Source organism: Streptomyces sp. NPDC002181 (assembly GCF_042890485.1).
Classification (GTDB): Bacteria; Actinomycetota; Actinomycetes; order Streptomycetales; family Streptomycetaceae; genus Streptomyces.
Map to the genome: position 1 here is coordinate 1 of NZ_JBIASC010000016.1, position 55,562 is coordinate 55,562.

Sequence of the window (55,562 nt, forward strand, 5' to 3'; positions counted from 1 at the left end):
ATCCACCGAAGTGGACGGGGTATCAACTTCTGGCGTTGATTTTTGGCACGCTGTTGAGTTCTCAAGGAACGGACGCTTCCTTTGTACTCACCCTCAGTAACACTTACTGGGGCTTTCCTCCGGGCTTTCGTTCTTCGTTCTTGCGTTTCCGACTCTATCAGAGTCAGTTCCGCTTGCTTTCCGGGGTCTTCGCCTTCGCGTTTTCCCTTTCCGGCGATTCCGACTCTATCAGGGCTTTTCCGTCTCCCTGACCACTCACTCGATTACCGAGAAGGCAATACGAAGAGCAGCACGGATCGAGATCGGTACTGAAAGAGGAGGAGTGTCCCGTCCATCGGCTGTTCGCGAGAAGTTCACGCGGCACGTCCTGGCGGGAGTCACGACAGTACAGGCCCCGTGGTGCCCAAGCAAATCGAATCAGGCGTATGGTCTAGTCCACTACGTCGTTCGGTCGCGTGGCGTGCCCTCCCGCAGGGGGTGCACATCGAGCGAACCGGGACGTGTCATGACATACCCTTCTGAAAGTACGTCGTCGCAGCACAGGTTGTGACGACGACACGTTGAAGCCCCACCCCTGGGAGGCCCCCCATGACCAGCGTGACGTCCCCACTCGCCGGGCGCGCCATCGGACTCGCGGCAGTGCCCGATCCGGTGTTCTCCGGCGCAATGGTGGGTCCGGGCACTGCTATTGACCCCGTGCGCGAGCCGTCGGAGGCGGTGGCCCCCGTCGACGGTGTGGTCGTCTCCCTCCACCCGCACGCGTACGTCGTCGTCGACGGCGAAGGGCACGGCGTGCTCACCCACCTCGGGATCGACACCGTGCAGCTCAACGGCGAGGGCTTCGAGCTCCTCGTCAACAAGGGCGACACGGTGACCCGTGGCCAGGCCGTCATCCGTTGGAACCCGCAGGCCGTCGAGGACGCCGGCAAGTCGCCGGTCTGCCCCGTCGTGGCGCTCGAGGCGACCCCGGACTCCCTGTCCGATGTCGTCGAGTCCGGTGACGTGAAGACCGACGACGCCCTGTTCAGCTGGCAGTGACCTCGTCCGCCTGAACAGGCGCGTCGGACATCCACCGCGGCGGCTGGGCCCGCCGCTCAATCGGAGACGGGTGAAATGGAGACAACGCTGCGAGGCGTCGGCGTGAGCCACGGTGTGGCGATCGGCGAGGTGCGGCACATGGGCACGGCGGTTCTGGAGCCGCCGGCCAAGCAGATCACCGCGGACGAGGCGGAGCGCGAACAGGGGCGCGCCCGCAAGGCCGTGGAGGCTGTGTCCGCCGACCTGATCGCGCGCGGCCAGCTGGCAGGCGGCGAGGCTCAGCACGTGCTTGAGGCCCAGGCGATGATCGCCACGGACCCCGAGCTGATGGCGGACGTCGACCGGCGCATCGCCGTCGGCAGCACGGCCGAGCGCGGTGTGTACGACGCGTTCGCCTCGTACCGCGACCTGCTCGCGGGGGCCGGGGAGTACATGGCCGGCCGGGTGGCCGACCTGGACGACGTACGGAACCGGATCGTGGCTCGGCTGCTGGGCGTGCCGATGCCCGGTGTGCCGGACAGCGACGAGCCGTACGTGCTGATCGCCCGGGACCTCGCTCCCGCCGACACCGCGCTGCTCGACCCGGCGCTCGTCCTCGGTTTCGTCACCGAGGAAGGCGGCCCGACCAGCCACAGCGCGATCCTCGCGCGGGCGCTGGGCGTGCCGGCCATCGTGGCGCTGCCGGGTGCGGGTGAGATCGCCGAAGGTACGGTCATCGCCGTCGACGGCAGCACCGGCGACCTGTTCGTCGAGCCGACCGCCGGGAAGCGGGCCGAGCTGGAGGCCGCGGCAGCCGAGCGCAAGGCCTCTCTCGCGGCCTCGTCCGGTCCCGGTGCGACCTCCGACGGTCACAAGGTGCCGCTGCTGGCGAACGTGGGCGGTCCGGCCGACGTGCCGGCGGCCGTGGAGGCCGGGGCCGAGGGTGTGGGTCTGTTCCGCACCGAGTTCCTGTTCCTGGACGACAGCAAGAAGGCCCCGTCCGAGGAGAAGCAGATCGAGTCGTACCGCAAGGTGCTCGAAGCCTTCCCCGAGGGCCGCGTGGTCGTCCGTGTCCTGGACGCGGGCGCCGACAAGCCGCTGGACTTCCTGACCCCGGCCGACGAGCCGAACCCGGCGCTGGGCGTGCGCGGTCTGCGTACCCTGCTGGACCACCCGGACGTGCTGCGCACGCAGCTGACGGCGCTGGCCAAGGCTGCCGAGGGCCTGCCGGTCTACCTGGAGGTCATGGCCCCCATGGTGGCCGACCGGACCGACGCGAAGGCGTTCGCCGACGCGTGCCGCGAGGCCGGGCTGCGGGCGAAGTTCGGCGCGATGGTGGAGATCCCCTCTGCCGCGCTCCGGGCACGCTCGATCCTCCAGGAGGTCGAGTTCCTGTCGCTGGGCACCAACGACCTGGCGCAGTACGCGTTCGCCGCGGACCGTCAGGTCGGTGCGGTGTCGCGGCTCCAGGACCCGTGGCAGCCTGCGCTGCTCGACCTGATCGCCATGTCGGCCGAGGCCGCCAAGGCGGAGGGCAAGAGCTGCGGCGTCTGCGGCGAGGCGGCTTCGGATCCGCTGCTGGCCTGTGTGCTGACGGGTCTGGGTGTCACCTCTCTCTCGATGGGTGCCGCTTCGATTCCCTACGTGCGCGCGACGCTCGCCAAGTACACGCTGGCCCAGTGCGAGCGTGCTGCGGCCGCGGCACGTGCGGCCGACAGCGCCGAGGAGGCCCGTGTGGCCGCCCAGGCGGTGCTGTCCGGCGAGTAGCCGAGCGGCGTGGTGTTCGATCGAGGGGCCTTCGCCGGTGGCGGGGGCCCCTCGGTCGTATCCGCTCGTATTCGGTCAGCCCGGTCGGTCCGGTCAGCCCGGTCGGTCCGGTCGGTCCGGTCGGTCCGGTCGGTCCGGTCGGTCCGGTCGGTCCGGTCGTGTCCCCCTTTACAGGTCAGCGGTGCTCACGGGTCAGTGGTGCGGGGCGGGGTCGTCCACCTCGTAGCCGGGGCAGTAGTCGACGCCGGACTCGGGGGCCACGGGGTCCCCTGTGTCGGCGTCCGTGCAGTAGGCGTTGAACACGGCGGCCGCGGAGAGGGCCACCAGGCGGCCGCGGTCCAGGCGCCAGCCGTGGACCCGGTCGCCGAGTCCCTCGGTGGTGCTGCGCAGCACCAGTCCCCCGGGGCCGCCGAGGGCGAGGCCGGCGGCGAGGACGGTCACGAAGTCGAGCCCGTCGCGGCCGTCCATGCGCGGTGGGCCGTCCCGGTCCGAGGTGACCTCGGCGTGCAGGACGGCGACGAGCTGTTCGTCCTGGGTGGGGACGCTGCACACGAGGTGGTGGTGGCCGGGCCCGGCGCCGTCGACGAGGCGGGTGAGCGTTTCGGTGGCCCGGGTGAAGGAGGCGTGGCCGATGTCCTCCCCGCAGTCGGCGCAGCTGCCGACGCCGGCGAGCAGGGTGGTGGCGTACTCCCAGGTGGCCTGGCGGACCGCCTCGTCGACGAGGAGCGGGACGAGCTCGTCGATGGGCTGGCCGGTGTACGGGAGTACGGCTCCCGCCCCGGCCAGTTCGGCCGTGAAGCGGGTGCGCGCTTCGGCGGTGTCGGGATCGACGCCGTGTTCCCCGCAGAAATCGGCGTACTCGTCGGGGTCGAAGAGGGCGACGGTGGTGTGGAGGCCCTGGGCCGCGAGGGACCGGAGCAGGCCGTCGACGTGCCGGAGGTAGTCGCCGTAGTCGTCGTGGTGGTCGAACGTGAAGCTGCGGTAGCCGCGCATGACCGCGAAGTCCCCGGCGTCGGCCAGGAGGCCGACGGTGTGGGGGACTTCGCGGCGCAGCAGGCGGCGCCGGGTGGTGCGGCCACCGGCCGGCGAGGCCTTTTCGGTGGTCTGACTCGGGTCGTGGCGTGTCCGTGGCATGGCTCCCCCTGAGTGACGCATTCGATTGCTCACTCACGGTAACCAAGACCACTGACAGTGACCTCAGCCGCGGGTGCGGGTGCGGGTGCGGGCCAGCTCCTCGTAGAAGTGCAGCAGGCCGAGGTTGTCGACCGAGCCCGGGTTGACGGCCTTCGCCAAGGGCGTGCCCTGGAGCAGGCGCTTGACGGGTACCTCGATGCGCTTGCCCGTCAGGGTGTGCGGGATGGCCGGGACCTCGATGACCTCGTCCGGGACGTGGCGCGGGGAGAGCTCCTCGCGGATCGTCGCCTTGATGCGGCCCCGGAGGTCGTCGTCGAGGGTGGCTCCGGGTGCGAGGTGGACGAACAGGGGCATCCAGTAGCCCCCGTTCGGCTCCTCCAGGCCGATGACCAGGGACTCCTTGATCTCGGGGAGGCGTTCGACGGCCTCGTAGATGTCGGCGGAGCCCATCCGGACGCCCTGCCGGTTCAGCGTGGAGTCGGAGCGGCCGTGGATGACGACGGAACCGTGGTCGGTGATCGTGATCCAGTCCCCGTGGCGCCAGACGCCGGGGAACATCTCGAAGTAGCTGTCGCGGTAGCGGCTGCCGTCCGGGTCGTTCCAGAAGTGGATCGGCATGGAGGGCATCGGGTTGGTGACGACGAGTTCGCCGACCTCCCCGGTCAGCGGCTTGCCGGACGGGTCCCAGGCCTGGAGGTCGGTCCCGAGGCAGGCCGCCTGGAGCTCGCCGATGTGGACGGGGAGGGTGGGTACGGCGCCTGCGAAGCAGCTGCAGACGTCGGTGCCGCCGCTGACGGAGGCGATCCAGAGGTCTTCGGCCACCTCGTCGTGCAGCCAGCGGAACCCGTCGGGCGGGAGCGGCGAGCCCGTGGTGGCCACGCACTTCACGGCGGAGAGGTCGAAGTCCCGGCCGGGGTGCACCTCCGCCTTGCGGCAGGCCATCACGTACGCGGCGGAGGTGCCGTACAGGGTGGCCCCGGTCCGCTCGGCGATCCGCCACTGGGCCCCGGTGTCGGGGTAGCCGGGGCTGCCGTCGTACAGGACGACCGTCGTCCCGGTGAGCAGGCCGGAGACGAGGAAGTTCCACATCATCCAGCCGGTGGAGGTGTACCAGAAGAACCGGTCCTCGGGGCCGAGGTCGCAGTGCAGGCCGAGCTGCTTCAGGTGCTCCAGCAGGATGCCGCCCTGGGACTGCACGATCGCCTTGGGCAGGCCCGTCGTACCGGAGGAGTAGAGCACCCAGAGCGGGTGGTCGAACGGGACCGGCTCGAAGACGGGCTCGGCGGTACCGGAGATCAGGTCCGCCCAGGCGACGGCGCCTTCGGGGGCCGGCGTGCCGAGCAGCGGGATGTGCACGACGGCGCGCAGCGAGGGGAGCTCGGCGCGCAGTTCGGCGACGGTGTCGCGGCGGTCGTGCTCCTTGCCGCCGTAGCGGTATCCGTCGACGGTGAACAGGACCACGGGCTCGACCTGCTGGAAGCGGTCGAGGACGCTGCGGGCGCCGAAGTCGGGGGCGCAGGAGGTCCACACGGCGCCGACGGCGGCCGTGGCGAGGAGCGCGGTGACGGCCTCGGGGATGTTGGGGAGGTAGCCGCTCACCCGGTCGCCGGGGCGTACGCCGAGGGCGCGCAGCTCGGCGGCGAGCGCGCCGACCTGGCGGCGGAGCTCGGCCCAGGTGACGGGGGTGGCCTCGTGGGTCTCGTCCACGTGGAGGAGCGCCGCGTCGTCCGCGCGCGCCGGGTCCTCGGCGGCGCGCAGGGCGTGCTCGGCGTAGTTGAGGGTGGCGCCCGCAAACCACTGCGCGCCCGGCATGGAGCGGTCCGCGAGGACGGACTCGTACGGGGTGGTGAAGCGGACGTCGAACCACTCGGCGACGGCCTGCCAGAAGGTGTCGAGCTCGTCGACGGACCAGCGGTGCAGGGCGGGGTAGCCGCCGTCCGCGGGGGCTCCGAACCGGTCGGCGGCCCACGCCTGGAAGGCGGTGATGCGCGCCGCGGCGATCCGGTCGGGGCCCGGGGACCAGAGGGGTTCCGGCGGGGTGGCTGAGGTCATGGGTCGGCTCCCGGTCAAGTCTGCGGCTCGCGCGTCGTGTGCGTGATGTGTGCGGGCGTGCGTACGGCTCCGTCGTGCGGTGGGTGTGCGCGGCGGCCCACAGGGACGATGCCACGTGATCCACCTCCGCACCAGGGGCCTCTTGGACGAGTGAACGGAAGTTGAACGGCGCCCGCTCGCCGGGCGGCCGGTGGCAGGGTGAGCAGCATGAACGGTCGTGATCTGGTGCGTGCGGTGAAGGAAATCGGTACGGAGCGCGGGCGGCGCGCGTGGCGCTCGGCCTGGCGCCACCGGCGCGCGGACGCGCTGGGGCTCCCGCGCCGGGGCGCGGAGCGCGCCCGCGTGCCGGGTCTGCTGACCGGTACGGAGCCGCGGCCCGGCGGCGGTGTGCTGAAGTTCGCCCGCTCGGAGCTGCTCGTTCGGGTCACGGTCGGCGGCGCGGTGTTCTGGAGCTGGGACGGGGCCGGGCCGACACCCTCGTACGCGCTGGTCGGCGGCGGGCCCGAGCCCGATCCGCGGGCCGCGCTGGAGCCGGACACCGGGGGCGGGTGGCGGGTGGTCTCCGAGCGGGTGACGGTGGCGGTGTCCCGGCACGGGGCGATCGAGGTCCGTACGCCCGGCGGGACGGTGCTGCGCCGGGAGCTGCCGCCGCGCTGGTGGGAGCCGGTGGAGCCGGTCGCCGGGGAGCCGGTGGAGTCCCGCTGGCTCCAGCGGTCGGAGGTGCCGGCGGACGCGCGCTTCTTCGGGCTCGGCGGGCGGGCCGGCGGGCCGCGGCTGCGCGACGGGGTGTACCGGCTGTGGAACACGGACCCCAAGGGCGGCTTCGGTCCGGGCGACGATCCGCTGTACATCACGATGCCGGTGCAGATGGTGGTCGCGGACGCGGGGACCCACCTGGTGTTCCACGACAACTCCTGGGACGGGCGGGTGGCGCTGCGCGAGGGTGAGGAGGGCGCCGGTTCGGGCGCGGACCGGCCGGGCGCGAGCGAGCTGCGCATGGAGGGCGGGCCGCTGCGGTGCTGGGTGCTGGTGGGGACGCCGGCGCGGGTGCTGCAGGGGTGGTCGGGGCTGACCGGCGGGGCCGCCGTACCGCCGGAGTGGGCGCTCGGGTACCAGCACGCGCGCTGGGGGTTCGGGAGCGCGCAGGAGGTGCGGCGGGTGGTGTCGGGCTACACCGCGCGCGGGCTCCCGCTGTCGGCCGTGCACCTGGACATCGACCACTACGACGAGCACCGCGTGTTCACGGTGGACGAGGAGCGGTTCCCCGATCTGCCGGGGCTGGCGCGGGAGCTGGCGGAGCAGGGCGTGCGGCTGGTGTCGATCGTCGACCCGGCGGTGAAGGCGGGCGACGCGGTCCACGCGTCGGGCCTGGCGGTGGGGGCCGGCGGGGCCTTCGTACGGGACGCCCTGGGGCGGGAGGTGCGGGGCGAGGTCTGGCCCGGCGAGTGCGCGTACCCGGACTTCACGGATCCGGCGGTGCGCACCTGGTGGGGCGGGCTGTACCGGGAGCGGCTGGAGCAGGGCTTCGCCGGGGTGTGGCACGACATGAACGAGCCGGTGTCCTTCGCTCCGTTCGGGGACATGACGCTGCCGCGTTCGGCGCGGCACGCGATGGACGGGGCGGGCGGGGACCACCGGTCCGCGCACAACGTGTACGCGCTCGGGATGGCGCGGGCGGGCTGGGAGGGTCTGGTCCGGCTGCGGCCGGCCGAGCGGCCGTTCCTGTTCTCCCGGTCGGGGTGGGCGGGGATGCAGAGGTACGGGGGCACCTGGTCGGGGGATGTGGAGACGGGCTGGGAGGGGCTGCGGGCCTCGCTGGCGCTGGTGCTGGGGCTCGGCCTGTGCGGGGTGCCGTACTCGGGACCGGACGTCGGCGGTTTCGGGGGTTCGCCCTCGCCGGAGCTGTATCTGCGGTGGCTGCAACTCGGTTCGTACCTGCCGCTGTTCCGGACGCATTCGGCGATCTGGGCCGGGCGGCGGGAGCCGTGGGAGTTCGGGCCTGAGGTGGAGGAGCGGGCGCGGGAGGTGCTGGCGGAGCGGGAGCGGCTGCGGCCGTACTTCCTGACGCTGGCCCAGCTGGCGCGGCGTACGGGGGCCCCGTACGTGCGGCCGCTGTGGTGGGGGGCGCCGGAGGACCGGGCGCTGCGGGACTGTGAGGACGCGTTCCTGCTCGGCGACGCGCTGCTGGTGGCCCCGGTGCTGGAGTGCGGGGCGGACCGGCGGGCGGTCCGGCTGCCGCGGGGGCGCTGGTACGACACGGCGACGGGGGCGGCGTACGAGGGCCCCGGGCAGGTCCTGCTGGACGCGCCCCGGGGCCGGATCCCGGTGCTGGCGCGGGCCGGGGCGGTGCTGCCGGTGCGCTCCGCCGGCGGCGGGGTCGGCTTGGAGGTGTGGGCTCCGGCGCGGGGGCGCGCGGGCGGCGGGGTGGTGATCCGGGATCCGGGACCGGGGTTCGAGGCGGGGGAGGTCGAGCGGTACGCGGTGCGGTGGGCGGGCGACGCGGTGGTGGTGGAGAACGAGGCCGGCGAGCCGGTGGAGGGGGTGGAGGTACGGGGTCTCGGGCTGGCGGCCGGGCAGGGGCCGGCGCAAGGGGTCCGGGAGCGGCTCTAGGACGGCTCCAGGCGGCCGCGGGATCCTGCCCGGGCGCGCGGAGGTGCCGTGGCGCTGTCGATGCGGGGGGTCAGTGGTGGTCTGGGCCAATCCGGCAGGTGATCGGCCGCGCCGTTGGGACATCGCGCCGGGGTCCGAGGTGGTGGGTGCCTGCCAGCTGCTCCTGGTGTGGGGGCTGCTCGTCGCGGCGCGCCAGGCTTCGCCGGCCGCGTCCCTGGTGGTGTTCGGGGTGGGGTCGGTCGCCGCGGTGGCGGTGGGGTTCCTGCACGGGCTGCTGCTCGTCAAGCCCGTGGCGGTGCTCGGGCGGCTGACGGCCCGTCTGACGGCGTGGCCGGAGCCGGTCGCGGCGCTGGTGCTGACGGCGTCGGTCTCGGCGCTGCCGGCGCTGTTGGCCCACGGGTGGCTGAGCGCCCACGTGGCGCCGGCTCCCGGTTTCGGGGTGGTCTGGGCGGTCGCGGCGGCGAGCGCGGTGCTCCCGATGGCGGCGGGGGCGTGCCTGCGGGCGCGGCCGGTACCGTTGCGCGCGCTGTGGGCGCGCGGTCTGCCGGTGACGGCACTGCTGGCCGTGGCGGTGGTGGCCACGGCGGACTTCGTCCTGGCACCGGGGGCGTGAACCGCGGGCGCGGGCGCGCCGGTCTCGCCTCGTGGCCGGGCCGCCGTCAGTGGGTGTAGCGGCCCGCGAACCAGGCTGCCGCGGCTCGGGTGTGGAGGGGGAAGGCCAGTTCCGCCGGGGTGCGCAGGACGTGCCAGCCCGTGGTCTCGTCCGTCGGGGCCGACGGCGGGAGGGAGGCCGTCGGGCGGGGCGGCAACAGGCCGAAGAGCAGCAGGTGGCCCGCCGGGGAGCTCATGGCGTCGGCCAGGACGACGTCGGAGGCCGGGGCGCCGATGCCCGTCTCCTCGCGCAGTTCGCGTACGACCGCGTCGCGCCAGTCCTCGCCGAAGTCCATGAAACCGCCGGGCAGGGCGATGCCCCCGAGGGCCGGCTCGATGGTGCGGGTGATCACGACCAGCCCCGTCCCCGCCTCGTCCTCGACCGGGAGCAGCGTGACGGCCACCGGGAGTGGGTTGCGGTACGTGACGGCGCCGCAGGAGGCGCACGTACGGGGCCAGGCGGTCGTGTCGAACAGCGATCCGCAGGTGGAGCAGTGTGAGTCCCTCTGCTGTTCCGGCATGCGGCGATCGTATGCCAACCTCCGGCATTGCGGTCCCTGTTGTCCTCCCGCGGCCGTGAGTACCGTGCCCGCATGACCTTCACCTCGTACGACGAGTTCTGGCCGTACTACGTCGCCCAGCACTCCCGGGCCGCCACGCGCTGGATCCATCTCTCCGGCACCCTGACCGGGCTCGCCCTCACCGCCTACGGACTGGCGAGGGGCCGCAAGAGGTTCCTCGCCGCGCTCCCCCTGATCGGGTACGGCACCGCCTGGCCCGCGCATTTCCTGATCGAGGGGAACAACCCGGCCACCTTCGGCCACCCCGCCTGGTCGCTGCGCGGAGACGCGCGGATGATCCGGATGATGCTGGCCGGGCGGGACGCCGAGCTGGCCGAGATCGCGCAGAAGTGGCTTGCCGAGAACCCGTGCCAGGGCTGCCCGCCCGTGACAGACTCCCAAGGGACCTGACGATCCGTCAGGTGATTGCCCAGGGAGGGTCCCTTGGAACGCACACGCACCCCCGTCGTCAGCGGGTGGTTCACCGAGGACGGGCCGGACGGCGGCGGCTTCCGGCTGCTCGGCACCCGGTGTTCCGCCTGCGCCGCGGTGTTCTTCCCGCGCGAGGACGCGTACTGCCGCAATCCGCACTGCCCCGGTGACGGGCTCCTCGCCGAGGTGCCGCTGTCCCCGCGCGGCCGGGTGTGGTCCTTCACCGACGGGCGCTACCGGCCGCCCGCGCCCTACGTGTCCGACCCGGGCGCGCCCTGGGAGCCGTACACCCTGGTCGCGGTGGAGCTGGAGGCCGAGGGGATGGTCGTGCTCGGGCAGACGGTCCCCGGGGTCACGGTCGCCGATCTGGCGGTCGGGATGGAGGTCGAGGTGGTCGGCGGCGTGCTGAACGAGGACCCGGACACCGGGACCGCGTGGACCACCTGGCGGTTCCGGCCGGCGGGAGGCTCCGCGTGAGCGCCGACATCGCCGTCCTCGGGGCCGGAATGCACCCCTGGGGCAAGTGGGGCCGCAGCTTCGTCGAGTACGGGCGGGCCGCGGCCCGCGCCGCGCTCGCCGACGCCGGGCTGGAGTGGGCCGACGTCCAGTCGATCGTCGGGGCCGACACCGTGCGCTCCGGGTACCCGGGCTACGTGGCAGGGGCGACCTTCGCCCAGGCGCTCGGCTGGCAGGGCGCGCGGGTGACCAGCGTGTACGCGGCCTGCGCCTCCGGCGCCCAGGCCATCGGGGCGGCGCGGGCGCAGATCCTGGCCGGGCTGGCCGACGTCGTCCTGGTCGTCGGCGCGGACGCGGCGCCCAAGGGGTTCTTCGCCCCGGCGGGCGGGGACCGGCCGGACGATCCGGACTGGCTGCGGTTCCGCGTGCTGGGCGCCACGAACCCGGCGTACTTCGGGCTCTACGCGCGCCGCCGGATGGCGGTCCACGGGGACACGCTGGAGGATTTCGCGCAGGTCAAGGTCAAGAACGCGGCGGCCGGCGCCCTCAACCCGCTCGCCCGCTACCGCAAGCCGGTCACGGCCGAGGAGGTCGCGGACTCGGCGGTCGTCGCCGATCCGCTGCGGCTGCTCGACATCTGCGCCACCTCGGACGGGGGCGCGGCGCTGGTCCTGAGCAGCATGGACTTCGCGCGCTCGCGCGGGGTCGCCGATCCGGTGCGGATCCGGGCGGTGTCGACGGTGACGCCGACGTATCCCCGTACGGTCCTCGACCTCCCGGACATCGCCACGGACTCGGTGACCGCCGTACGGCCGGCTCCGGGCTCGTTCCGGGCGTCGATCGCGCGGGCCGCGTACGAGGAGGCGGGGCTCGGGCCCGGGGACCTGTCGCTCGCCGAGGTGTACGACCTGTCCACCGCCCTGGAGCTGGAGTGGTACGAGGACCTCGGCCTGTGCGCCGAGGGCGAGGGGGCCAAGCTCGTACGGGAGGGCGTGACGGCGCTCGGCGGGCGGGTGCCCGTGAACACCAGCGGCGGGCTCGCCTCCTTCGGGGAGGCGGTGCCGGCGCAGGCCATCGCCCAGGTGTGCGAGCTGACCTGGCAGTTGCGGGGCACGGCCGGGGACCGGCAGGTGCCGGGGGCGCGGGCCGGGATCACCGCGAACCAGGGGCTGTTCGGGCACGGATCGGCCGTCGTCGCCGTGCGGTGAAACGGGTCCTCCCGTCCCGCCCGCGGCTGCGGGGGCGGGACGGGGCGGCCGGGCGCGGAGCCTGAACAGCGGCTGTTGCCGGAAGGCTTGACGGCCCCCGGAGGCGGGTTCACACTCGCTCCACAGCCTCCCGCCGCGCACGACGCCCCGGAGGCCCTCCATCCCCCCATGAGAGCCGCGGCCCGTACCCCAGTCGGCGGGGGTACGGGCCGCCTCCCGTGCGCGGGGGACTCAGCTCCCCGCGGTCAGGCTCCGGCGCCGGGCCCGGGCCAGCGACATCGCGTGCTCCACGACCCCCACCAGAACGTCCTTCACGGACTCCCGATCCCTGGCGTCGCACAGCAGCACCGGCACCTCGGGATCGAGGTCGAGCGCCTCCCGCACGGTCACCACCGGGTGCCGTTCGGCCCCGTCGAAGCAGTTGACGGCGACCGTGAACGGGATCCCCCGCCGCTCGAAGTAGTCGACGGCGGCGAAGCAGTCGGCGAGGCGGCGGGTGTCGGCGAGGACCACGGCGCCGAGCGCGCCCTGGGCCAGCTCGTCCCACAGGAACCAGAAGCGGTCCTGTCCTGGCGTGCCGAAGAGGTACAGCACCAGGTCCTCGCGCAGCGTGATGCGGCCGAAGTCCATCGCCACCGTGGTCGTGCTCTTGCCCTCGACCCCCCCGGTGTCGTCGATGCCGATGCCCGGCTCCGACAGCAGTTCCTCGGTCCGCAGCGGTCTGATCTCGCTCACCGCACTGACCAGGGTGGTCTTGCCCACCCCGAAGCCGCCCGCGACCAGGATCTTCAGGGTCAGCGGCTCGACCGGTGACACGGCATGCATGGCACCGGTGCGGCTAGAGCGCCCGAAGGCCATCGATCACCTCACGCAGAATGGATTCGTCGGGCAGTTCGGCCGGGGGTACCGGCCGGTTCACATGGACCAGTTGCTCATCGGCCAGGTCGCCGATCAGTACGCGTACGACCCCGACCGCGAGGTCGAGTTCGGCCGCGAGCTCGGCGACCGACTGCGGCCGCTCCCGGCACAGTCCGAGGATGTGGGAGTGCTCCGGGGACAGGGTCAGGTCCCAGACCGGGTCGTCGGCCGCCGGTTCGGCGACGACGAGCGCGATCAGGTCGAGCCGGTGCTGGCCGGCATGGCTGGTCCGGCCGCGGGTCATCGCGTACGGGCGCACGACGGGGCCGGCCTCGTCGTCGAACCAGTGCGGGTGGGCGGGGTCGGCCGGCCGGCCCGGATCGTTCTCGGCCGGATCCCCGTGGCCTGGATCGCTCATGCCGTCCGCCTCACCCTCCGGCTGGCAGCCCGGAGCGGGGAGCGGTCGCCAGGTGGTCTCCCACCCGCTTGACCATGAGTGTCATCTCGTACGCGACCTGCCCGACGTCGGAGTCGGCGTCGGAGAGCACGGCGAGACAGCTGCCGTCGCCGGCGGCCATGACGAAGAGGAAGGCCTCGTCCAGCTCGACTACGGTCTGTCGGACGCTGCCGGACTCGAAGTGGCGGCCGACGCCCTTGGCCAGGCTGTGGAAGCCGGAGGCCACCGCGGCCAGGTGCTCGCTGTCCTCGCGGGTCAGGTCCTTCGAGCTGCCGGTGGGCAGGCCGTCGCCGGAGAGGACCACGGCCTTGCGGATGCTGGCGACCCGGTCGACGAGCTCGTCGAGGAGCCAGTTGAGCGGACCGGAGCCGCGGCCCCGGGTGTCGTTGCCGGTCTGCGGTGCGGTCATCGACCGTCCCCCTCGTTCTCGTATCCGGGACCTGTGGCGGCGGAAGTGCCTGCCCCGGTTCCGGACTGCTGCTGTGCCTGTACCTGTGCCTGCTGTGCCTGCTGTGCCTGTGCCTGCTGTGCCTGCTGTGCCTGTGCCTGCTGCGTGCGGCCCGCCGTCCAGCCGCGCTGGAGTGCGGACATGCGCGTGCGTACTTCTTCCGCGTCGCGGTGGACCACCTGGTCGGCGGCGGCTTCGGCGGGTGCGGACGCCTGGGCGTTCTTCAGCTGGGGCGCCAGGTTGGCCTGGCGGACGCGCTTGGGCAGACCGCCGGGGCCCTGCGCGGCCCGCTCCGGCTCCGCCTCGGGCTTCGGGACCGCGGCGACCGGGCGGGGCTCCACGCGGCGGCCGTGCTCGGCGACCAGCGTCGGGGTGGTCCTGCGGCGCGGCAGCGGCACGGCGCCCGCGGGGCGGGGCGCGTCGGAGCGGGCGGCGCGGACCGGGTCGGCGCGGTGGCTGTCGAGGCGGACCGGGCCGGTGGGGGCCGCCGGCTCGCGGTCCTGGCCGCCCTTGCGGTCGGTGTGCGCCGCGCGGTCCGCCGGGCGCAGCCCCAGCAAGGCGCTGCGCGGGGTGCCGTTCGGCGGGGTCTCGTCGTCGAGGGTGGCCATGGCGGGGCGGCCGCCGACTCCGGTGAGGCCGGCGATCCCGGTGGTGAGCTCGTCGAGGGGGGCCGGGTCGTCGAGGCCGTCCAGCCCTAGGACGCCGAGCGGGGCTTCCAGTTCGACCGGGCCGCGCAGTTCGGGGGCGGCGAGCGTGCGGCCGGCGGGGGCGCGTTCCACGGCGGCCGGGGCGGGCCGGGCGGGCCCCCGGCCGTTCTTGGTGCCCAGGCCGGGCCGGCCGCCCTTGCCGTCGCCGAGGCGCAGGCCGGTGCCGTTGGTCTCGGGGGCCTCGGTGAGCAGGGCCGCCGGGAGGAACACCACGGCGGTGGTGCCGCCGTAGGGGCTGGGCTGGAGGACCACCTTGACGGCGTGGCGCTGCGCGAGGCGGCTGACGACGAAGAGACCGAGGCGGTCGGTGTCGGAGAGCTCGAACTCGGGGGTCTCGGCGAGCCGGAGGTTCGCGTCGAGGAGGGCCTCCGGGTTCATGCCGAGGCCGCGGTCGTGGATTTCGAGGGTGAAGCCGTTGGCGACGCGTTCGCCGTGCACCTGGACGGCGGTGTGCGGCGGGGAGAACACGGTGGCGTTCTCCAGGAGTTCGGCGACGAGGTGGGTGACGTCGGCGACCGCGGGACCGGCTATGCCGAGCCGGGGCAGCCTGCGCACCTCGATGCGCTCGTAGTCCTCGACCTCGGCGACGGCGGCCCGTACGACGTCCATGAGCTGGACGGGCTTGCGCCACTGGCGGGAGGGGGCCGCGCCGGAGAGGATCACGAGGCCCTCGGCGTGGCGGCGCATGCGGGTGGTCATGTGGTCGAGGCGGAAGAGGTCGGCGAGTTCCTCGGCGTCCTCGGTGCGCCGCTCCATGGTGTCGAGCAGGGTCAGCTGGCGGTGCAGCAGGACCTGGTTGCGGCGGGCCAGGTTGACGAACACCTCGGAGACGCCGCGACGGAGCTCCGCCTGTTTGACGGCGGCCTCGACGGCGGCGCGCTGGAGGGTGTTGAGGGCCTGGCCGACCTGGCCGACCTCGTCCTTCTCGTACTCCAGGCGCGGGGCCTCGGTCTCGACGTCGACGTGTTCTCCGGCGGCGAGGCGGCGCATGACGGCGGGCAGCCGGACGCCGGAGACCTCGTGGGCCTCCTTGCGGAGCCGGGACAGGTCGCGGACCAGGTCGCGGCCGATGCGCACGGAGAGGACGACGGAGAAGACGAGGGCGATGAAGCCGAGGACGCCGGCGATGGCCGCCTGGACGAGGACGTCCATGGCGACGGGTTCGACGCGCTTCTGGTAGCGGTCGCCCGCCGCGGTGCCCATGGTGGCGAGGTCGTCGAGGACCTTGCCCGCGGCCTCGTCCCACTGGGCGGCCGTGATGCGCGGGTTCTTGCCGGGGCCCGCGGCGACGAACCGTTCCTCCAGGTCGCGCAGCGCCTTGGAGTCGGGGCCGCCCCAGTACTGCTCGAACAGCTCGCGGTCGTCGGCCGGGAGGATCGCGAGGTTGAACTCGTAGAGCAGGGAGCGGTTCGCGGCGAAGTCGGAGACGTGCCGGACGTCCGCGGAAGTGACGTTGCGCGCCGCGAGGGCGGCTGCGATGACGGCGTCCTCGCGGGAGAGCGTCTCGCGGGCGCGGGTGACGCCGACGAGGGCGCGGCCCTGCTTGTCCATCTCCACGTTCTCGAGGGCGTGGAGGTTCAGGAGGAAGTCGTAACAGGGGTCGACGAGACGGCTGTAGAGCTCCAGCGCCTGGCTCGGGTCGAGGGTGTTCTGGTCGACGGAGCGGCGCAGGGCGCCGATGCCGTGGAAGGCGTCCAGGATGGAGTCGAGGCGCTGGGCGGCCTCCGGGGCCAGCTCATCCGAGACCTCGGGGTCCTTGGCGTTCTTGCTGATGCGGTCCACGAGCTCGTCGGTGTCGGCGCGGCGCTTGGCGAGTTCGGCGGTCGCGGTGGAGGCGCGGGGGTCTCCGAGGACGACGAGGCTCTGGCGGCGCTCCTTCTGGATGACGCGGACGACGTCCTCGACGGGGTAGCCGACCTTGTCGATGACGTAGGCGACGTCGAGGAGTTCGACGGCCTGGCGGCCGGTGAGCACGGTCGCGAAGCCCCACAGGGCGGTGAGGGAGACGAGCGGCACAAGGAGCAACGCCACGATCTTCCGGCGGATGGACTTCCCGCGAAAGCGCATGGCCTCCCCAGCCTCCCCCAGCTCAACCCCGTTGTCGGGGGTCGGTGTTCCGTCATTTAAACGGCGTGAGCCTACTACTGCCGGGGAGCGGCTTCGAAGGCGTGTCCGGACGTTTTCGGCCGGGTGCCGGGGCGTAGATCACCAGTTGTCCGACACATCCGGTCAACAGCGGTCCGTTATGTGGCAGATGACACTTGGTGGGGTGTCGGTTCCCGCAACCGAATGGATGGCTGGAATTCTTCGTTCCGCGATGGGCAGGTGCGGGGCAGAAGTTCCAGTGGATACGGGAATCTCTGAGCGGTTTCGAACGTCTAGCTGGTTGAGGGGACGGGGCAGGGGGAGCGTGGCATGGGGATGTACGAGGACGACGGTGTGATGGCGGGCGCGCGGGGCCGGTCGCTGTGGCAGGAGGAGCCGGCGCTGCGCCGCCGGATGCCGGATCCCGTGCGGGACTCGGCGGTGCGGGCGGTGCTGATCGTTGCCGTGACGCTGACCCAGGCCACGGTCACGTTCTTCCTGACGCTGACCGGCTCCTGGCTGGCCCTGCCGATGGCGCTCGGCGCGATAGCCGGGACGGTGGTGGCCACCTGGGGCGTGCTGGACGTGATGATCACCCGGCAGATGTGGAACCAGCGGTACGGGGTGGTGTCGGAGCCGAGCAGTACGGCGCGCGGCCGTCGGCGCGAGCGGCGCCGGGCCCGTACGGAGGCCCGTACGGAGGCCCGCCGGCAGCCGGGCGGCGGCGCAGCGGGCCGAATACCGAGGGGCGGCGGCGAAGCGGCCCCGGGCTCCCGTCCGGCCGTGTGGCCGCCGCCGGGTGCGGACCGGCGCTACCAGGCGAGCTAGGGGGTGTCGCCCGTACGGGCCGCCCACGGCGCGGCGCTGTGCGGTGTGGTGCGGTGCGGTCAGGAAACGGGCGCGGAGCGGCGGAACATGCGGGTCGCCGTGATCTCGCCGTGGATGGTCTCCTCCTCCGGGGACTGCTGGGGCAGGCCCGGCCGCAGGTGCTCCTCGACGCTGATGTACTTCAGGCCCGCCCGCAGGTCCGCGTCGTTGCGCAGCCGGATGACCAGCGGGAACTCGGCGAGGGCCGTGGTGTCGAACAGGCCGGTGGTGTAGAGCAGCTGGACGCCGAGCGCGTCCGAGACGGCCCGCTGGAGTTCCAGCAGGTACGTGGCGTTCGCGCGCCCGATCGGGTTGTCGAGGAACAGCGTGCCCGCGTGGCGGTGCTTGTCTCGGCCGCGGTCGTTGCTGCGCAGCGCCGCCATCGTGCAGTACAGCGCGATCGCGGCCGTCAGCAGCTGGCCGCCGGAGAACACGTCGCCCATCTGACCGACCGGTACGCGCTCGGCGCGCAGTACCGCGTCGGGCTTGAGGATCTCGACCGAGATGCCCTTGGGCTCCAGGGCCGCCTGGACCCCGCGCAGCAGCAGGGACATGCCGTCGCGGCGGCCCTCGCCGAAGGAGGCGTTGCTGTTCTTCTTCACTGCCGCGCGGGTCGCCTCGTCGATGACCTCGCCCAGGCGTTCCGTGAGGGTGGCCTGGTCCGGCTCCTCGAAGCGGATGCGCAGGAACTCCTGGCCCGACCACTCCCCCAGGCCCTCGGGGAGCTGGGAGAGCCGTTGGGCGGAGCGCAGGGTGGCCAGGGCGGACTCCACGAGTCCGCGCAGCCGGTCGACGATGCTGTCGCGGTTGCGCTCCAGCTGGGCCAGCTCGTCGGTGAGGACGCGCAGCCGCGGCGCGAAGGCGGCGGCCCAGGCCGCGGCGTGCTCGGGCAGGGCGGAGGCGGGCAGTTCGCGGATCTGCTGGCGCGCGGGGGTGCGTACCTGCTCGTAGCGGTTGGCGTTGGCGTGGCGGACCAGGACGTCGCTCGCCTCGCGCACCGCCGCCTCGGCGGCCGAGAGGTCGGCGGCGCAGCCGCGCAGGGAGCGGCGGGCCTCGGCGGCGGAGTGCCGGGCCTCCTCCAGCGTGCCCGCGTGGGCGGCCGGCTCCTGCTCGTCTTCCTGGTGGGTGTGGTCGCGCAGCAGGTCCCGCAGCATGGCCGCGGTCTCGTCGAAGCCACCGGCGCCGTCCTCGGCGGTGCGGTGGGCGCGCAGCAGGTCGGCGTGGGCGGCCCGCGCGGTCTCCACGGCCGCAGTGTGCGCGGCGAGCTGGGCGGTGGCGGTGCGCAGCAGGGCCTGGGCCTGCTCCACGTCGCCCGGGATCAGCTCCTCGGGCAGGTCGGTGTGGGCCCCGCCCTCGGCGGGGGCGTGCCGTTCGGCCTCTCCGCGGAGCCGGCCGAGCTGCTCGCTGGCGACCTGCGCACGGGTCTCCAGCATCTGTACGAGGGACTCGGCGCGGGCGGCGGCCGCCTGCCGGGAAGGCCCGTCGGCGCCGTCGGTGCCTTCGAGGAGCTGGGCGGCGCGGGTGCGGACCTTGTTGGTGAGCCGGTCGAGTTCGGCGAGAGCGGCGCTCTCGTCGCTCTCGGCGCGAGCCTGTTCGGCGCGCAGGTCGGCTCCGACGCCGACCTTCTCGTACAGCCGGGAGGCGGCCCGGTAGGCCTCGCGGAGGTCGGGCAGGGGCGCCTTGGCGGCGCCGTCGTCCTCGGGCAGGGCCTCGGGGGCGCCGGCGATCTCGGCCCGCTCGGCGCGGAGCGCGCGGGCGGTGCGGCGGGCGTCGTCGGCGGCGCGCTGGGCGGCGCGGCGGTCCTCGTCGGCGGCGCGGGCCCGGTCCAGGCAGACCTCGGCGCGCGCCTCTGACTCGGCCGCGTCGTCGGTGAGTTCGCGGACCCTGGCCTGCCAGCCGGCACGCTCGCGCAGCCGGAAGGCGAGCCCGGCGAGGGCGTCGGCGGCTCGGCGGGCCCGCTGGGCCGCGTCCTGGCGCTCGTCGCGGACGCGGGCGGCGTCGGCGGCCGCCTCGTCGGCCTCGGCGCGTACGGTACGGGCCTCCGCGAGCTCGGCGTCGGCCTCCTCGGCGAAGCACCGGGCGGCCTCGGCCTGCCGCGCCAGCTCGGCGAGGCGGCCGGACGGGCAGCCGGTGCGCCAGGAGGCGAGGCGGGCGGCGAGTTCACGGTCCCCGGCGAGGCGGGCGGCCAGGTCCCGGATCTCGGTGTCGCGGGCGGTGGCGCGGGCGCGCAGCGCCTGGCGCTCCTCGTCGGCGGCGTGTTCGTCGTGCATGGCCGGGTTCGGCGGGACGAGGAACACCCCGGTGTCGGAGTGATCGGCGGGCGGCACGGGGGCCAGCAGGGCGGCGGCCGTGCCGACGGCGACGGCGGAGCGGGGCAGCAGGGCGGCCGCGGAGAGGACCTCGCGGGCCCGTGCGTGGGTGTCGGGGTCGGTGATGACGACACCGTCGACGAGTTCGGGGCGGGCGGCGAGGACGGCGGCGTGGTCGGCCGGGTCGACGGACTGGGCGAGGTAGCGCCAGCCGGGCAGGGCCGGGATGCCGTGTTCGCCGAGGTACTCGACGGTGGCGAGGACGTCGGGTCCGGGCGGCAGCAGTCCGCCGTCGCCGAGGGCGCCGAGGATGCGGGCGTCGTCGGCGGCGGCGGTGCGCAGCTCGAACAGCTGCCGCTCGGCGGTCCCGACGCCGCGGCTGAGCATCTCGCGCAGTTCGTCGGCGTTGCGGTCGAGGTCTTCCACGGTCAGCCCGCCGTCCGCGGCGCCGCCGGGGGCGCCGGGAGCGCCGCCCGGGTGCGCGGCGGTGGCGCGGCCGTTGTCGGCCCCGGACCGGGCGCCGGGCGTACCGGCCTGCTCCGGGGTGCCCGTACGCGGGTGCGGGAGGAAGGTTTCGGGCGTCGGGGGGAGGCCCAGGAGCTCGGCCAGGCGGGGGGAGGCGGCCAGGGAGGCGGCCGCCCGGTGCTCGGCGCCGTGGGCGGCCTCGGCCGCGTCGGCGGCGTCCGCCGCGCGGGCGGCGGTGAGTTCGGCGCGTGACTCCGCGGCGGCGGCTTCGCGGGCGGCGTCGGCGGTGGTCCGGGCGGCCTCGCGGGACTCGTCCCAGGCGGCCACGGCGCTCTTCTCCGCATCGCTCGCGGCCAGGGCGGCACGCGCCGGGTCCGCGTCGGGCGCCGAGTCGTCGAGCCAGCCGGCCCGAACGGCCTCGGCGGTCTCCTGCTGGACCTCGGCGAGCCTGGCGCGCAGGTGTTCGGCCTCGCTCCGGGCCCGCTGGGCCCCCGTCGCGGCGGCGGTGGCGTCGCGGTGCGCGGCCTCGCCCGCCTCCTGGAGGGCGGCGGACCGCTCCTCCTCCTCGTTGGCGACGCGCTCCCCGTTCTCGGCGGCCGTGTGCAGGGCCCGTACGAGCGCGGCGGCGGCCGTCGCGCGGGCGGCGAGCGCCGGGGCCGCGTCCCGCTCGGCCTCCAGGATCGCGGCGGCGACCCGGGCGGAGCGGTCGGACGCGGCGCGGTGGCGGAGCACGATCTCGGCGGCCTGCCACGCGGAGTGCAGGGTGCGGGCTTCGAGGAGTTCGCGGCGCTGGGCGGCGGCGGCCTTGTCGGCGACGGTCAGCGCCAGCGAGGCGTGCCGGTAGGCGAGTTCGGCGGAGACTGCGGCGCTGCGGGTCCGCGCGGACTCGGCGGAGGTGACCCCGTGGGCGGCGCCGGTGACCCGCTGCGCGAGGTCCGCGGCGCGGCCGCGCTCCTCGGCGGCGCGGGCGGACAGCCGCCGGGCGAGGGTGCGGGTGCGGCGCTCGGCGCCCGCGTGGACGTCGCGGAGCCGGGAGCGGGCCTCGGCGGCCTCGACGATCTTGGTGAGGAGGTCCACCGAGCCGGCGGTGAAGTCCCGTTCGGCCATCAGCTCGGCGCGGCGGCCCAGCTTGTTGCCGAAGCCGTGGACCAGGTCGGCGAGGCCGTCGGTGTCCCGGGTGTCGGTGACGGCGCGCAGGAGCAGGTCGGTGAAGTCGGAGTCCTTCTTGACCGCGAAGAGGCCGGCGGCCTCGCCCTCGTCGGCGTTCATCTCGCGCTGGTAGCGGAAGAGTTCGGGGTCGAGGCCGAGTTCGGTGAGGTGCTCGTTCCAGCGGTCGTGGATCTCCTCGAAGTACACGTCCAGGTGCGGGTACGCCTTGCCGGCCTCGGTGAGGGCGTCGCGGAAGCCCTTCATCGTGCGGCGCCGGCCCCGTGCGCCGGAGGCGCCTTCGACGGGCGGGCGCACGGCGGTGGCCTCGGCGACGGGGAGGTTGTCCAGGCTCAGGCCCGGGCCGGGGCGGAAGGAGTACCAGGCCTCGGCGAACTTGCGCGGGTCGTTGGAGACCTGGCGGCCGCGCCATTCGCTGACCTTGCCGACGACCACGCACTCGCCGGTCTGGGTGTGCTGCCACTCCAGGGCCACGTGGCCGCAGTCGTCGGCGAGCAGGAACTTGCGCAGCACGCCGGAGCTGGCGCCGCCGAGGGTGTTGCGGTGGCCGGGGAGCATCACCGAGAAGATCAGCTTGAGCAGGACCGACTTGCCGCCGCCGTTCTCCAGGAAGAGCACGCCGGCGGGGGCCGGGCGGCGCGGCGGGCCGGTGGGCTCGTCCTCGAAGAACTCCGCCTGGGCGGGCGCCGGGTGGGGCACCGGCTCACCGACTCCGCGCAGGTCGAGCACGGTGTCGGCGTAGCGCGCGCCGGCGGGCCCGATGGAGTAGAGGCGGATCCGGGACAGCTCGTACATGGCGGCGGACTCTCGTGAATTCTCGGTACGGAGGGGTACGGAGGGCAGGTCGGGGCGGCGGGGCTCAGGCGTGGAAGGGCAGGCCGGCGTCGGCGGCGAGCTCCAGGTCGTCGCCCTCGGGCGGCGGCAGGAGGCTGGCGGAGCCGTCGCTGACGGGGACCACGCCGAGTTCCAGGAGCTCGGCCATGGCCGCGCTGCCCGCCATGTCGCGGACCTGGAGCTGGTAGCGGGGGGTGGTGCGGTACGTGCCGCCGGCGTCGTCGCCGGTGCGCTGGAGGAAACCGGAGTCGGTGAGGAAGGCGGCGGCCTTGCCGACGATGCCGGTGGTGGAGCCGGCCAGGCGGCGGGCGTCCTTGGTGGCGCCGGTGGCGCTGCGGCGGGCGTAGACGCGCCAGGCGGCTTCGAGGCCGGGGGCGTCGGTGGCCGGGTCGGTGTTCTCGCCGAGCTCCTCGGCGCGCTCCTCAAGGCGGCGGCAGGTCTGCCGGACGAAGGCGTCGACCCCGTTGACGGTGATCCGGCCGATGTAGCCGTCGTCGGCGAGGTCCTCGGGGCGGGGGAAGGCGAGGGCGGCGACGGCGAGGTGGGCGAGGCCGTGCAGGAACCGGTCTGCCGAGTCGGCGGTGGTACGGCGGGCGTAGTCGCCCATCCGGACGGCGAAGACGGAGTCCTCGCCGGCGGCGACGGCCATGCCGGCGCGCGGGGACACCTCCAGGACGACGAGGCCGAGCCCGGTGGCGACGGCGTCGGCGAGGCGGCCGAACGCCGGCTCCTCGCGGTAGCGGCGCAGCAGTTCGGCGTACTCGGCGTCGCGGGCCGGGAGCAGCTTGGGCTGGAGCCCGAACGCGACGAGCCGGGCCGCGTCGGCGGCGTCGGCGGGGGTGACCGCCCCGCCGGCGGCGGGTGCGACGGGGGCCGGCGGCGCGTCGGCCTCGCTCCACGCGGGGTGTTCGGCGTGGTGGTCGCTCACGGGTACTGCCTCTCGTGGTGTGCGGTGGTCGCGGCGGCGGGCGGGGTCTCCCCCGCGCGCCGCCCCGTGCCGCTGTGCTGGATCATGCTGTTCGGCCGGTCGGGCCGGCGGGGGTCATGCCGCCTCCGTGCGGTCCGCGGTCATCGCGGCCGCGTCCAGGAGCGCCGTGCCGACGATCAGGTCCGCGCCGCCGAACTCGGGGTCTTCGAGCTGCGTGCCGTCGTCAACGGCGAAGAGCAGCCGCTCCTCGCCCTGGCGGTAGGCCGTGCCGACGGCCGGGCTCGCCGCGTGGACGGCGAGCAGGGCCACCAGGTACGGCAGGTCCGGGTCGCTGCGCCGGGCCTCGGCGAGCAGGCCCGACAGCCGGCGCGGGGCGTCGTGCGGCAGGTCGAGGAGCTCCGTGGCCGCGGCGAGCTGCTCCTCGCTGAACCGGCTGTCGTCCGGGGTCGCGATGAGGTCCGGCTCCGGCATCTCCGCACCGAGGTGCTCGCGCTCCACCGGCGGCGTCAGCAGTATCTCGACCAGGTCCGTGACGCGCACCGAGACCGGGGTCCGCAGTCCGACGGCCGATGCGAAGAAGGCGTCGGTGACCCGGGTGGCCTGTGCGAGCGGCAGGGGCAGCACGGGGGCGACGAGCTGTCCGTACAGGTCGATCCCGGAGCGCGGGGTGGGGGCCGCGAAGGCCTGCCGGTCCTGCTCGGCGCGGAAGAGCGGGCCGGCGTCCAGCAGCCTGGACTGGAGCTGGGTGTGGCGACGGATGCAGTCCTTGACGATGTCGACGAGCTCGGCGGCGCGCCGCTTGTTGTCGGCCGCCTTCGAATCGAACGCGGCCTCCGCCTCGTCGCGCGCCCGGCGGATGTTGGTCAGGATCGCGTTCTCGTGCCGGTAGCGGTCGGCGACGTGGTCGAGGGCCTCCTCGATCATGTCGGGCACCGATTCGAGCCAGTCCACCGCCCGGACGTTGCGCCGGGTGGCGTCCAGCGTGCGGCGCAGGGTCTCCGCGTACTGCACGGTGCGGTAGCGGGCCTGCTCGGCGGCGAGCTGGGCGTCGGCCAGCCGGCCCCGGCTGATCAGGACCTCCAGCTTCACCTCGGCCGCGATCTGCGCGCTGGTGACGTCCGTGTCGAGGGCGCCGACCAGCACGTTGACGGCCTCGTCCGTCGTGCGGAGGTAGACGGCCCCGCCGTGGCCGGGGACCTCTTCGATCAGCTTGAAGTCGTAGTCCCGGCGGACGTACACCCCGTCCGGGCCGAACGTGCCGTAGATCGCGCGGAATCCGCGGTCCACGCTGCCGACGTTGATCAGGTTCTCCAGCACCCAGCGGGCGACCCGCTCGTGCTCGGCCGCCGGGCGGTGCGGTGCCTGCGCGGCGACGCGCGGCAGCAGCCTGGCCACCATCTGCTCGTGGTCGGCGCCGGTGTCGAAGTCCATGTTGAGCGTGACCAGGTCGATCGCGGCGAGCGCCACCTCCGCCATCGCGTAGATCCCGTACTCGCCGGCGAGATTGGCCTTGCGTACGTCGAGGTCGTGCAGCGGGGCGGTGCAGGCGAGCGCGCGCAGCCGCCGGGCCAGGCCCTCGTCGGCGGCCGGGCCCGGCGCCGGGGACGGAACTGGTTTCGCCGGGGCAGGGAGAGTCACGGACAAAGACTAGGCGCTGATACTGACAACATCCCAAACGGCATGGTTCGGCATGATCGGTCCCGGGTGCCGCCGGCCGCTCCCGCCGGACGCGCGGTGTTCGGCGTTCCCACGTTCTACGCTCACCGCATGGCTTCCATGATCACATCTCTGATCGACCTCAACGCCGATCTGGGCGAGGGCTTCGGGCGCTGGACGCTGACCGACGACGAGGCGCTGCTGTCCGTCGTCACGAGCGCGAACGTGGCGTGCGGCTTCCACGCCGGGGATCCGTCCATCATGCGCCGGGTCTGCGCGATGGCCGCGGAGCGGGGCGTGCGGATCGGGGCGCAGGTCTCGTACCGCGATCTGGCGGGCTTCGGCCGGCGCTCGATGGACGTGCCGGCGGGCGAGCTGGCCGACGAGGTGGCGTACCAGATCGGGGCGCTGGAGGTCTTCGCCCGGGCGGCCGGCTCCCGGGTGTCGTACGTGAAACCGCACGGCGCGCTGTACAACCGCACGGTCCACGACCCCGGCCAGGCCGGCGCGGTCGTCGCCGGGGTGCGCATGGCGGCCGGGGCCGCCGGCCTCCCCGTCCTCGGCCTGCCGGGCTCGCTGCTGCTCTCCGCCGCCGAGGCGGCGGGGCTGCCGGCCGTGCCGGAGGCCTTCGCCGACCGGGCGTACACGCCGGCCGGGACGCTGGTGCCGCGCGGCGAGCCGGGGGCGGTGCTGCACGATCCGGACGCCGTGGTGGCCCGCGCGGTCCGGATGGCGGCCGAGGGCGTGGTGACGGCCTCCGACGGCTCCCCCGTGGCGCTGCGGGCGCGCTCGCTGTGCCTGCACGGGGACACCCCGGGGGCGGCCGGGCTCGCGCTGCGCGTTCGCGAGGCGCTGGGCGCCGCCGGGGTCCGGGTGGAGGCCTTCGCGTGAGGCCGCTGGTGGTGGGCGGCGAGGCGCTGCTGATCGAACTGGACTCGGCGCAGGAGGTGGAGGCGCTCCACGCCGAGCTGCTCCGGCGGCGGGACGCGGGCGAGCTGGGCGCCGTACGGGACGTGGTGCCGGCGGCGCGGACGGTGCTCCTGGACGGTGTGCGCGAGCCGCGCGCGCTGGCCGAGCGCATCACGCGCTGGGAGGTGCCCCCGCTCGCGGCGACCGAGGGGCCGCTGGTCACGGTCCCGGTCCGGTACGACGGGCCGGACCTGGCGGAGGTGGCCCGGCTGTGGGGGGTCGGCCGGCGGGAGGTCGCCGGGATCGTCGGGGACACCGTCTTCCGGGTGGCCTTCTGCGGGTTCGCGCCCGGCTTCGGGTACCTGACGGGGCTGCCGGAGCGCTTCCACCTCCCCCGGCGGGCCACGCCCCGTACGGTCGTCCCGGCGGGCTCGCTGGCCCTCGCCGGCGAGTACGCCGGGGTGTACCCGCGCTCCTCGCCCGGAGGATGGCAGCTGGTCGGGACGACGGAGGCGGTGCTGTGGGACCCGCGCCGCGAACCGGCGGCGCTGTTCGCGCCGGGGGTACGGGTGCGGTTCGAGGAGGCGTCGCGGTGACGGGGGCCGCGCTGGAGGTGGTGCGGGCGGGGGCGCTGACCACGGTGCAGGACCTGGGCCGGCCCGGGTACGCCCACCTGGGCGTGCCGAGGTCGGGCGGGCTGGACGCGGGGGCGCTCGGCCTGGCCAACCGGCTGCTCGGCAACCCGCCGGAGGCGGCCGCCCTGGAGACCACGCTGGACGGCGTGGGCCTGCGGGCCCTGGCCCCCGTGACGGTGGCGGTCACGGGCGCGCCCTGTGCCGTACGGGTGTCGGGTCGCCCGGTGGCGTGGGGAGCGCCGGTGTGGCTGCGGGCCGGTGCGGAGCTGGAGGTGGGCCGGGCCGAGTCGGGGGTGCGCAGCTACGTCGCGGTACGGGGAGGGGTCGCCGTACCGCCGGTCCTTGGCAGTCGCTCGACGGACCTGCTGTCGGGGCTGGGGCCGGCCGTCCTGGCGGCCGGGGCGGTCCTGCCGGTGGGCCCGGCCGGTCCGGATCCGGTCCGCGGGGCGGACGGGCTGCGGGCGCCGGCGACGCCGGGGACGCGGGTCGAGCTGGTGCTGCCGTTGCGGCCGGGACCGCGGGCCGACTGGTTCGAGCCGGCCTCGCTCGCGGCGCTGTGGCGCGCGGAGTTCCGGGTCTCGCCGGCGTCGAACCGCATCGGGCTGCGCACCGAGGCCGGGCCCCGGCTGGTCCGCGGCCGCGGTGGCGAACTCCCGAGCGAGGGCATGGTCCTGGGCGCCGTCCAGGTCCCCCCGGACGGCCTGCCGGTGGTGTTCCTGGCCGACCACCCGGTGACGGGCGGCTACCCGGTGGTGGGCGTGGTCCCCCCGGGCCCGGCCCTGGACGCGGCGGCGCAGGCACGGCCGGGGGTGCGGGTGAGGTTCGTGAGGGCCCGATGAAACGTCTGCAAAGCGGGCGGAGCGCCCGGCAGCCGTGACAGGACCTCGGCCCGGCCCCCGACGAACGGGGGGGCCGGGCCGAGGTCGTGTCCGGCGCGGCTACACGGCCGATTCCGGGGCGATCCGGCTGCGTACCGCCGACTGGACGTCCTCTTCCTCGGCGGGGTCGGACGCCAGGCGGCGCAGGCGCGGCGCGACCCGGGCGTCGGCCGTCTCCGCGTGGTGGGCGGCCACCTCGCGGGTGGTCTCCTCGCAGTCCCAGAGGCATTCGACGGCGAAGCCGGCGGCGAAGGAGGGGTCCGTGCTGGCGAGGGCCCGTGCCGCGCGTCCGCGCAGGTGGGAGGAGGCCGTCTCGCGGTAGACGTGGCGCAGCACCGGCGCCGCGCAGCCGATGGACAGCCGGCCGGCGCCGTCGACCAGGGCGAACAGCCGCTGGGCGTCGGGGCCGCAGCCGCGGACCGTCGAGCGCAGGGCGCCCAGTACGAGTGCTGCGTCCTCGGTGCCGCCCCGGGCGGCCAGGAGGGCACCGGCGGCCGCGCCCAGCGCGTCGGGGCGGTGGATCCACTGCCGGGCCCGGTCGACGGCGGCGGGGCCGCACATGCGCTCGTAGGCGGCGACGGCCGGTTCATCACCGGCGGCTTCGATGAGGTCCAGTACGGCCGGGTTCTCCGGCTCGGCGAGGACCAGGTGGTGCAGGGCGGTGGCCCGGGCGGCCTCGCCGCCCGCACCGGCGGCGGCGGCGAGGATCGCGGAGCGGTCCTCGGGCGCGGCGACGGCGGCGAGGCAGCGTGCGGCGGGTACGTGCAGCGGGGTGCCGCGGCGCAAGCCGTCGGCGGCCCAGTCGAAGACGGCCTGGACCCCCCAGCCGGGGCGGGGCCCGTTCGGGGTGAGCTGGCGCTGCCAGCGGTCGAAGGAGCCCTGCTGGCGGGCCGCGCGCAGGCGGTCCCCGTACTCGGGTGACTCTTCCCACAGACACCAGGGCCGGGGCTCGTAGGCGTCGCGGACGGCGGCGGCCAGCCGCGCCTCGCCCTCGGCACCGGCCGGGAATCTGGCGAGCACGGGCGCGGCGAGGCCGCGCAGCCCCTCGTCGTCGTCGCGCAGGGCGAGCTCGTCGAGGGCCCAGGCCCAGTTGGCGCCGGAGGCGGCGTAGCGGCGCAGCAGCATGAGCGCGTCGTCGCGGCCGTACGAGGCCAGGTGGCCCAGGACGGACAGGGCGAGGCCCGTCCGGTGGTCCGAGTCGTCGACGAGGTCGTCCGCGCTGAAGAGGTGGCTCTCGATGGCACCGAGGGGGCCGTCGAGATCCAGGTACAGGCGTGCGTAGTACAGCGAGCGGTTCTCGACCTGCCAGTCCTGGCGCGGGTCGCTGACCACGCACTGGTTGAGGGCCGCGAGGGCCTCCGCCCGGGGCGCCGCCAGGGCGTGCAGCGTGCCGTCGCCGCGGCCCCGCTGGAGGAGCCCGAGCAGGGTGCCGCTTGGCGCTATGACTGGTTCGAACATGGGAATGGCCTCAAATCAAGCTGGGGACGCAACCGGGAATCGGGATTCACAGGGCCGCGTAACAGCATGTGAGGACGTCCGCCGTCATGTTCCGCTCGATGTAGACCATTGCCTTCTCACTCTCGTCGGTGCTCCGCGACCACGTCGGCCGGGTTTGCGCAGGGGATGGGCCCGGACACCCTGCGTGTCCTGCCCGCTCCTGCCCGTCCGCCGTGTCCGCGAATCGAATCCGTCGCCATGATGACCCAGCCGGTTTGTGCGCCGCGACCACATTTATGGCCGCCGTGACCATTCCGTGAGGTGGCGGACCGGTCAGACCCTGCCAGGTCACGGGCAAAAACGGACTACTCGGCTCCGAAGAGTTCCAGCAGGTCGGCCTTGGCGAACATGCGGGCGGTGTCCACGGCTGAGGGGGTTCCGGCGGTCGGGTCGGCCCCTCCGGCGAGCAGCGCGCGGATGACGGTCTCCTCGCCCTTGAAGACGGCCCCGGCCAGTGGGGTCTGGCCGCGGTCGTTGGCGCGATCCGCTTCCGCGCCGCGGGCCAGCAGGGCCGAGACGGTGGCGGCGTGGCCGTGGTAGGCGGCCAGCATGACGAGGGTGTCGCCCCGGTCGTTGGTGAGGTTGGCCGGGACTCCGGCGTCCAGGTACGCGGTGAGCGTCTCGGTCTCACCCTGCCGGGCGAGGTCGAAGATCTTGGTGGCCAGCTCGATGACGTCCTCGTCGGGAGAGCCCTGGGAGCCGCCCTGGGTGGGCTCGTGCTCGCTCATCTGTCGTACCGCCTTCCACTCGCTGTTGACGTGAGAATCCCCGGGCCGGGCGGGCAGGGGGGCGTACGGCACTGCGACCGTACGGGTGAATCGCCAGAGTAGCGCCCGGACCTGCACATACGGGGGCCCGGCGGAGGCAAGGATCCCCTTCGTGGCGGACGCGCCAGCCGGGCTGCGCCGGTCAAGTGAAAAAAGCCGGGATTCACCCGTATGCACCTTTTATCGCATTGATACTTCCTGTGAGCCTGGAACAACTGATGGTGACCGTCCCCACCCACCAGGAGAACCTCTCATGATCCTGTCCATCTCAGGCGTCGTCCTGCTCGGCATCATCGCCTTCCTCTTCTTCAAGAAGGACGGGATGAAGCTGTCCCACGCGTTCGTCTGCGCCCTGTTCGGCTTCTTCCTCGCCGGCTCCGCCATCGCCCCGAGCATCACGGCGAGCACGGCAAGCCTCGCGAGCCTCCTCGGCGGGATCAAGCTCTGACCCCGGCCCCACCGATCAGCAACCCCGACTCCAGGAGACGACCGTGGCCCGGCGCCCACTCCCCCGCATCCTCAGCAACGGCACCACGTCGCTGGCACGGGGCCGCGACCTCGCTCGCACGGCCGCCGACAGCGCCACGGACGTCCTCCATCCGCTCCTCGTCATCGGGCGCGGCCTGCGCGTCCTGGCCTCGGCCGGGCGGCGCAAGTGGGCGCAGACGCCCAAGGACAAGCGTGGTCCCGCGCTGTTCCTGGCGGCCGCCTGCGTCCTCGTGGTCGCGCTCGTCCCGTACGGGCCCCTGCTCGCCCTCGTCACCCTGATGGCGGCGGCGGCCTGGCACGGCCGCGACCGGACCCCGGTCAAGACCGGGCCGAGCGAGGCCGAGACCGAACGGCTCGGCGCCCTCTACGAGGCGCTCGTGCCGTACTTCTCCATCCCCGAGGACCCGAACCCGCTCTTCGCCCACGGCGGGGAGTGGGACAAGGCCTTCAGCGGCCACGCCTTCGACGAGGCCGGCCGCGTCACCCGGCTCCGGATCCGCTATCCCGCCTACTTCACCGACGGCGAGGCCGCCTCGCGGGCCCGGATCGAGACCCTGCTCCACGCCAAGTCCGGGCGCGGCCGGGAATACCTCTTCGAGTGGGACGAGGAGGGCAACCAGCTCGACCTGACGGTGCTCGCGCCGCTTCCCACGGCCATCGCGGCGCAGCCGTTCGTGACCTCGCCCGGTGAGACGGTGCTCGGCTTCACCGACGCCGGCGCCGTGCAGCGGACCCTGCCCGTCCTGGAGGACGACGAGCCGCGCGACGTGCCGCCGGTGATCTGGCGCACCGGCCCCCGCTCCACCGAGCCGCACCTGCTGGCCGTCGGCCGGCCCGGCAGCGGGGCCTCCTCCCTGCTGCGCTCGATCGCCCTCCAGGCCCTGCACCACGGGGGCGAGGTACTGATCGTCGAGGGCGGCGGCAGCGGGGAGTTCTCCTGCCTGTCCGGCCGTACGGGGGTCCTGGCCGTGGAGTGCGGTCCGGCGGGGGCGCTGGCCACCCTGGAGTGGGCCGCGCGCGAGACCGAGCGGCGGCTGATCGCAGCGCACCGGGCCCGCGAGGCCGGACGGCAGGCGCCGGAGGACACCCGGCGGCCGCTGTGGATCCTGCTGGACCGGCCCAGCGTGCTCGCCCACCTCGCGACCGCAGAGGGGAGTCCGGACCCGCTCGCCCAGCTCCAGGTGCCGCTGCGGCACGGGCGCGCCGCGCACGTCACGGTCGTGGTGGCCGAGCAGTTCGACCAGCTGGAGCTGCTGCACGACGCCGTCTGGCAGCACACCCGGGCCCGGATCGTGCTCGGCCCGGCCGCGGCCCAGCAGATCACCGACGTACTGGGGCTGCCGCCGCACACCACGCCGACGGCGCAGGTCCCGCCGGGGCGCGGGTACGCGCGGCTCGGCTCGGGCCCCGTGCACCGGGTGCAGGTGCCCGCCACGCCGGACCCGTACGACGACGCCGCGCACCCGGGACACCGCCAGGCGGTGCTGGAGCTGCTGCCGGGGCGGCAGCTGCCGTCCCCGGGCGGGCCGGGCCGGGTCGCGCTCGCGAAGCCGCTGCACATCGTCCAGCCGCCGGCTCAGGCCCAGGGGCCGCTCCTCGACGCCGACCTCGACGAGCTGGAGGCGTTCGACGACGCCGAGGAGGTCCCGGCCGAGACCCCGCCGGTCCGCGGCCCCTGGCCGGTGGGCCCCTGAGCCGTCGGCGTCGTCGCCGTCGCCGTTACGCCACGAACGTGCGCGGGGGCTCCGCCGTGCTGCCGGCCGCGCCCGTTCCGACCAGGCGGGCGGCCGCCGCGAGGCGGACCGCCGCCTCATCCGCCACCGGCCCGCCGACGGTGAACGGCAGCCGCACGTAGCCCTCGAAGGCCCCGTCCACGCCGAACCTCGGCCCCGAGGGAACCCGTACGCCGACCCGCTCCCCCACCTCGGCCAGCCGGGAGCCCGACAGGCCGCCCGCCCTCGCCCACAGGGTCAGCCCGCCCCGCGGCACCTCGAACTCCCAGTCCGGCAGCTCCCGGCGCACCGCGGCGACCAGCGCGTCCCTGTTCTCCCGGGCCTGGTCTCGGCGGATCTGCACGGCCTCCGCCCAGCCGCCGGTGCGCATCAGCCAGTTCACCGCGAGCTGCTCCAGCACCGGCGTGCCGAGGTCGGCGTAGGCGCGGGCCGCGACCAGGCTCCGGATCACGTCGGGCGCCGCGCGGACCCAGCCGATCCGCATGCCGGCCCAGAAGGCCTTGCTGGCGGAGCCGACAGTGATCACGGACGAGCCCGCCGGGTCGAAGGAGCAGACCGGGCGCGGCATCTCCAGCGCCGGGTCGAGCCGGAGCTCGGCCATGGTCTCGTCGACGACGAGGACCGTGCCGGCCGAACGCGCCGCCTCCACCATGGCGCGCCGCTGCTCGTCCGAGGCGAGCGCCCCGGTCGGGTTGTGGAAATCGGCGACGACGTAGGCGAGGCGCGGCGCGGCGTCGCGCAGCACCTGCCGCCACACCGTCATGTCCCAGCCGGCCAGCCCGTCGGCCATCGCGACGGGCACGAGCCGCACCCCGGCGGCGCGCATGAGCTGGAGGATGTTGGCGTAGGAGGGGGATTCGACGGCGATCCGCTCCCCGCGCCCGGCGAAGAGGCTGCAGATGGCGTCGATGGCGCCCATCGCACCCGTCGTGACCATGATCTGCTCGGGCATGGTGGGGGTGCCGCGCTCGGTGTAGCGGTCGGCGAGCATCCGCCGCAGCGCGGGGAGCCCGGCGGGGTAGTCCCCGTGGGTGTGCGCGTACGGCGGGAGCTCCTCCAGCGCGCCCTGCACGGCCTTGGTGAGCCAGGGCTCGGGCGCCGGGAGCGCGGCGCAGCCGAGGTCGATCATCGACCCGAGGGACTCGGGGGGCAGCGGTTCCAGGCCCCGGGCGGGCAGCGGGTTCCCGGCGGGTACGGAGGTCCAGCTGCCGGCGCCGCGGCGGGACTCCAGGAAGCCCTCCCCGCGCAGGGCCTCGTACGCGGCGGCGACGGTGGTGCGGGAGAGGGAGAGGGAGACGGCCAGCTCGCGCTCGGCGGGCAGCCGGGCGGCGACGGGGACGCGGCCTTCGAGGACGAGCAGCCGGATGCCGTCGGCGAGGGTCCGGTACGCCGGGAGCTTGCGCGCCCCGGGCGCACTGGGCCGCTCCTGCTGCGAGGTGATGAGACGGGCGAGCTGTGCGGCACCCACCGCCGAGGTCCACTCTGCCATGCTGTCCGGTCCACCTTCGTCGAATTGGCCCCGCCCGACCCCGAACGGGGCCGGTATTGGCTCGCTTCCGCACCCCCAGACTGTCATGCCGGGATCCACCCGGACCAGGGGGCGCCGACGCGTTCACCGTGCGGCCACCGTGCGGCCGCCCGGCCGCCGCCTCCCCACGGGGCGCACGGTGCATACTGCGACGGGTGACGCACGTACGCCTTCGCCATCCGTATCTGGACCACCCGGCTCCGATCCCCTTCGCACACCGGGGAGGTGCCGCGGACGGCCTTGAGAACACCGCCGCCGCCTTCCGGCGGGCCGCCGACGCGGGCTACCGGTACTTCGAGACCGATGTGCACGCCACCGCCGACGGGAAGCTGGTCGCCTTCCACGACTCCACCCTCGACCGGGTCACCGACGGGCAGGGCCGGATCGCGGAGCTGACCTGGAGCAGGGTCCGCGAGGCGCGGGTGGCGGGCACCGAACCGCTGCCGCTGTTCGAGGAGCTCCTGGAGGAGTTCCCCGAGGCCCGCTGGAACATCGACATCAAGTCCGAGTCGGCCCTGCACCCGCTGGTCAACCTGATCGCACGGGCGGGCGTCTGGGACCGGGTCTGCGTGGGCTCGTTCTCCGAGAGCCGGGTGGCCCGCGCCCAGAAGATCGCCGGTCCCCGGCTGGCGACCTCGTACGGGGTCCGCGGCGTGGTCGGCCTGCGGCTGCGCTCGTACGCGATCCCGGCGGCGCTGCGGGTCGGGGCGGTGGCGGCGCAGGTTCCGGAGACCCAGGCGGGCATCCGCGTGGTCGACAGCCGGTTCGTACGCACCGCGCACGAGCGGGGACTCCAGGTACACGTGTGGACCGTGAACGAACCGGAACGCATGGAGGCCCTCCTCGACCTGGGAGTCGATGGCATCATGACCGACCGGATCGACATCTTGCGCACGGTGCTGGACCGGCGCGGGGCCTGGGCCTGACCGCCCGTAAGGCCGCCGCGTCCGGTGGGGCGGCCGCGGCGGTACGGGGACCAGCGAGGGGGCACTCATGAGTGCGCAGACCACAGAAGAAACGGAATCGGGCGCGGAGGACGGCAGAGCCGCCGCGGCGGCCCGCAAGCGCGAACAGCACGGCTGGTACTTCTACGACTTCGCGTGCTCGGTGTACTCGTCGACCGTGCTGACGGTGTTCATCGGCCCGTACCTCACGGCGATGGCCGAGGCCGCCCAGGACGCGCAGGGGTACGTCCACCCGCTGGGGATCCCGGTCCGGTCCGGCTCGTTCTTCGCGTACGCCGTCTCGGTGTCGGTGATCGTCGCGGTACTGGCGATGCCGCTGGTGGGAGCGGCCGCGGACCGTACGGGGCGCAAGAAGCCGCTGCTCGCGGCGGCGGCGTACACGGGCGCCGCGGCGACCACCGCGATGTTCTTCCTCGGCGGCGACCGGTACCTGCTGGGCGGCGTCCTGCTGATCGTGGCGAACGCCTCCATGTCGGTGTCGATGGTGCTCTACAACTCCTACCTGCCGCAGATCGCGGAGCCGCAGGAGCGGGACAGCGTCTCCTCGCGCGGCTGGGCGTTCGGCTACACGGCGGGTGCGTTCGTCCTGATCCTGAACCTGGTCCTGTTCCAGTCGCACGATTCCTTCGGGGTCTCCAAGGACGCGGCGGTGCGCATCTGCCTGGCCTCGGCGGGCCTGTGGTGGGGCGCGTTCACGATCATCCCGCTGCGCAGGCTGCGGGACCGGGCGGTGGTCCGCTCGGGCGTCGGCCACGCGGCCGCCGGGTCGGGGTGGAAGCAGCTCGTCGCCACGCTGAAGGACATGCGGCGCCACCCGCTGACGCTGTCGTTCCTGCTGGCGTACCTGGTCTACAACGACGGGATCCAGACCGTGATCTCGCAGGCCTCCGTGTACGGCAAGCAGGAGCTGGAGCTGGAGGACTCGACGCTGATCACGGCGGTGCTGCTGGTACAGATCCTCGCGGTGGCGGGCGCGATGGCGATGGGCCGGCTGGCCGTGTCGTTCGGCGCGAAGAAGACCATCCTCGGATCGCTGGTGGCCTGGACCGTGACGCTGGCCGCGGGGTTCTTCCTGCCGGCGGGCGCGCCGGTGTGGTTCTTCGCCCTCGCGTCGATGATCGGGCTGGTGCTCGGCGGCAGCCAGGCACTGTCGCGTTCGCTCTTCTCGCACCTGGTGCCGGCGGGCAAGGAGGCCAAGTACTTCTCCGCGTACGAGATGAGCGACCGCGGGGTGAGCTGGGTCGGACCGCTGGTGTTCGGCCTGACGTACCAGGTCACGGGCAGCTACCGGGACGCGATCATCTCGTTGGTGGTCTTCTTCGCACTGGGTTTCGTGCTGCTGGCGCGAGTGCCGGTGCGGCGCGCGGTGGAGGCGGCGGGGAATCCTGTTCCCGAGCGGATCTGAGTGGATCCGCGAGGCGCTCCGGAGGAGGCCGGACGGCGGGCGGGACCCGGATCTTCATACGAATTCCGAACGGATTTCGACGTTGAAGCGAAGGGCCGGTAGTGTACGCCTTTGGCCTGCCAGCCGGACCGTTACTGCGCGCTAAAGAACTGAAGACGTTGGGTGACATCTGCTGCCAGATGTGACAAAACGGGCACTGGTGGGTACAACAAGGGGCGGCACGACGGGCGACGCATCACCCGGAGCGGGAATCTATACCGCCGACCGGACGTTGACCGGATGACGACGACAGCGACACCTGTCCTGTGGGCGACAAGCCCGGGAGGCACGATTCATGAGTGAGCGAGCTCTCCGCGGTACGCGGCTCGTGGTTACCAGCTACGAGACGGACCGCGGCATCGATCTGGCCCCGCGCCAGGCGGTGGAGTACGCATGCCAGAACGGACATCGATTTGAGATGCCGTTCTCGGTTGAGGCAGAGATTCCGCCGGAGTGGGAGTGCAAGGCGTGCGGCGCCATGGCACTCCTGGTTGACGGGGACGGGCCCGAAGAGAAGAAGGGCAAGCCTGCGCGAACGCACTGGGACATGCTCATGGAGCGGCGCACCCGCGAGGAACTGGAGGAAGTGCTGGCCGAGAGGCTGGCGGTCCTGCGTTCCGGCGCCATGAACATTGCCGTGCATCCGCGGGACAGCCGCAAGTCCGCCTGACAGCCGGACGCGCGTAAAGAACAAGCCGAGGGCCCCCGCCACGAACTGTGGCGGGGGCCCTCGGCTTGTTCCCTGCGCGGCTCAGGGGGCCAGCGGCGGCCGGTACCCGGTGTCGGGGCCCGGCTGCTGCGGCTGCTGCCCGTCCTCGCGGATGACCTCGCCCTGGACGACCTTGCCGTCGGGGTAGTGGATGCGGGCCTGCTGGAAGGCGTCACCGAAGGTGCCCGCCGGGGCCGCGGCCATCTGGCGCTCAAGGGAGCCGGCCACGCGGCGGCCCGTCCACGCCCGGACGGGCGGGAGCAGCAGGAGCAGGCCGGCCACATCGGACAGCAGGCCCGGCAGCATCAGGAGCAAGCCGGCCAGCATCGTGAGGCCGTTGCCGCTGCCCCGCTGCCGCTTCGCCGCCTCGGGCGCGGGCTGCTGTCCCTGCTGGGCCTGCTGGAAGGTGTCCGCAAGGTTCTTGAAGGCCCGCCGCCCGGCCCGCTTGATGACCACGGCACCGAGCACGATCCCGCCCAGGAGCAGCGCGGCGACGGTCAGCCCGCCGGCCGCGCCGGCGACCAGGCTCAGCAGCCAGATCTCCAGGATCAGCCAGGCGGCGACCGCCAGCGGAAGGAAGGTGCGGCCGCGCGAGCGCCGCCGCGGGGCCGTCGAAAGGGGAACGCCGGTCGTCATACCATCCAGTGTGCCTGGGGTGGCGTAAAAGCGGCCTCAGCCGGAGGTACCGGACATCCCCTAGGGGGCCTTGGCCGGGCCGGCGCCCGGGTCCTTGGGCTTGTCCTGGCCGGTCAGCTTCGCCGCGTGGGCCTTGAGTCCCCACTGGGTGACCCGCCAGAGGGCCTCCACGACGATGTCCTTGCTCATCTTGCTGTCGCCGAACTCACGCTCGACGAAGGTGATGGGCACCTCGACGACGCGGAAGCCCTGGCGCACGGCCCGGCGGGCCAGGTCGACCTGGAAGCAGTAGCCCGCGGAGGCGACCTCCTCCAGGCCCAGCCCCTCCAGCGTCTCGCGGCGAAAGGCCCGGTAGCCGCCCGTCACATCGCGGATCGGGACGTCCAGCATCAGCCGGGAGTACACCGAGCCGCCGCGCGAGAGGAACTCCCGGCTCTTGGGCCAGTTGACCACCCGGCCGCCAGGGACCCAGCGCGAGCCCAGGACGAGATCGGCCCCGGCCAGCGCGGTCAGCAGCCGGGGCAGCTCCTCCGGCTGGTGGGAGCCGTCGGCGTCCATCTCGACGAGCACGCCGTAGTCGCGTTCCAGGCCCCAGGCGAAGCCCGCGAGGTAGGCGGCGCCGAGCCCCTCCTTGCCCTTGCGGTGCAGGACGTGCACGTGGTCGTCGGCGGCCGCCAGCTCGTCGGCCAGCTTTCCGGTGCCGTCGGGGCTGTTGTCGTCGGCGACGAGGACGTGCGCCTCGGGCACCGCCGCACGCACGCGGCCGACGATCGGGCCGATGTTCTCCGCCTCGTTGAAGGTCGGAATGATCACCAAGGCCGTGCCGAGCGGTCCCTGCCCTCGCTGTCCGCCGTCGCTCACTGGGTCCGCCTTCGTGTCCTCGTACGTCCTGTCTCAGAGGAAGACTTTAGAACAGTGGCCGGGGACCGCGGTCCTTCGGGCCGGTCCGGCTCCCGCTGGCTGCGGGTCGCCGTGACCGTTGTCTACTGGACCGCGGGCCCCGGCCGGGACCACCCTCCCCCGAGCTCCTGGGGAGCAGGGGGGACCACCGTCCCGGCGAAACCTTCCCTCGCCCCCGAGGCGCGGGCGCGCTGAGCAGACGGAACCGCCCGGTTCGGACGTCCGGTGGTGGACCCGGCCGAACCTATCCGGGTCGAAGCGCCGGTACCGAACCGAGGCCGACCGGATCACCCCTGTGGCCGTACGAATACCTCCCGCCCGCCGACCACGGTCGCGAGGCACACGGGCAGATCGCGGCCGGGGGTCAGGTCGGGCAGCCCGGGGGTCCCCGAACGGGGGTCCGTGGACCAGCGGGCGACCCGGTCGTCGGGGGCCTGGACCACCAGTTCGGCGGTCTCCCACAGGGCGTAGTCGGCCGGGGCGCCGGGCACCAGCACGCCCGCGCCGTCACGGCCCAGGGCCCGCCAGCCGCCCCGGGTGTGGGCCGTGAAGGCGGCCCGTACGGAGATCCGGTGCTCGGGGGTGCGGTGGAAGGCCGCCGCCCGGACGGTGCCCCAGGGGTCGAAGGGGGTCACCGGGGCGTCGGAGCCGAAGGCGAGCGGTACGCCGGCCTTGAGCAGGGCGGCGAAGGGGTTGAGCGTACGGGCGCGCTCCGCGCCCAGCCGGTCGGCGTACATGCCCTCCTCGCCGCCCCAGGCCGCGTCGAAGGCGGGCTGCACGGAGGCGGTGAGGCCGAGGTCCGCGAAGGCGGCGATGGTGGCCGGGGTCATCATCTCGGCGTGCTCGACGCGGTGCCGGGCGGCGCGGACGCGGGCGAGGCCGACCTTCCCGGCGGCGGCGCGCACGCCCTCGACGACGGCGGTGAGGGCGGCGTCGCCGATGGCGTGGAAGCCGGCCTGCAGGCCCGCCTCGGTGCAGGCGGCGACGTGCTCGGCGACCTCGGCGGCGTCGAGGTATCCGGTGCCGGTGTGTCCGGCGTCGGCGTACGGGGCGTGCAGGCAGGCGGTGTGGGAGCCGAGGGCGCCGTCCACGAAGAGGTCGCCGGCGGCGCCGATGGCGCCGAGCGCCTTGGCCTGTTCGAGGTCCCGGTCCGCCCAGTAGCCGAAGACGCGGGGTCCGGGGCGCTCGCGGGCGAGGTTCAGGAGGTCGGCGAAGTCCTCGGCGGAGGAGATGTCGGGGCCGCCGCACTCGTGGACGGAGCCGATGCCGAGGGAGGCGGCCCGGTCGAGGGCGGCCCGCTGGGCCTCGGCGCGCTGGGCGGGGGTGACGGCGGCGAGGGCGGCCCTGCGGACGGCGTGGTGGTCCTCGCGGGTCAGCGGCTCGTCGCCGCGGACGGAGACGGCCGGGACGAGGTCCAGCAGGGCGGTGGTGACCACGGCGGAGTGCACGTCGATGCGGCTGAGGTAGAGCGGGCGGCCCCCCGCGGCCTCGTCGAGCTCCTCGCGGCGGGGTGCGCGGCGCTCGGGCCAGCGGGAGGCGTCCCAGCCGTGGCCGAGGAGCACCCGGTCGGCGGGGCGGCGGGCGGCGTACGCGCGCACGAGCCCGAGGGCCTCGGCGAGGGAGGCCGCGCCGGTGAGGTCGAGCCCGGTGAGGGCGAGGCCGGCGGAGGTGGTGTGGACGTGCGCGTCGGTGAAGGCGGGGGTGACGAGCGCGCCGCCGAGGTCGACGACCTCGTCGACGCCCTGCGCGAAGGCGTCGGCGGCGCCTTCGGAGCCGACCCAGGCGACGTGTCCCCGCTCGACGACCATCGCGGTGGCGAAGGGGTCGGCGGGGCTGTGTACCTCGCCCCCGCGCAGGAGGACGGTCCGTTCGGATGCGGGGGCTCCGGCGGCATCGGCGGAACTGGCGGTGCGGTCTGTCATGCCCTCAGTTTCGCGGGTCCGCCGCCCCTCCTCGACCGCACCCCCGGGGGGCGCGGCGCGCGACGCGTCACACGCGGGGCGGGCGGGCCTCGTACGGGGTGGAGAGGACCACCGTGGTGCGGGTCGAGACGTGGGCCAGGGCGCGCAGGCGTCCCAGGAGGTCTTCCAGCTCCAGCGGGGTCGCGACGCGCACCTTCAGGATGTAGTTCTCGTCGCCGGCGACGCTGTGGCAGGCCTCGATCTCGGGTACGCCGGCCAGCCGGTCGGCGATGTCGTCCGGCGCGCTCGGGTCGAAGGGCTTCACCGAGATGAAGGCCGTCAGGGGCAGGCCGACGGCTTCGGGGTCGACCACGGCCGCGTACCCGCGGATCACTCCGCGCTGTTCCAGACGGCGTACTCGCTGGTGGACCGCCGACGTGGACAGTCCGGTGGCCTTGCCCAGATCCGTGTAGCTCATCCGCCCGTCCCGCACGAGCAGATCCACGATCTGGCGGTCCAGCTCCTCCATTGCGCTCATAGCCGCTCAACCTAAGGCCCAAGGGTGCTCCAGGCCCAGTGCTGTCCGCCCACAAGTGGCACCTGCGGCGGGCATGTGACCAAGGCCACAAGGGTATGCAGGCGTACGGCGGGATGTTGTGGTTACTCGTGCCGCGCGGCGGGAAGTGCTTGCTGTGGCCGAGGCCGTGGAAACTGCCCGCCCGGCCCACCCAAGGGGGAGTACATCCATGCTGAACACCAAGCGCGCCGGTCGCACCGAACCGGAGCCCCTGGATTTCGTCGACGCCGAGGACGGTGAGTACCTCGAAGACGCCGACGGGTTCGACGGCTTCGAGATCCACCACGCGATCTGCCCGGACTGCGGCCAGTCGATCGCCCTCGTCGCGGACGAGGAGTTCCTGCCGGAGCACGCGCTCTGCCTGACCCCGTGGAACCCGTTCGGGCTCACGGTGTGCGCGGGTACGGGCCGCCCGGCCTCGGACGCGCTGCCGACGGTGGGCATGGGCCAGGGCGAGTCCCCTGAGCTGGAGGTCGTGCTGCTGGACCTGCCGCAGGGTCTGGACTGGCGGACGCAGCCCTTCTCGCACGTCGGCGGTCCCGGTTCGCGTCCCGTGCGGATGCCGGCGCCGGCGCTGCTGCCGCAGGTGCGACAGCAGCACGCGCAGGCCGCCTGACGGTCTCCGGCCGCAGCGCCGGACCCTCTACCAGTACGTGCCCTGCACCATCGCCCGGAGGCTGGCGTGGTGCAGGATCAGGCTGTCCGGGTCCGCGGGGATCTCGACCTCCCCGAAGTGGGCCTGCCGGTAGGCGATGCGCAGCATCACGATCCCGTGCCGCAGGGCGGCGTACAGGGTGTGGAACTCCATGTCCCGCGGGGTGTGTCCGGTGAGTTCGGCGTACCGGCGCTCGATGTCGGCGCGGCGCAGGAAGTCGGGCAGGCCCCTCTGGCCGAAGCCGACGGTCAGGTCCTGGAAGAAGCGGTGCAGGTAGACGGTCCAGCCGAGGTCGACCTCGCGCGGGGCGTACGCCGCCATCTCCCAGTCCAGGACGGCCACCGGCGCGAATCCGTCGGACCGGTAGACGACGTTGCCGATGCGGGCGTCGCCCCAGTTGAGGACGGCGGGCCCCTCGTCCGCGGGCCACAGCTCCTCCAGGCGCTCGAAGGCCCGCTCCAGCAGCGGGGAGGGCGCGAGTCCCCCGACCACCCAGGCGTAGTAGGCGCGTTGGGCGTCGACGTGGCGGCGCAGCGGGCTGCCGGCGCCCCCGGGCAGGAGGAACTCGGCCTTCTCGGCGGGGAACTGGTCGTGCAGCCGTGCCAGCAGGGAGATGCTCGCCTCCTGGAGCTCGGCGCGTTCGGAGTCGCTCGCGGAGTGCAGCCAGTTCCCCTCGTACGTGTAGGGCATGACGTCGGGCGGCACCCGGCCCTCGGCGCGGGCCATGACGAAGAACGGCGCACCGAGGGGCCCGGGGTCCTGTTCCAGCCAGAGCACGCGCGGGACGGGCAGGTCGGTGTGGGCGCCGACCAGGCTCATCACGCGGTGCTGGCGGGGCATGTCGTACGTGGGGAACACCGTGTAGGCGGCCGGGTCGGCGGCGAGCCGCAGGGCGCAGGCGCGGACGGGTGTGTCGGGGTGCTCTATGTCGAACAGCAGGGTCTCGCTGGACATGCCGTTGGACGCGGGGACGGCGACGCCCGTGACCCTGGCGCCGGGGAGCTCGGTGTCGAGCCAGGCGGCGAGGCGGCGGCCGAGTTCCTCGGGTTCGCGGGTGGAGGTGCGCGGGCGTGGTGCCGGTGCTGCCATGACTTCCCCTTCCTTCTCTTGGCTCGTGCTGTTGCGGGGCGCTGCGGGGTCTGCGGGGGCCGCAGGCGCTGCGGGGGCTGTTACGGGGCGACCGAGCCGTAGTCGGTGAAGCCGCTGGGGTCGTGGCGGCCGAAGCTGCCGTGCTCGAAGATGCCGAAGCCGGTGCGCCCGTCGAGGGTGAAGCGGGCGGAGTGGTCGGTGACGCCGAAGGCGGCCATGGGGTGGGCGGCGGGGTCGGAGAGGTCGTAGACGCGGCGGTCGGTCCAGCCGCGGCCCTGCCAGCTGCCGTGCTGCCAGTCGGAGGCGGGCGGGTAGCCGGCGCCGACGGCGAGCGGGGAGGAGTTCAGGATCTCGACGCCGAGTTCGAGGGGCTTGCGGGCGGGGTCGGCGAGGTGGACGACGGCGCTTTCGGGGTGGCGGGTGCCGGGGCGGTAGCGGATCTCGGTCTGGGGCCATCCGAGTTGCACGTCGTGGCGGCCGCTGCCCTCGGGGAAGACCTGGACGGCCTCGCTGAGCGTGCGGTGGCCGTCGGCGTCCTCTTGGGCGATGACCATGAGGAAGCGGTCCTCGAAGCGGACGGGTATCCAGAGCCAGTGGAAGCCCTCGGGGCGGTGCTCCTCGGCGGCGCGGCCGCCGTCCTCCCCGGGGATGGGGCGCACGCCCCAGCTGCGGTCGCGGGTGCCGGTCCACTCTCCGGGGGTGAGGGCGTACTCCTCTCCCCTGGCGCGGATGGTGCCGGTGACGTGGCCGGCCTGGACGAAGCGGCGGCCTTCGAGCATGAGGCGGTCGCCGCGCCGCTGGACGTGGTGCGGCTCCCATACGGCGGGGAACTCGGCGTTCCAGGCGATGTCGTACGAGAGCCCGTCGGGGTCGGCGGGGTCGGGATCGCACCGCAGGGTGATCCGCTTCAGGGGTTCGTCGACGGTGATCCGCAGCGGTCCGACGGAGAGGTTCATGCGGTCGTCGGTGAGGGCGTCGGAGGCGCGGACGGCGAGGAGTTCGTCGCCGGTGCGCAGGGTGGCGTAGGCGTCGATGACCCCGGCGTTGGGGTAGACGCCGAGGCCGAGGATGAGGACGGCGCGGCCTGCGTGGTCGAAGACGTGGAAGATGCAGCGGTCGTAGGCGTTGCGGTCGCCGGTGACGAGGTGCTTCATCGACAAGGGGGCCTGGTGGACGGGGTATTCGTCGAGGGGCACGGGTCGGTCCGCGGGCACGGCAAACCTCCTGGGGCAGTGGGCTCGGGCAAATATGACGGTACGTCAGATACGGTGCCCGGGGCCAGAGTTCTGTCACTCCCTGACACCCCGGCACGTCTGGCCACCTGAACGCCGTCGCCCGCCGGGGCAACCGCTCCCCGTACGACCGGCGCGACGGCCCCTGCCGGGCCGCCCCGGCGCGCGGCTGCGGGGACACCCTCGAACGGATACCCGGAGGGCGGGGGCGGTTACCCGCGCGTCGGGTGGCGCGTTGGCCCGGTATGACCACACTCGAAACCCCCGGCACAAGAACGGGAAGGCGGCGGCGTCCGGCGCCGCCCGGCTACGAAGAATCGGTTCCGCGTCACGAAGAATCGGTTCCGCACCGGCAGCCGGACCCGCCGATCTACCATGCGCTGCTGACCCGCTGGGCCGCCGACGGACGCACCCTGCCGGGCCGCCGCGATCCGGAGTGGTCCCGGGTCGCCACCTCCCCGATCTGGCCCACGGGTCCGCTCTACGGCGGCGGCCAGTAGGAGGCGGTCCGGAGGAAGGGCGCGGGGGAAGTGGCTCGCGGGGAGCGGCCGGACATGACCCGGCGCACTCCCGGTGCGCTCCCCGTGCTGCCTCGCCGGGGTCCGCACCGGGCTGCACCCTGGGCGCATGACCGACCCGAAGCGGCTCCTGGCCGAATTCCGGCGCGACGGCTTTGTCGTCGTACCCCCGATGACCCCGCCCGAGATCTGGGGACCCCTGACCGGGGAACTGCCCGACGTACTCGCCGAGGAGGGGCCGCAGCGGTTCTTCGAGGAGGACGGCACGACCGTGCGCGCCGTCTACGGACTCCACCGCAGAGGCGGTCCCTGGCAGGCGCTGGCCGAGGCGTCACCGCTGACCGCGCTGGCCCGGCTGTTCCTCGGCGAGGACATGTACGTGTACCAGTGGAAGGTCAATCCGAAGGCGGCCCGGCGCGGCGACCGCTGGCAGTGGCACCGGGACTTCGACTTCTGGCGGGCCGCCGACGGAATGCGGCGCCCGGCGGCGCTCACCGCCGCCGTGTTCCTCGACGAGGTGACCGAGGAGAACGGGCCGCTGCGCCTGGTCCCGGGCTCGCACACCGACCGGCCGGCCGCGGCGGCGCCCTCCGGGAACGAGGGGGACACCGACGGCGGGGCGGGCGGGGGCGACTGGGCCTGGATCACGTCGAGCCGGAACGCCTACGCGCTCCCCGACCCCTCGACCGAGGAGCTCGCCCGCACGCGGGGGGTCCACGAGGCCACCGGCCCGGCCGGCACGGTCGTGTTCTTCCACGGCAACCTGGTGCACAGCTCGGGCCCGAACCGCTCCCCGCACACCCGCACCCTCGCCCTGATCAGCTACAACGCGGTGTCCAACGCCCCGCCGGCCGACCACCCCACCGCCCGCCGGGACCTCTTCGTCAACCACGACGCGAAACCGCTGTCCGTCGGGGAGGAGTAGGGCGGGAGTCCGCACCGGGCCCGCACCGGCCCGGCCCGCCCCGCACCGGCCCGGTGCGGGGCGGTGCGGTGCGGTGCGGTGCGGTCGTCAGCGCGACTCGGGACCCGCCAGGTGGCGTGCGATGACCATGCGCTGGATCTGGTTGGTGCCCTCGACGATCTGGAGCACCTTCGCCTCGCGCATCAGGCGCTCCACCGGGAAGTCCGCGGTGTAGCCGTAGCCGCCGAGGACCTGGACGGCGTCGGTGGTGACGGCCATCGCAGCGTCCGTGCAGAACAGCTTCGCCATCGCCGCCTGGCGGGAGAACGGCTTGCCCGCGTCGCGCAGCCGCGCCGCCGCCAGGTACAGCGCCCGGCCGGCCTCGATCTTGGTCGCCATGTCGGCGAGCATGAAGCGCAGGCCCTGGAAGTCCGCGATGGGGTGACCGAACTGCTTGCGGTCCAGGGCGTACGTGAGGGCCTCGTCCAGGGCGGCCTGCGCGACGCCGACGGCGCAGGCGGCGATGCCCAGGCGGCCCGCGTCCAGGGCGGCGAGCGCGATGGTGAAGCCCTGGCCCTCCTCCCCGATGCGGCGGGTGTCCGGGACGCGGACCCCGTCGAAGTGCAGCTGGGCGGTGGGCGAGCCCTTCATGCCCATCTTCTTCTCGGGGACGGCGGCCGTCAGGCCCTGCGCGTCGCCGGGCACCAGGAAGGCGGTGATGCCCTTGGGGCCCTCGCCGCCGGTGCGGGCCAGGACCGTGTAGAAGTCGGCGACCCCGCCGTGGGTGATCCAGGCCTTGGTGCCGTTGATGACCCAGTCGTCGCCGTCCCGTACGGCCTTGGTGGTCAGCGAGGCCGCGTCGGAGCCCGAGGCGGGCTCCGAGAGGCAGTACGCGCCGAGGAGGCCGCCGCCGAGCATGGCGGGCAGGTGGGCCTTCTGCTGCTCCTCGGTGCCGTACCCGGCCAGCCCGTGGCAGGACAGGGAGTGCACGCTGACGCCGAGCCCGACGGTCAGGCGGGCCGCCGCGAGCTCCTCCAGGACCTGGAGGTAGACCTCGTACGGCTGCTCGCCGCCGCCGTACTCGCCGGCGTACGGAAGACCGAGCAGGCCGGCTTCGGACAGGAGGGTGAAGATCGCGCGCGGGAACGTGCCGGCGTCCTCCTCGTCGGCGGCCACGGGGCGGATCTCACGCTGGGCGATCTCTCGTACGAGCGCGAGGAGATCCCGGGACTCCTCGGTGGGCAGCTGACGGTCCACCGGCTGCGGGGCGCGGTCAGTCATGGCGGCGCTCTCCTCCCTCATCGGGCACGGCGGCGGCACGTGAGGTGTGGGACGGGCCGCCGGGTCTCGGTGCTTCTCACAGCCGATACTGCCCTCCCGGATCACGGAAGCGGCAGATCAGTGGCTGCGGGCGGCTTGAGTATGCCCGATCAGGGTCGTCCCGTCACTGGGGCAAGATCACCCGTTATCTCGAACGCGTCTTCGGGCAGCGGTGGGGGCGGACACTCGGGGACGAACTCCCCGATCACGGTCAGTGTGGCACGCAGCTGGCGGACGAGGAGGGCGCCGAGCCGGTCCCGGCCGGGCTGTCGAGCGGCGGATTCCGCATCGTCGTCCGCCCCCGCTCCGGCCTCGGCGTCCGCGGCCCGGGCACCGATCCACTCCAGCGTGGTCCCCTCCACCCCGGACAGCCAGCCCACCAGCGCGAGCCGGGCGAGCGGCGGGACGGCGCGGCTCCCGTAAGCACCCTCGGCGATGGTGGCCACCAGCTCCTCGCGCACCGCGTCGCGGATCGCGAGCACCTCGGCGTCGGAGCCCACTCCCCCGGTGACGATCGTGCGGTAGGCGGCCTGGTGGTGCTCGGCGTAGTGGAGGTAGCCGTCGATGGTGCGGCGCACCCGCTCGACCTTGGGCAGGTCCGGCTCCCCGGCGGCGCGGGCGACGAGCTCGGCCACCGAGTCCTCGACGATGGCGAGGTAGTAGCCGCGCTTGCTCTTGAAGTAGTAGTAGATCAGCCCCTTGGCGACGCCGGCCTGTTTGGCGATGTCGTCCATGGAGAGCGCGTCGTACGAGGTGTCGGCGAACAACTTGCGCCCGGTCGCTATGAGTTCGGCCCTGCGAACCTGCGAACGCCCACTCGCGCCCCGCTGTTGACTAATATTCAAATTCGGCCCTAGCCTCGAACTGCCACAGGATGCCCGCAGTATGGCAGACCTGTCTCATGCACTCCCCCTGCGCACGGACGACGTACGGGAGGCACTTCCATGAGCAAGAACAGCGGCGCGGACAGCGGTGACGAGACACCCCCCGAGACGCCCCCCGACACGGCCCGCAGGCGCGAAGGCCGGGTGCGCGGGCGGAAGTCGGCCGCCGTCGCGGTGCCGGCGGTCCTCGCCGTCGGGGCGATGGCCGCGGTCATGGCGCAGGGCGCGCTCGCCGCGTCGTTCGCCGTCTCCGGGACCGCCTTCCAGGTCTCCTCGTCGAAGCTGAGCAGCAAGGGCCTCGCCTCGTACGTGCAGACGGACCGCTCCGTCGACGGCAAGGGGCATCCGGTCGCGCTGCTTGGCATCGGCGAGGCCACGCTCACCGACATCTGCCAGGCCGCCGAGGTGCAGACCCCGCTGGGCGCGGTGGTCTTCAAACTGACGGCGGGCGGTCCGGCCGGAGAGGTCACGGCCACCCACCTCGTCATCGACGGCGAGGACCTCGACGGGGACGCGACCTTCGGCACGGCTCAGATCGGCCGGGACGCCTCGACCCTCGACCGGGTGGACGGGGTCAAGGGGGAACCGGGGAAGTTCGGGCTCCAGGCCGGGGACATCGAGGTCGTCGGGGTGAGGTCGCACGCCTGGTCCGCGACCGGCGGGAACTTCCGCCTCAAGGGCATGCGGGTGAGCGTGGGCCTGGACGGCAAGAAGTGCTTCTGAGCCGCACCCGGCCGCGGCTTCCCTTCCCACGCCGGCGGCAGCGGCTGCGCGCCTGGCGACGGACCCGGCCGTTCTGGGGCGGGCTGCTGGTCGTCCTGGGCGGGGCCGAGCTGCTCCTGGTCCCGCTGTCCCCGCTGACCGTGCTGGTGAGCCTGGGACCCGGCGGGATCGCGGCGATCGGGATCGGCGCCGCCCTGATCGTGGCGGGCCTGTTCCTGTGGTTCCTGCCGCAGGCGCGGGCGTACGTCTCCGTCCACGCCCTGCTGCTGTCGGTGCTGTCGTTCCTGGCCACCAACCTGGGCGGGTTCCTGGTCGGCATGCTGCTCGGGATCACCGGGAGCGCGCTGGCCTTCGGATGGACGCCGCTCCCGGACGCGGCCGCGGGCGGGGAGGGCCCGTACGGACACCGGCCGGGCGGGACCGGCCCGGGGGCGCTCGCCGCCGTACTGCCGGTGCTGCTGGCGGCCGCGCTGGCGACGGGGGCCCCGCCCGCCAGGGCTGCGGCCGCTCCTCAGGGGCCGCCGACGGCGCCCCGGACTCCCCCGACGGTCACCACCTCGCTCTTCGCCCCGGAGGGCTTCGCCTTCGCGGGGGTCACCGAGGTCGCGACGGCCGACGGGCCGCTGAGGGTGCTGGTGCTGAAGATGCGCGCGGCCTCGCTGGACGACTACCGGCTGCGCACCCGCGACGGCCGCGAGGAGTACGGGCTGGCCGCCCGCTCCCTGGAGCTACGGGGCAACGTGACCTTGTACCTGACGAAGTTCAGCGGCTGCATCGAGGGGCTGCTGTGCGTCACCTTCAGCCCGGACGGACTGCCCGCTCCCCCGGTGATCCCGCCGTTCGTCTTCATGACCCGGGTCAGCGCGGAGCAGGCGCTGGTCACCTCGGACCTGATCGTCACGGACGGCCTGCGGCTGGAGGCCTCGTAGGCGCGCGGACCCCGCAGGGCGTGCGGGCCTGCGGGTCAGAGCCAGCCGACCTGCGTGACGAACATGGCGACCACGACCACCAGCGTCCAGCCGAGCACGTGCTCAAGCCACTTGGAGTGGTCCTTGGGGCCACCGGTCCGGACGAGGTTCCGGGCGCGGGCGGTGAGGGATGCGCTGTATGCGGTCATGCCGTCCAATGTGACAGCGTTCGCGGCTTTCGCGGTAGAGACGAGCGTCACTCGTGGCGCGTATCACGCGCCGCCGGCACGCCGCCGGGCCCCGGCCGGCTCGCGGTCGGGGCCCGGGGCGTACGGGCGTCAGGTCGTGCGGTTGCGGCCCGCCATGCCCGCCATGGCGAGTGCGAGCAGCAGCGCGACGCCGCCGGCGATGACGTTGCTGACCACGCTGCGGGTGGTGCTGACGTCACCGGCGATGACCCACGGAGCCACGATCGTCCAGGCTCCGATGGCGACCGCCGTCCAGGCCATCGCGTGGGTGCGCTCGTAAGCGGAGCCGAGTCCGCTCATGCACAGGCAGTACGCCACGCCGGCGATCAGGTTGTTGACCGCCAGCGAGCCGAGTCCGCTGAACCCGGCGATCCAGGGCGAGGCCGCCAGGTACAGGCCCGTGATGAGGGCCAGTGCCTCCACGGCCTGCGCGGCGGGGGTGCTGGTGACCCGCTCGAACCGGGAGCGCATCTCGGCGAGGTCGGGGTGGTGTTCGATGCTGTGGGTGGTCATGGCGGGCCGCCTCCTGTAGAAGCCTTTATGTGCCCTTTACGACCTTATGTTCCGCTTATCTACGCCTGCGGTCAACGAGAATTTACGGCATTTCGGTCACAGCACCCCCACGGCCCGCAGGGCCGCGATCTGGACCGCGCTCGGGCGGGCCGGGGCGTACAGATAGCAGACGCCTCCGGAGCCGGACGCCACCTTTCCGGCGGAATTCTTGCGCTTCGTCCGCAGCCAGGCGTTTTCCCACTCCCGGCGCCGGTAGACGCGGCGGACGGCCGTGTTGTCGGGCGAGTTCGGGTCGTTGGCGACCACCTCCCCGGCGGCGGTGAAGCCGACCACCGTCATCAGGTGGCCCGCCGTCGCGTAGCCGGCCCCGGTGAGCTCCTCGGTACGGAAGGACAGCGAGGTGATCACCGGGATGCCGGCGCGGACCAGGGTCTCCACCTCCGCGAGGGAGCGGAGCCGGGTCACGACCCCGGCGAGGTCCGTGTACGTGGCGGCGTACGCGGCGTTGAAGGACCAGTTGCCGCAGCCCTTGTACGCACTGTCGTAGGTGGACCGGGCGGCGTGGCAGACCTGCGGATCGGAGTAGCGGGAATCCACCCAGGCCAGGTCCCCGGCGACCGGCTTGCGGCCCCAGTACTCGATGGTCATCTGGGAGGAGGTGGGGCTGCACCAGGCCTCGCCGCCGTTGTCGTACTGGGGGTAGCGGCCCTTGTGGACCTCCTGCGAGTAGCGGGGAACCTTCAGTTCGCGGGCCTGGCCCGAGGGGGCGGAGGCGGGGACGGTGTACCGGTCCGGGACGCCGGAGACCATGGCCCCGGCCAGCCACACCGTCGGGCTCTGGGAGGCGCCGGGCTTGCGGTGGAGGGTCAGGCGCAGCTGCCAGTCGGCGATCCGTACGCCGTTCGCCTTCGCGGGCGCGTCGACGGCTAGCGTGTCGGTCCACACGGTGGTGCTGCCGTCGGTCTGGCCGTCCACGGAGGTGCGGCGGATGTCCCCGTCGCCGGAGGCCCAGCGGCCCATCACGTACCAGGGGCCGACGGCCCCGCTGCCGTACGTGGCGCGCATTTCGACCTGGATCCAGGTGCCCGCCGGGGTGTGGGCGTTCCAGGAGGCGATGGCCTCGGTGCCGGGCACGCCGGAGCGGTGCACCGGGGAGGTCCAGACCGCGTACTCCCAGGCGCCCTTCTTCGCGGTGTGCGGGTCGGTGTACTCGGTGCGGCCGGCCGGGATGTCGATCACCAGGCCGGGGCGGGCACCGGCGAGGGCGGCGGTGCCGTGGTGCGTGCCGGCCCGCCAGTGCGCGTACGAGTACCAGAACCGGTTGTCGACCGTCCTGGCGGCGGCTTCGCCCGGCGCGCCCCCGGCGGGTTCCGCTTCGCCCTGCGGACCGCCTTCCCCCCGGGCACCGGCCGCCGAGGCGCGGCCACCGGGCACGGCGGCGGCGGTGGCCGCGGCGAGGGCGAGGGCCAGCAGGGCGCGGCGTGGCGTGGGTGCGGTCATCGGCGTGGCCCCCAAGGGTCGGTGCGGCGGGTCGGTCCCCCACCCTTCCAGTTCCCGCCCGCCGGGCGGCGAAGCCACGGCCCCGCGTCGGGGTGACGCGGGGCCGTCGCAGGCCAGGGTCCTACTCTGGCCGGGTGGAGCCTCAGCAATCACCCCCGTCGCCCCCGTCGCCCCGGCCGCCCCGGCCGCCCCGACCGCCCCGGCCGCTCGGAGAGCTCGCGCGCGAGCTCTCCGCCCTGCCCCCCTCACTGGGTCCGGTCCGGCTGATCGCCGTCGACGGGCACGCCGGGTCGGGCAAGAGCACGTTCGCCGGGCTGCTCGCCGAGGCGCTGGGCGGGGCTCCGGTGCTGCACCTGGACGACGTCGCCACCCACGAGGAGCTCTTCGAGTGGCCGCGGCGGCTGCGCGCGCAGGTGCTGGAGCCGCTCGCCGCCGGGCGGCCGGCCCACTGGGCCCCGTACGACTGGGTGGAGCGCCGCTTCGGCCCCGAGCGGGTGCTGGAGCCGGTTCCGCTCCTGTTGATCGAAGGCGTCGGGGCCGGGCGGCGGGCGCTGCGCCCGCATCTGGCGCGTCTGCTGTGGATGGAGACCCCGCGCGTGCAGTCCTGGGGGCGCGGGCGAAATCGGGACGGGCGTGAACTTTCCGACTTCTGGGACGGATGGGAGCGCGCAGAGCTCGCGCACTTCGCGGATGATCCTTCGCGCCCCTTCGCCGACACTTTGGTGCGCCAGAGCGGTACGGGATACGAGTGGACTTCCGGGACGGATGCGACCGCCGGAAGACCCTCTTCGCTCACGGAAGGTGACGAATTCCCCCGGGCCTGAGCCGCTCGCCGCATCCGCCCGCGCGGGCCCGCACCGACGTGCTTGACCTGGGCCCCGCACCGGCCTTACGTTCTGAATGCGCGGTCTTTCCAGGCCGCAGCGGACGCGAAGCCCCCGATTGTTCCCCCGTGATCGGGGGCTTCGTTCTGCCCCGGGCCGGTTTTCCACCGGCGCCGAGCGGGCCCGGTCTCCCCGAAATCTTCACCCTGAGTCACCTTGCGCGGCCCTGGTGCGCCTCCGACCGATGCCCGCCGCACCCTACGTATGGTGCTTGGCCGCAGGTACGATGCACCCCTGATTTCATCGGCGCAGTGGACAACTCGCGGGCGCGACGCGGGGGTTGCTGCGCACCACGGGGGCAGGCTTGTGGGGGATGTGATGGATTTCGGCACGCCGGGCACGCACGCCCCGGCCGAACTCGCCTGGCTGCGCGGGGTGGACGCCTGCACCATGGGCGCCTATCCGCAGGCCGAGGAGGAGTTCCGGGCGGCCGTACGACTGGATCCCTCGATGGCCGACGCATGGCTGGGCCTGCACGCGCTCCGGGTGGACACCACGAACGCCTTGTTGCGCATGTACGCCCACCGCGACCGCTTCGGCGAGCAGCGGGCCCGCCACCGGCGGACGCTGAACTCCTGGTACTGGCTGGGCTGGTGGGTGCAGCCGGTGCTGGAGAGCCGCCGGGACCTGCTGCTGGCCCACGCCTCGCACTGGCTGGACGGCCGGCACGTCCCCGAGCTGGACCAGGCGCTGGCGGCCCTGCCGCCGGTGGACGCCGATGCGCAGGTGCGGTTCCTGCACGCCTGCCGGGCCTACCTGGTCAAGGACTGGGAGCAGCTGGTGCGGCACACCGAGCCGCTGGTGGACGATCCGCTGCTGGGGATCGAGGCGGGCCTGTTCGGCGGGATGGCCCGGGTCCGCCTGGAGATGTACGGGCAGGCCGAGCCGATGCTCTCGGCGGCACTGATGCGCTGTCGCAGCGAGCAGCCGCAGCGCAAGGAGCTGCGGTACTGGCTGGCGCGGGCGCACGAGGGCACCGGGCGCAGCGCGGCTGCCCTGCCGCTGTACCGGGCGGTGCACCGGGTGGACCCGGCTTTCATGGACACCGCGGCACGGCTGACGGCGATCGAGGACAGCGACTACGTCGACGGGGCCGACGGATACGCCGGATACGCCGCGTCCGGCTACGAGGGGTACGCCGGCCACGATCTGTCCCCCGTCGGCGGGGACTTCGCGGCGGTGGCCCTCGGCGGCGGCCCCGTCCAGGACATCGCGGCGGACGGGCAGGCGGAGCCGGACCCGCTGATGGCACCGGATCCGGATCCCCGGTTCGGGGCACCGGGCACGGGCCGGGTGGAGGGCGTGCGCCGCAAGGTGGCGGTCCCGCCGCAGACGGCCCCCGGCGGACTGCCGGCCGGGCCGGCCGATCCGGCGCTGCTGGCCGCGGCACTCGCGGAGCTGGAGCGGATGGTGGGCCTGGAGCCGGTGAAACGGCAGGTGAAGGCCCTCTCCGCACAGCTGCACATGGCCCGGCTCCGGGCCGGGCAGGGCCTTCCGGTGCAGCCTCCGAAGCGGCACTTCGTCTTCTCCGGTCCGTCGGGCACGGGCAAGACCACGGTGGCGCGGATCCTGGGCCGGGTGTTCTACGCCCTCGGGCTGCTGGGCGGGGACCACCTGGTGGAGGCCCAGCGGGCGGACCTGGTGGGCGAGTTCCTCGGGCAGACCGCCGTCAAGGCGAACGAGCTGATCGATTCCGCGATCGGCGGGGTGCTCTTCGTGGACGAGGCCTACAGCCTCTCCAACACGGGGTACAGCAAGGGTGACGCGTACGGGGACGAGGCCCTCCAGGTGCTGCTGAAACGCGCGGAGGACAACCGGGACCACCTGGTGGTCATCCTGGCCGGCTATCCGGCCGGGATGGACCGCTTACTGGCCGCCAATCCGGGGCTGTCCTCACGGTTCACGACCCGGGTCGACTTCCCCAGCTACCGGCCGCCGGAACTGACCGCCATCGGCGGGGTGCTGGCGGATTCGAACGGAGACTGCTGGGACGAGGAGGCCCTGGACGAGCTGCGCAGCATCAGCGGGCACGTGGTGGAGCAGGGCTGGATCGACGAGCTGGGCAACGGCCGCTTCCTGCGCACCCTGTACGAGAAGAGCTGCGCGTACCGGGACCTGCGGCTGGCGGGCTTCCCCGGCGAGCCCTCCCGCGACGACCTGGCGACGCTGCGGCTGCCGGACCTGATGCAGGCGTACGGGGAGGTCCTGTCGGGCCGGGGCCCGCAGGACCGCGACCGGCCGGAGCCGCCCCCTCTGTAGCGCCGGCGTCCCGTCGCCCGCGCCCCCGCCGGTGCGGCGCCGCCCCGCGGGGGTTCCGCGGGGCGGCGGCTCACACTCCGGCGCTGCTGGTCTGCCGGGGCCCCGGGCGGCGGGCCGGGACGCGGTGCGCGGGATCGCGCACCTCGCCGACCAGCATCTCCAGCACGTCCTCCAGGGCCACCAGGCCCAGCACCCGCCCGGCCGGGTCGGCGACCTGGGCCAGATGGGTGGCGTCCCGGCGCATGACGCTCAGCGCGTCGTCCAGCGGGAGGGTGGCGGACAGCGTGGTCATCCGCCGCCAGACCCGCTGGGGAACGGCCCGCTCCCGGTCCTCCAGGTCCAGTACGTCCTTCACGTGCAGGTAGCCCATGAAGGCGCCGTTCTCGGAGCGGACCGGGAAGCGGGAGTAGCCGGTGCGGACCGTCAGCTGCTCGATCTGGCGCGGGGTCGCCGAGGGACCGACCGTGACCAGCCGGTCCCGGGCGAGCAGGACGTCGGTGACCGGGCGGCTGCCCAGCTCCAGGGCGTCCTCCAGGCGCTCCTGCTCCCCCGGCTCCAGGAGCCCGGCCTGCCGGGAGTCCTCGACGAGCCGGCCGAGCTGGGCGCTGGTGTAGACGGCCTCGACCTCGTCCTTGGGCTCCACCTTGAACAGGCGCAGCACCAGGTGCGCGCAGGAGCCCAGCGCGCTGGTGACGGGGCCGCACAGCCGGGCGAAGGCCACCAGCCCCGGGCTGAACCAGAGGGAGGTCCTCTCGGGCGCGGCCATGGCGAGGTTCTTGGGCACCATCTCGCCGATGACCAGGTGGAGGAAGACCACGGCGGCGAGCGCCACCGCGTAGCCCAGCGGGTGGATCATGCCCTGCGGGACGTGCGCCGCGTGGAAGAGCGGCTCCAGCAGGCGGGCCACCGTCGGCTCGGCGACCGCGCCGAGGGTCAGGGAGCAGATGGTGATGCCGAACTGGGCCGCCGCCATCATCCGCGGCAGGTTCTCCAGCCCGTACAGCACCTGACGGGCCCGCTTGGACTCCTTGGCGAGCGGCTCGATCTGGCTGCGCCGTACGGAGACGAGCGCGAACTCGGCGCCGACGAAGAAACCATTGGCCAGTACCAGGAGCAGGGCGAAGAGCAGTTGGAGGGCGTTCATCGGGCGGCGCCTTCCAGCTGGGCCGACGGGGCCGGCTGCGGCGACCTCGCGTCGGGGGAGGCCTGCCGGCCGGGCCCGGCCACGCGACCGCCTGCGTCGATCCGTACGGTCGCGCGGGCGGCCTCGGGGCCGGTCCCGTGGGCGGCGGCGGGGACGGTGCCCAGCCGGACCAGCCGGACGCGTTCGGCACGGTTGCGGCCGACCTGGCGGACGGACAGCTTCCAGCCGGGCAGTTCGGCCCGGTCCCCGGGGGCGGGGATCCGCCCCAGCAGGTCCGCGACGAGGCCGGCGACGGTCTCGTACGGGCCTTCGGGCACCTCCAGGCCTATCCGGCGCAGGGTCTGCACCCGGCAGCTGCCGTCGGCCTCCCAGGAGGGCCGGCCGTCCTCGGCGGGCACGGCGGCCAGTTCGGGGCTCTCGTCCTCGGCGAGGTCGTGCTCGTCGCGGACCTCTCCGACGAGCTCCTCGACGATGTCCTCCAGGGTGACCACCCCGGCGGTGCCGCCGTACTCGTCGACGACGACGGCCATCGGCTGCTCGCTGCG

At 73.9% G+C, this 55,562-nt stretch carries 49 protein-coding genes (1 of these 49 running past the window's edge); 23 read left to right on the forward strand and 26 right to left on the reverse strand.

What is annotated here, in order from left to right; all coding sequences use genetic code 11:
- The 3 genes from ACFYXV_RS30195 to ptsP all read left to right on the forward strand — a co-directional run.
- Positions 1-251 (forward strand): hypothetical protein (locus ACFYXV_RS30195; protein WP_389384597.1); only part of this gene is annotated, 251 nt, incomplete at its 5' end.
- Positions 252-588: 337 nt separating this feature from the next.
- The gene (locus tag ACFYXV_RS30200; protein WP_376017560.1) at positions 589-1,038 is read left to right on the forward strand and encodes a PTS glucose transporter subunit IIA; all 450 of its coding nucleotides are present in this window, start codon (positions 589-591) and stop codon (positions 1,036-1,038) included.
- Between the two features lie 75 nt (positions 1,039-1,113).
- Positions 1,114-2,784, forward strand: a complete 1,671-nt coding sequence (gene ptsP, locus ACFYXV_RS30205; protein WP_383349695.1) for a phosphoenolpyruvate--protein phosphotransferase — start codon at positions 1,114-1,116, stop codon at positions 2,782-2,784.
- Between the two features lie 192 nt (positions 2,785-2,976).
- Here the strand turns inward: ptsP and ACFYXV_RS30210 are convergent, their stop codons facing one another.
- Both ACFYXV_RS30210 and ACFYXV_RS30215 read right to left on the reverse strand, forming a co-directional pair.
- On the reverse strand, positions 2,977-3,918 hold the full coding sequence (locus tag ACFYXV_RS30210; RefSeq protein ID WP_389384598.1) for a hypothetical protein: 942 nt from the start codon (positions 3,916-3,918) through the stop codon (positions 2,977-2,979).
- Between the two features lie 63 nt (positions 3,919-3,981).
- Positions 3,982-5,970 (reverse strand): acetoacetate--CoA ligase, encoded by a 1,989-nt coding sequence (locus ACFYXV_RS30215; protein ID WP_389384599.1) that lies wholly within the window; start codon positions 5,968-5,970, stop codon positions 3,982-3,984.
- 207 nt (positions 5,971-6,177) lie between these two features.
- Between ACFYXV_RS30215 and ACFYXV_RS30220 the strand changes: the two genes are divergently transcribed.
- Together ACFYXV_RS30220 and ACFYXV_RS30225 are read left to right on the forward strand one after the other, a co-directional pair.
- On the forward strand, positions 6,178-8,580 hold the full coding sequence (locus tag ACFYXV_RS30220; RefSeq protein WP_389384600.1) for a glycoside hydrolase family 31 protein: 2,403 nt from the start codon (positions 6,178-6,180) through the stop codon (positions 8,578-8,580).
- 142 nt (positions 8,581-8,722) lie between these two features.
- Positions 8,723-9,193 (forward strand): hypothetical protein, encoded by a 471-nt coding sequence (locus ACFYXV_RS30225; protein ID WP_389384601.1) that lies wholly within the window; start codon positions 8,723-8,725, stop codon positions 9,191-9,193.
- Between the two features lie 46 nt (positions 9,194-9,239).
- Here the strand turns inward: ACFYXV_RS30225 and ACFYXV_RS30230 are convergent, their stop codons facing one another.
- Positions 9,240-9,752: an NUDIX domain-containing protein gene (locus tag ACFYXV_RS30230; protein WP_389384602.1), complete on the reverse strand. Its 513-nt coding sequence runs from the start codon at positions 9,750-9,752 to the stop codon at positions 9,240-9,242.
- Between the two features lie 72 nt (positions 9,753-9,824).
- Between ACFYXV_RS30230 and ACFYXV_RS30235 the strand changes: the two genes are divergently transcribed.
- Genes ACFYXV_RS30235 through ACFYXV_RS30245 form a run of 3 tightly spaced genes read left to right on the forward strand, consistent with a single transcriptional unit; the run spans position 9,825 to position 11,887 of the window.
- Positions 9,825-10,202 carry an Mpo1-like protein gene (locus tag ACFYXV_RS30235; protein WP_389384603.1) on the forward strand — a complete coding sequence of 126 codons (378 nt, stop codon included), beginning with the start codon at positions 9,825-9,827 and terminating at the stop codon, positions 10,200-10,202.
- A gap of 33 nt (positions 10,203-10,235) precedes the next feature.
- On the forward strand, positions 10,236-10,700 hold the full coding sequence (locus ACFYXV_RS30240) for a Zn-ribbon domain-containing OB-fold protein (protein WP_383349714.1): 465 nt from the start codon (positions 10,236-10,238) through the stop codon (positions 10,698-10,700).
- The gene (locus tag ACFYXV_RS30245) at positions 10,697-11,887 is read left to right on the forward strand and encodes a lipid-transfer protein (RefSeq protein WP_389384604.1); all 1,191 of its coding nucleotides are present in this window, start codon (positions 10,697-10,699) and stop codon (positions 11,885-11,887) included. Before ACFYXV_RS30240 ends, ACFYXV_RS30245 begins: the two co-directional genes overlap by 4 nt.
- Before the next feature lie 231 nt (positions 11,888-12,118).
- Here ACFYXV_RS30245 and ACFYXV_RS30250 read toward each other — a convergent pair whose 3' ends face one another.
- The 4 genes from ACFYXV_RS30250 to ACFYXV_RS30265 are packed head-to-tail and all read right to left on the reverse strand — an operon-like array spanning position 12,119 to position 16,424.
- Positions 12,119-12,745: an ATP/GTP-binding protein gene (locus tag ACFYXV_RS30250; protein WP_053693439.1), complete on the reverse strand. Its 627-nt coding sequence runs from the start codon at positions 12,743-12,745 to the stop codon at positions 12,119-12,121.
- The gene (locus ACFYXV_RS30255; protein WP_385475618.1) at positions 12,726-13,163 is read right to left on the reverse strand and encodes a DUF742 domain-containing protein; all 438 of its coding nucleotides are present in this window, start codon (positions 13,161-13,163) and stop codon (positions 12,726-12,728) included. Before ACFYXV_RS30255 ends, ACFYXV_RS30250 begins: the two co-directional genes overlap by 20 nt.
- A gap of 10 nt (positions 13,164-13,173) precedes the next feature.
- Positions 13,174-13,611 carry a roadblock/LC7 domain-containing protein gene (locus tag ACFYXV_RS30260; RefSeq protein ID WP_030871925.1) on the reverse strand — a complete coding sequence of 146 codons (438 nt, stop codon included), beginning with the start codon at positions 13,609-13,611 and terminating at the stop codon, positions 13,174-13,176.
- Positions 13,608-16,424, reverse strand: a complete 2,817-nt coding sequence (locus ACFYXV_RS30265; protein WP_389384605.1) for a nitrate- and nitrite sensing domain-containing protein — start codon at positions 16,422-16,424, stop codon at positions 13,608-13,610. Before ACFYXV_RS30265 ends, ACFYXV_RS30260 begins: the two co-directional genes overlap by 4 nt.
- 348 nt (positions 16,425-16,772) lie before the next feature.
- Here ACFYXV_RS30265 and ACFYXV_RS30270 point away from each other — a divergent pair, with 348 nt between their 5' ends.
- Positions 16,773-17,270 carry a hypothetical protein gene (locus tag ACFYXV_RS30270; protein WP_385475614.1) on the forward strand — a complete coding sequence of 166 codons (498 nt, stop codon included), beginning with the start codon at positions 16,773-16,775 and terminating at the stop codon, positions 17,268-17,270.
- 59 nt (positions 17,271-17,329) lie between these two features.
- Here ACFYXV_RS30270 and ACFYXV_RS30275 read toward each other — a convergent pair whose 3' ends face one another.
- The 3 genes from ACFYXV_RS30275 to ACFYXV_RS30285 all read right to left on the reverse strand — a co-directional run bounded on the left by ACFYXV_RS30275 (position 17,330) and on the right by ACFYXV_RS30285 (position 24,650).
- A complete protein-coding gene (locus ACFYXV_RS30275; RefSeq protein ID WP_389384606.1) occupies positions 17,330-22,045 on the reverse strand; it encodes a hypothetical protein in 4,716 nt (1,571 codons plus the stop codon).
- 64 nt (positions 22,046-22,109) lie between these two features.
- Positions 22,110-23,012: a hypothetical protein gene (locus tag ACFYXV_RS30280; protein WP_385475610.1), complete on the reverse strand. Its 903-nt coding sequence runs from the start codon at positions 23,010-23,012 to the stop codon at positions 22,110-22,112.
- A 114-nt stretch (positions 23,013-23,126) separates the two neighbouring features.
- Positions 23,127-24,650: a hypothetical protein gene (locus ACFYXV_RS30285; RefSeq protein ID WP_389384607.1), complete on the reverse strand. Its 1,524-nt coding sequence runs from the start codon at positions 24,648-24,650 to the stop codon at positions 23,127-23,129.
- Positions 24,651-24,779: 129 nt separating this feature from the next.
- Between ACFYXV_RS30285 and ACFYXV_RS30290 the strand changes: the two genes are divergently transcribed.
- The 3 genes from ACFYXV_RS30290 to ACFYXV_RS30300 are packed head-to-tail and all read left to right on the forward strand — an operon-like array spanning position 24,780 to position 27,051.
- Positions 24,780-25,559 carry a LamB/YcsF family protein gene (locus ACFYXV_RS30290; RefSeq protein ID WP_389384608.1) on the forward strand — a complete coding sequence of 260 codons (780 nt, stop codon included), beginning with the start codon at positions 24,780-24,782 and terminating at the stop codon, positions 25,557-25,559.
- Complete coding sequence (locus tag ACFYXV_RS30295) at positions 25,556-26,173, forward strand: allophanate hydrolase subunit 1 (RefSeq protein ID WP_385475604.1); 618 nt, start codon at positions 25,556-25,558, stop codon at positions 26,171-26,173. Before ACFYXV_RS30290 ends, ACFYXV_RS30295 begins: the two co-directional genes overlap by 4 nt.
- Positions 26,170-27,051, forward strand: coding sequence for a biotin-dependent carboxyltransferase family protein (locus tag ACFYXV_RS30300; RefSeq protein ID WP_389384609.1), 882 nt, complete (start codon positions 26,170-26,172; stop codon positions 27,049-27,051). Before ACFYXV_RS30295 ends, ACFYXV_RS30300 begins: the two co-directional genes overlap by 4 nt.
- Positions 27,052-27,150: 99 nt before the next feature.
- On the opposite strand, the gene ACFYXV_RS30305 is transcribed toward ACFYXV_RS30300, so the two are convergent.
- Complete coding sequence (locus tag ACFYXV_RS30305; protein ID WP_385477094.1) at positions 27,151-28,548, reverse strand: HEAT repeat domain-containing protein; 1,398 nt, start codon at positions 28,546-28,548, stop codon at positions 27,151-27,153.
- Positions 28,549-28,892: 344 nt separating this feature from the next.
- Positions 28,893-29,315: an ankyrin repeat domain-containing protein gene (locus ACFYXV_RS30310; protein WP_383349759.1), complete on the reverse strand. Its 423-nt coding sequence runs from the start codon at positions 29,313-29,315 to the stop codon at positions 28,893-28,895.
- Positions 29,316-29,607: 292 nt separating this feature from the next.
- Here ACFYXV_RS30310 and ACFYXV_RS30315 point away from each other — a divergent pair, with 292 nt between their 5' ends.
- Complete coding sequence (locus ACFYXV_RS30315) at positions 29,608-29,802, forward strand: hypothetical protein (protein WP_030162614.1); 195 nt, start codon at positions 29,608-29,610, stop codon at positions 29,800-29,802.
- A 43-nt stretch (positions 29,803-29,845) separates the two neighbouring features.
- On the forward strand, positions 29,846-31,537 hold the full coding sequence (locus ACFYXV_RS30320; RefSeq protein WP_389384610.1) for a hypothetical protein: 1,692 nt from the start codon (positions 29,846-29,848) through the stop codon (positions 31,535-31,537).
- A gap of 25 nt (positions 31,538-31,562) precedes the next feature.
- Here the strand turns inward: ACFYXV_RS30320 and ACFYXV_RS30325 are convergent, their stop codons facing one another.
- The gene (locus ACFYXV_RS30325) at positions 31,563-33,065 is read right to left on the reverse strand and encodes a PLP-dependent aminotransferase family protein (RefSeq protein WP_389384611.1); all 1,503 of its coding nucleotides are present in this window, start codon (positions 33,063-33,065) and stop codon (positions 31,563-31,565) included.
- A 194-nt stretch (positions 33,066-33,259) separates the two neighbouring features.
- Between ACFYXV_RS30325 and ACFYXV_RS30330 the strand changes: the two genes are divergently transcribed.
- The 3 genes from ACFYXV_RS30330 to ACFYXV_RS30340 all read left to right on the forward strand — a co-directional run bounded on the left by ACFYXV_RS30330 (position 33,260) and on the right by ACFYXV_RS30340 (position 36,183).
- Positions 33,260-34,030 (forward strand): glycerophosphodiester phosphodiesterase family protein, encoded by a 771-nt coding sequence (locus ACFYXV_RS30330; protein WP_385477083.1) that lies wholly within the window; start codon positions 33,260-33,262, stop codon positions 34,028-34,030.
- A 67-nt stretch (positions 34,031-34,097) separates the two neighbouring features.
- On the forward strand, positions 34,098-35,474 hold the full coding sequence (locus ACFYXV_RS30335) for an MFS transporter (RefSeq protein ID WP_389384612.1): 1,377 nt from the start codon (positions 34,098-34,100) through the stop codon (positions 35,472-35,474).
- A gap of 334 nt (positions 35,475-35,808) precedes the next feature.
- Positions 35,809-36,183, forward strand: coding sequence for an RNA polymerase-binding protein RbpA (locus ACFYXV_RS30340; RefSeq protein WP_007262928.1), 375 nt, complete (start codon positions 35,809-35,811; stop codon positions 36,181-36,183).
- Positions 36,184-36,264: 81 nt separating this feature from the next.
- Here the strand turns inward: ACFYXV_RS30340 and fxsA are convergent, their stop codons facing one another.
- The 4 genes from fxsA to ACFYXV_RS30360 all read right to left on the reverse strand — a co-directional run bounded on the left by fxsA (position 36,265) and on the right by ACFYXV_RS30360 (position 40,188).
- Positions 36,265-36,858: an FxsA family membrane protein gene (fxsA, locus tag ACFYXV_RS30345; RefSeq protein ID WP_389384613.1), complete on the reverse strand. Its 594-nt coding sequence runs from the start codon at positions 36,856-36,858 to the stop codon at positions 36,265-36,267.
- Between the two features lie 60 nt (positions 36,859-36,918).
- Entirely contained in the window at positions 36,919-37,719 is an 801-nt protein-coding gene (locus tag ACFYXV_RS30350) for a polyprenol monophosphomannose synthase (protein ID WP_389384614.1), read from the reverse strand.
- 326 nt (positions 37,720-38,045) lie between these two features.
- Positions 38,046-39,680, reverse strand: coding sequence for an amidohydrolase (locus ACFYXV_RS30355; RefSeq protein ID WP_385471219.1), 1,635 nt, complete (start codon positions 39,678-39,680; stop codon positions 38,046-38,048).
- Positions 39,681-39,747: 67 nt separating this feature from the next.
- Positions 39,748-40,188, reverse strand: a complete 441-nt coding sequence (locus ACFYXV_RS30360) for an Lrp/AsnC family transcriptional regulator (RefSeq protein WP_030011705.1) — start codon at positions 40,186-40,188, stop codon at positions 39,748-39,750.
- A gap of 217 nt (positions 40,189-40,405) precedes the next feature.
- On the opposite strand from ACFYXV_RS30360, the gene ACFYXV_RS30365 reads away from it, so the two are divergent.
- Positions 40,406-40,852 carry a hypothetical protein gene (locus ACFYXV_RS30365; RefSeq protein WP_385471216.1) on the forward strand — a complete coding sequence of 149 codons (447 nt, stop codon included), beginning with the start codon at positions 40,406-40,408 and terminating at the stop codon, positions 40,850-40,852.
- A gap of 27 nt (positions 40,853-40,879) precedes the next feature.
- On the opposite strand, the gene ACFYXV_RS30370 is transcribed toward ACFYXV_RS30365, so the two are convergent.
- Positions 40,880-41,980 carry a phosphotransferase family protein gene (locus tag ACFYXV_RS30370; protein ID WP_389384615.1) on the reverse strand — a complete coding sequence of 367 codons (1,101 nt, stop codon included), beginning with the start codon at positions 41,978-41,980 and terminating at the stop codon, positions 40,880-40,882.
- Positions 41,981-42,060: 80 nt separating this feature from the next.
- Positions 42,061-43,134 (reverse strand): hypothetical protein, encoded by a 1,074-nt coding sequence (locus tag ACFYXV_RS30375; protein ID WP_389384647.1) that lies wholly within the window; start codon positions 43,132-43,134, stop codon positions 42,061-42,063.
- A gap of 705 nt (positions 43,135-43,839) precedes the next feature.
- Here ACFYXV_RS30375 and ACFYXV_RS30380 point away from each other — a divergent pair.
- Positions 43,840-44,655 (forward strand): phytanoyl-CoA dioxygenase family protein, encoded by an 816-nt coding sequence (locus ACFYXV_RS30380; protein WP_385471211.1) that lies wholly within the window; start codon positions 43,840-43,842, stop codon positions 44,653-44,655.
- 87 nt (positions 44,656-44,742) lie between these two features.
- Here the strand turns inward: ACFYXV_RS30380 and ACFYXV_RS30385 are convergent, their stop codons facing one another.
- Both ACFYXV_RS30385 and ACFYXV_RS30390 read right to left on the reverse strand, forming a co-directional pair.
- Entirely contained in the window at positions 44,743-45,915 is a 1,173-nt protein-coding gene (locus tag ACFYXV_RS30385; protein WP_383497031.1) for an acyl-CoA dehydrogenase family protein, read from the reverse strand.
- Between the two features lie 149 nt (positions 45,916-46,064).
- Positions 46,065-46,799 (reverse strand): TetR/AcrR family transcriptional regulator, encoded by a 735-nt coding sequence (locus tag ACFYXV_RS30390; RefSeq protein WP_385471208.1) that lies wholly within the window; start codon positions 46,797-46,799, stop codon positions 46,065-46,067.
- 99 nt (positions 46,800-46,898) lie between these two features.
- Here ACFYXV_RS30390 and ACFYXV_RS30395 point away from each other — a divergent pair, with 99 nt between their 5' ends.
- Entirely contained in the window at positions 46,899-47,561 is a 663-nt protein-coding gene (locus ACFYXV_RS30395; RefSeq protein WP_389384616.1) for a DUF6230 family protein, read from the forward strand.
- A complete protein-coding gene (locus ACFYXV_RS30400; protein ID WP_389384617.1) occupies positions 47,552-48,490 on the forward strand; it encodes a DUF6114 domain-containing protein in 939 nt (312 codons plus the stop codon). The genes ACFYXV_RS30395 and ACFYXV_RS30400 overlap by 10 nt, the downstream gene beginning before the upstream one ends.
- A gap of 35 nt (positions 48,491-48,525) precedes the next feature.
- Here ACFYXV_RS30400 and ACFYXV_RS30405 read toward each other — a convergent pair whose 3' ends face one another.
- The 3 genes from ACFYXV_RS30405 to ACFYXV_RS30415 all read right to left on the reverse strand — a co-directional run bounded on the left by ACFYXV_RS30405 (position 48,526) and on the right by ACFYXV_RS30415 (position 50,730).
- On the reverse strand, positions 48,526-48,678 hold the full coding sequence (locus tag ACFYXV_RS30405) for an SCO1431 family membrane protein (RefSeq protein ID WP_106977289.1): 153 nt from the start codon (positions 48,676-48,678) through the stop codon (positions 48,526-48,528).
- Between the two features lie 129 nt (positions 48,679-48,807).
- Complete coding sequence (locus tag ACFYXV_RS30410; RefSeq protein WP_383347711.1) at positions 48,808-49,230, reverse strand: SPW repeat protein; 423 nt, start codon at positions 49,228-49,230, stop codon at positions 48,808-48,810.
- Between the two features lie 96 nt (positions 49,231-49,326).
- Complete coding sequence (locus tag ACFYXV_RS30415) at positions 49,327-50,730, reverse strand: peptidase C39 family protein (protein ID WP_389384618.1); 1,404 nt, start codon at positions 50,728-50,730, stop codon at positions 49,327-49,329.
- 134 nt (positions 50,731-50,864) lie between these two features.
- On the opposite strand from ACFYXV_RS30415, the gene ACFYXV_RS30420 reads away from it, so the two are divergent.
- Together ACFYXV_RS30420 and ACFYXV_RS30425 are read left to right on the forward strand one after the other, a co-directional pair.
- The gene (locus ACFYXV_RS30420; protein WP_389384619.1) at positions 50,865-51,554 is read left to right on the forward strand and encodes a uridine kinase; all 690 of its coding nucleotides are present in this window, start codon (positions 50,865-50,867) and stop codon (positions 51,552-51,554) included.
- 378 nt (positions 51,555-51,932) lie between these two features.
- Positions 51,933-53,873: an AAA family ATPase gene (locus ACFYXV_RS30425; protein WP_385471192.1), complete on the forward strand. Its 1,941-nt coding sequence runs from the start codon at positions 51,933-51,935 to the stop codon at positions 53,871-53,873.
- 70 nt (positions 53,874-53,943) lie between these two features.
- Here the strand turns inward: ACFYXV_RS30425 and ACFYXV_RS30430 are convergent, their stop codons facing one another.
- Positions 53,944-55,017 (reverse strand): hemolysin family protein, encoded by a 1,074-nt coding sequence (locus tag ACFYXV_RS30430; RefSeq protein WP_385471189.1) that lies wholly within the window; start codon positions 55,015-55,017, stop codon positions 53,944-53,946.
- Positions 55,014-55,562, reverse strand: the 3' portion of a protein-coding gene (locus ACFYXV_RS30435; protein ID WP_389384620.1) for a hemolysin family protein. 921 nt of this gene lie beyond the right edge of the window; only the last 549 of its 1,470 coding nucleotides appear in the window; the start codon falls outside the window, past its right edge; its stop codon occupies positions 55,014-55,016. Before ACFYXV_RS30435 ends, ACFYXV_RS30430 begins: the two co-directional genes overlap by 4 nt.

Excerpts from the sequence above, each read along its gene's own strand:
- ACFYXV_RS30430 (WP_385471189.1), bottom strand. The coding sequence starts at position 55,017 with ATGAACGCCCTCCAACTGCTCTTCGCCCTGCTCCTGGTACTGGCCAAT.
- ACFYXV_RS30200 (WP_376017560.1), top strand. The coding sequence starts at position 589 with ATGACCAGCGTGACGTCCCCACTCGCCGGGCGCGCCATCGGACTCGCG.
- ACFYXV_RS30220 (WP_389384600.1), top strand. The coding sequence starts at position 6,178 with ATGAACGGTCGTGATCTGGTGCGTGCGGTGAAGGAAATCGGTACGGAG.
- ACFYXV_RS30270 (WP_385475614.1), top strand. The coding sequence starts at position 16,773 with ATGGGGATGTACGAGGACGACGGTGTGATGGCGGGCGCGCGGGGCCGG.
- ACFYXV_RS30260 (WP_030871925.1), bottom strand. The coding sequence starts at position 13,611 with ATGACCGCACCGCAGACCGGCAACGACACCCGGGGCCGCGGCTCCGGT.
- ACFYXV_RS30410 (WP_383347711.1), bottom strand. The coding sequence starts at position 49,230 with ATGACCACCCACAGCATCGAACACCACCCCGACCTCGCCGAGATGCGC.
- ACFYXV_RS30380 (WP_385471211.1), top strand. The coding sequence starts at position 43,840 with ATGACCGACCCGAAGCGGCTCCTGGCCGAATTCCGGCGCGACGGCTTT.
- ACFYXV_RS30210 (WP_389384598.1), bottom strand. The coding sequence starts at position 3,918 with ATGCCACGGACACGCCACGACCCGAGTCAGACCACCGAAAAGGCCTCG.
- ACFYXV_RS30360 (WP_030011705.1), bottom strand. The coding sequence starts at position 40,188 with ATGGAGGAGCTGGACCGCCAGATCGTGGATCTGCTCGTGCGGGACGGG.
- ACFYXV_RS30275 (WP_389384606.1), bottom strand. The coding sequence starts at position 22,045 with ATGTACGAGCTGTCCCGGATCCGCCTCTACTCCATCGGGCCCGCCGGC.
- ACFYXV_RS30230 (WP_389384602.1), bottom strand. The coding sequence starts at position 9,752 with ATGCCGGAACAGCAGAGGGACTCACACTGCTCCACCTGCGGATCGCTG.
- ACFYXV_RS30405 (WP_106977289.1), bottom strand. The coding sequence starts at position 48,678 with ATGACCGCATACAGCGCATCCCTCACCGCCCGCGCCCGGAACCTCGTC.
- ACFYXV_RS30415 (WP_389384618.1), bottom strand. The coding sequence starts at position 50,730 with ATGACCGCACCCACGCCACGCCGCGCCCTGCTGGCCCTCGCCCTCGCC.
- ACFYXV_RS30375 (WP_389384647.1), bottom strand. The coding sequence starts at position 43,134 with ATGAAGCACCTCGTCACCGGCGACCGCAACGCCTACGACCGCTGCATC.
- ACFYXV_RS30395 (WP_389384616.1), top strand. The coding sequence starts at position 46,899 with ATGAGCAAGAACAGCGGCGCGGACAGCGGTGACGAGACACCCCCCGAG.
- fxsA (WP_389384613.1), bottom strand. The coding sequence starts at position 36,858 with ATGACGACCGGCGTTCCCCTTTCGACGGCCCCGCGGCGGCGCTCGCGC.
- ACFYXV_RS30255 (WP_385475618.1), bottom strand. The coding sequence starts at position 13,163 with ATGAGCGATCCAGGCCACGGGGATCCGGCCGAGAACGATCCGGGCCGG.
- ACFYXV_RS30215 (WP_389384599.1), bottom strand. The coding sequence starts at position 5,970 with ATGACCTCAGCCACCCCGCCGGAACCCCTCTGGTCCCCGGGCCCCGAC.
- ACFYXV_RS30425 (WP_385471192.1), top strand. The coding sequence starts at position 51,933 with ATGGATTTCGGCACGCCGGGCACGCACGCCCCGGCCGAACTCGCCTGG.
- ACFYXV_RS30355 (WP_385471219.1), bottom strand. The coding sequence starts at position 39,680 with ATGACAGACCGCACCGCCAGTTCCGCCGATGCCGCCGGAGCCCCCGCA.
- ACFYXV_RS30365 (WP_385471216.1), top strand. The coding sequence starts at position 40,406 with ATGCTGAACACCAAGCGCGCCGGTCGCACCGAACCGGAGCCCCTGGAT.
- ACFYXV_RS30385 (WP_383497031.1), bottom strand. The coding sequence starts at position 45,915 with ATGACTGACCGCGCCCCGCAGCCGGTGGACCGTCAGCTGCCCACCGAG.
- ACFYXV_RS30315 (WP_030162614.1), top strand. The coding sequence starts at position 29,608 with ATGATCCTGTCCATCTCAGGCGTCGTCCTGCTCGGCATCATCGCCTTC.
- ACFYXV_RS30290 (WP_389384608.1), top strand. The coding sequence starts at position 24,780 with ATGGCTTCCATGATCACATCTCTGATCGACCTCAACGCCGATCTGGGC.
- ACFYXV_RS30305 (WP_385477094.1), bottom strand. The coding sequence starts at position 28,548 with ATGTTCGAACCAGTCATAGCGCCAAGCGGCACCCTGCTCGGGCTCCTC.
- ACFYXV_RS30235 (WP_389384603.1), top strand. The coding sequence starts at position 9,825 with ATGACCTTCACCTCGTACGACGAGTTCTGGCCGTACTACGTCGCCCAG.
- ACFYXV_RS30335 (WP_389384612.1), top strand. The coding sequence starts at position 34,098 with ATGAGTGCGCAGACCACAGAAGAAACGGAATCGGGCGCGGAGGACGGC.
- ptsP (WP_383349695.1), top strand. The coding sequence starts at position 1,114 with ATGGAGACAACGCTGCGAGGCGTCGGCGTGAGCCACGGTGTGGCGATC.
- ACFYXV_RS30250 (WP_053693439.1), bottom strand. The coding sequence starts at position 12,745 with ATGGCCTTCGGGCGCTCTAGCCGCACCGGTGCCATGCATGCCGTGTCA.
- ACFYXV_RS30340 (WP_007262928.1), top strand. The coding sequence starts at position 35,809 with ATGAGTGAGCGAGCTCTCCGCGGTACGCGGCTCGTGGTTACCAGCTAC.
- ACFYXV_RS30325 (WP_389384611.1), bottom strand. The coding sequence starts at position 33,065 with ATGGCAGAGTGGACCTCGGCGGTGGGTGCCGCACAGCTCGCCCGTCTC.
- ACFYXV_RS30370 (WP_389384615.1), bottom strand. The coding sequence starts at position 41,980 with ATGGCAGCACCGGCACCACGCCCGCGCACCTCCACCCGCGAACCCGAG.
- ACFYXV_RS30310 (WP_383349759.1), bottom strand. The coding sequence starts at position 29,315 with ATGAGCGAGCACGAGCCCACCCAGGGCGGCTCCCAGGGCTCTCCCGAC.
- ACFYXV_RS30265 (WP_389384605.1), bottom strand. The coding sequence starts at position 16,424 with ATGCGCTTTCGCGGGAAGTCCATCCGCCGGAAGATCGTGGCGTTGCTC.